The sequence below is a fragment of the Trinickia sp. genome, assembly GCF_035492435.1.
Taxonomy (GTDB): domain Bacteria; phylum Pseudomonadota; class Gammaproteobacteria; order Burkholderiales; family Burkholderiaceae; genus Trinickia.
This window is the reverse complement of record NZ_DATJJF010000178.1, coordinates 1-47,599: the sequence shown is the minus strand read 5'-3', so window position 1 is coordinate 47,599 and position 47,599 is coordinate 1. Positions and strand designations below refer to the sequence as shown.

General features: G+C 61.9%; 41 protein-coding genes and 1 tRNA gene. 11 read left to right on the top strand and 31 right to left on the bottom strand.

The genetic code is table 11. The annotated features are described in order from the left end of the window. The 4 genes from VL598_RS13170 to VL598_RS13155 form a co-directional block, all read right to left on the bottom strand. Nucleotides 1-1,362 (bottom strand): ComEC/Rec2 family competence protein (locus VL598_RS13170; protein ID WP_325327169.1); only part of this gene is annotated, 1,362 nt, incomplete at its 3' end. A gap of 52 nt (nt 1,363-1,414) precedes the next feature. Then, nucleotides 1,415-2,203 carry a TatD family hydrolase gene (locus tag VL598_RS13165; RefSeq protein WP_325327168.1) on the bottom strand — a complete coding sequence of 263 codons (789 nt, stop codon included), beginning with the start codon at nt 2,201-2,203 and terminating at the stop codon, nt 1,415-1,417. A gap of 41 nt (nt 2,204-2,244) precedes the next feature. Beyond that, on the bottom strand, nt 2,245-2,970 hold the full coding sequence (lolD, locus tag VL598_RS13160; protein ID WP_325327171.1) for a lipoprotein-releasing ABC transporter ATP-binding protein LolD: 726 nt from the start codon (nt 2,968-2,970) through the stop codon (nt 2,245-2,247). Nucleotides 2,971-2,995: 25 nt separating this feature from the next. After that, on the bottom strand, nt 2,996-4,249 hold the full coding sequence (locus VL598_RS13155; protein ID WP_325327167.1) for a lipoprotein-releasing ABC transporter permease subunit: 1,254 nt from the start codon (nt 4,247-4,249) through the stop codon (nt 2,996-2,998). A 98-nt stretch (nt 4,250-4,347) separates the two neighbouring features. Here VL598_RS13155 and VL598_RS13150 point away from each other — a divergent pair, with 98 nt between their 5' ends. From VL598_RS13150 to VL598_RS13130, 5 genes are all read left to right on the top strand, one after another. Then, nucleotides 4,348-5,442, top strand: a complete 1,095-nt coding sequence (locus tag VL598_RS13150; RefSeq protein ID WP_325327166.1) for a regulator — start codon at nt 4,348-4,350, stop codon at nt 5,440-5,442. Between the two features lie 94 nt (nt 5,443-5,536). Beyond that, nucleotides 5,537-7,258, top strand: a complete 1,722-nt coding sequence (gene recJ / locus VL598_RS13145; RefSeq protein ID WP_325327165.1) for a single-stranded-DNA-specific exonuclease RecJ — start codon at nt 5,537-5,539, stop codon at nt 7,256-7,258. Nucleotides 7,259-7,554: 296 nt separating this feature from the next. Next, a protein-coding gene (prfB, locus tag VL598_RS13140) for a peptide chain release factor 2 (protein ID WP_325327164.1) occupies nt 7,555-8,659 on the top strand; the annotation gives its coding sequence in 2 pieces (ribosomal slippage) (nt 7,555-7,635 and nt 7,637-8,659; 1,104 coding nt in all). A 10-nt stretch (nt 8,660-8,669) separates the two neighbouring features. Beyond that, nucleotides 8,670-10,199, top strand: coding sequence for a lysine--tRNA ligase (gene lysS, locus VL598_RS13135; protein WP_325327163.1), 1,530 nt, complete (start codon nt 8,670-8,672; stop codon nt 10,197-10,199). Between the two features lie 262 nt (nt 10,200-10,461). After that, complete coding sequence (locus tag VL598_RS13130; RefSeq protein WP_325327162.1) at nt 10,462-11,271, top strand: glycine zipper 2TM domain-containing protein; 810 nt, start codon at nt 10,462-10,464, stop codon at nt 11,269-11,271. 116 nt (nt 11,272-11,387) lie between these two features. Here the strand turns inward: VL598_RS13130 and iscX are convergent, their stop codons facing one another. The 12 genes from iscX to VL598_RS13070 form a co-directional block, all read right to left on the bottom strand. Further along, on the bottom strand, nt 11,388-11,585 hold the full coding sequence (iscX, locus tag VL598_RS13125; protein ID WP_325327161.1) for a Fe-S cluster assembly protein IscX: 198 nt from the start codon (nt 11,583-11,585) through the stop codon (nt 11,388-11,390). A gap of 22 nt (nt 11,586-11,607) precedes the next feature. Continuing rightward, nucleotides 11,608-11,949, bottom strand: a complete 342-nt coding sequence (gene fdx, locus VL598_RS13120) for an ISC system 2Fe-2S type ferredoxin (RefSeq protein ID WP_325327160.1) — start codon at nt 11,947-11,949, stop codon at nt 11,608-11,610. A gap of 109 nt (nt 11,950-12,058) precedes the next feature. Continuing rightward, nucleotides 12,059-13,924 (bottom strand): Fe-S protein assembly chaperone HscA, encoded by a 1,866-nt coding sequence (gene hscA, locus VL598_RS13115; RefSeq protein ID WP_325327159.1) that lies wholly within the window; start codon nt 13,922-13,924, stop codon nt 12,059-12,061. Nucleotides 13,925-14,019: 95 nt separating this feature from the next. Then, entirely contained in the window at nt 14,020-14,547 is a 528-nt protein-coding gene (gene hscB, locus VL598_RS13110; RefSeq protein WP_325327158.1) for a Fe-S protein assembly co-chaperone HscB, read from the bottom strand. A 243-nt stretch (nt 14,548-14,790) separates the two neighbouring features. Next, complete coding sequence (gene iscA, locus VL598_RS13105) at nt 14,791-15,114, bottom strand: iron-sulfur cluster assembly protein IscA (RefSeq protein ID WP_325327157.1); 324 nt, start codon at nt 15,112-15,114, stop codon at nt 14,791-14,793. Nucleotides 15,115-15,121: 7 nt separating this feature from the next. Further along, a complete protein-coding gene (gene iscU / locus VL598_RS13100) occupies nt 15,122-15,547 on the bottom strand; it encodes a Fe-S cluster assembly scaffold IscU (protein WP_325327156.1) in 426 nt (141 codons plus the stop codon). A 71-nt stretch (nt 15,548-15,618) separates the two neighbouring features. Then, complete coding sequence (locus VL598_RS13095) at nt 15,619-16,842, bottom strand: IscS subfamily cysteine desulfurase (RefSeq protein ID WP_325327155.1); 1,224 nt, start codon at nt 16,840-16,842, stop codon at nt 15,619-15,621. 103 nt (nt 16,843-16,945) lie between these two features. Then, a complete protein-coding gene (gene iscR, locus VL598_RS13090) occupies nt 16,946-17,473 on the bottom strand; it encodes a Fe-S cluster assembly transcriptional regulator IscR (protein WP_325327154.1) in 528 nt (175 codons plus the stop codon). 127 nt (nt 17,474-17,600) lie between these two features. Next, complete coding sequence (locus VL598_RS13085) at nt 17,601-18,092, bottom strand: low molecular weight protein-tyrosine-phosphatase (protein ID WP_325327153.1); 492 nt, start codon at nt 18,090-18,092, stop codon at nt 17,601-17,603. Nucleotides 18,093-18,296: 204 nt separating this feature from the next. Then, entirely contained in the window at nt 18,297-18,530 is a 234-nt protein-coding gene (locus tag VL598_RS13080) for a hypothetical protein (protein WP_325327152.1), read from the bottom strand. A 138-nt stretch (nt 18,531-18,668) separates the two neighbouring features. Continuing rightward, nucleotides 18,669-20,114 carry a lactate utilization protein B gene (locus VL598_RS13075; protein ID WP_325327151.1) on the bottom strand — a complete coding sequence of 482 codons (1,446 nt, stop codon included), beginning with the start codon at nt 20,112-20,114 and terminating at the stop codon, nt 18,669-18,671. 33 nt (nt 20,115-20,147) lie between these two features. Continuing rightward, complete coding sequence (locus VL598_RS13070; RefSeq protein WP_325327150.1) at nt 20,148-20,879, bottom strand: (Fe-S)-binding protein; 732 nt, start codon at nt 20,877-20,879, stop codon at nt 20,148-20,150. 158 nt (nt 20,880-21,037) lie between these two features. Here VL598_RS13070 and VL598_RS13065 point away from each other — a divergent pair, with 158 nt between their 5' ends. Beyond that, nucleotides 21,038-21,871 carry an IclR family transcriptional regulator gene (locus VL598_RS13065; RefSeq protein WP_325327149.1) on the top strand — a complete coding sequence of 278 codons (834 nt, stop codon included), beginning with the start codon at nt 21,038-21,040 and terminating at the stop codon, nt 21,869-21,871. A 137-nt stretch (nt 21,872-22,008) separates the two neighbouring features. On the opposite strand, the gene pbpG is transcribed toward VL598_RS13065, so the two are convergent. Continuing rightward, nucleotides 22,009-23,145 (bottom strand): D-alanyl-D-alanine endopeptidase, encoded by a 1,137-nt coding sequence (gene pbpG, locus VL598_RS13060; RefSeq protein WP_325327148.1) that lies wholly within the window; start codon nt 23,143-23,145, stop codon nt 22,009-22,011. A gap of 674 nt (nt 23,146-23,819) precedes the next feature. On the opposite strand from pbpG, the gene VL598_RS13055 reads away from it, so the two are divergent. After that, nucleotides 23,820-24,401, top strand: coding sequence for a phasin family protein (locus VL598_RS13055; protein ID WP_325327147.1), 582 nt, complete (start codon nt 23,820-23,822; stop codon nt 24,399-24,401). A 167-nt stretch (nt 24,402-24,568) separates the two neighbouring features. On the opposite strand, the gene lpdA is transcribed toward VL598_RS13055, so the two are convergent. The 3 genes from lpdA to aceE form a co-directional block, all read right to left on the bottom strand. Next, the gene (lpdA, locus tag VL598_RS13050; protein ID WP_325327146.1) at nt 24,569-26,332 is read right to left on the bottom strand and encodes a dihydrolipoyl dehydrogenase; all 1,764 of its coding nucleotides are present in this window, start codon (nt 26,330-26,332) and stop codon (nt 24,569-24,571) included. 33 nt (nt 26,333-26,365) lie between these two features. Next, nucleotides 26,366-28,057, bottom strand: coding sequence for a dihydrolipoyllysine-residue acetyltransferase (gene aceF / locus VL598_RS13045; protein WP_325327145.1), 1,692 nt, complete (start codon nt 28,055-28,057; stop codon nt 26,366-26,368). Between the two features lie 83 nt (nt 28,058-28,140). Beyond that, nucleotides 28,141-30,837: a pyruvate dehydrogenase (acetyl-transferring), homodimeric type gene (gene aceE / locus VL598_RS13040; RefSeq protein ID WP_325327144.1), complete on the bottom strand. Its 2,697-nt coding sequence runs from the start codon at nt 30,835-30,837 to the stop codon at nt 28,141-28,143. Nucleotides 30,838-31,104: 267 nt separating this feature from the next. On the opposite strand from aceE, the gene fixL reads away from it, so the two are divergent. The 4 genes from fixL to VL598_RS13020 all read left to right on the top strand — a co-directional run bounded on the left by fixL (nt 31,105) and on the right by VL598_RS13020 (nt 37,633). Further along, on the top strand, nt 31,105-33,618 hold the full coding sequence (gene fixL, locus VL598_RS13035; protein WP_325327143.1) for an oxygen sensor histidine kinase FixL: 2,514 nt from the start codon (nt 31,105-31,107) through the stop codon (nt 33,616-33,618). After that, nucleotides 33,615-34,253, top strand: a complete 639-nt coding sequence (gene fixJ, locus VL598_RS13030) for an oxygen response regulator transcription factor FixJ (protein ID WP_325327142.1) — start codon at nt 33,615-33,617, stop codon at nt 34,251-34,253. The genes fixL and fixJ overlap by 4 nt, the downstream gene beginning before the upstream one ends. A gap of 373 nt (nt 34,254-34,626) precedes the next feature. Beyond that, nucleotides 34,627-35,478, top strand: a complete 852-nt coding sequence (gene folD, locus VL598_RS13025) for a bifunctional methylenetetrahydrofolate dehydrogenase/methenyltetrahydrofolate cyclohydrolase FolD (protein ID WP_325327141.1) — start codon at nt 34,627-34,629, stop codon at nt 35,476-35,478. A gap of 28 nt (nt 35,479-35,506) precedes the next feature. Beyond that, a complete protein-coding gene (locus tag VL598_RS13020) occupies nt 35,507-37,633 on the top strand; it encodes a M3 family metallopeptidase (RefSeq protein WP_325327140.1) in 2,127 nt (708 codons plus the stop codon). A gap of 116 nt (nt 37,634-37,749) precedes the next feature. On the opposite strand, the gene dinB is transcribed toward VL598_RS13020, so the two are convergent. The 11 genes from dinB to VL598_RS12965 form a co-directional block, all read right to left on the bottom strand. Further along, nucleotides 37,750-38,790 (bottom strand): DNA polymerase IV, encoded by a 1,041-nt coding sequence (gene dinB / locus VL598_RS13015; protein WP_325327139.1) that lies wholly within the window; start codon nt 38,788-38,790, stop codon nt 37,750-37,752. Nucleotides 38,791-39,144: 354 nt separating this feature from the next. Further along, nucleotides 39,145-39,221: transfer RNA gene (locus VL598_RS13010), tRNA-Met, on the bottom strand. Nucleotides 39,222-39,318: 97 nt separating this feature from the next. Continuing rightward, a complete protein-coding gene (locus VL598_RS13005) occupies nt 39,319-40,041 on the bottom strand; it encodes an FAD-dependent oxidoreductase (protein ID WP_325327138.1) in 723 nt (240 codons plus the stop codon). A 174-nt stretch (nt 40,042-40,215) separates the two neighbouring features. Then, entirely contained in the window at nt 40,216-40,548 is a 333-nt protein-coding gene (locus tag VL598_RS13000; protein WP_325327137.1) for a non-heme iron oxygenase ferredoxin subunit, read from the bottom strand. A gap of 1 nt (nt 40,549) precedes the next feature. Beyond that, nucleotides 40,550-40,909, bottom strand: a complete 360-nt coding sequence (locus tag VL598_RS12995) for an SUF system Fe-S cluster assembly protein (RefSeq protein WP_325327170.1) — start codon at nt 40,907-40,909, stop codon at nt 40,550-40,552. Nucleotides 40,910-40,938: 29 nt separating this feature from the next. Continuing rightward, nucleotides 40,939-41,394 carry a Fe-S cluster assembly sulfur transfer protein SufU gene (gene sufU / locus VL598_RS12990; RefSeq protein ID WP_325327136.1) on the bottom strand — a complete coding sequence of 152 codons (456 nt, stop codon included), beginning with the start codon at nt 41,392-41,394 and terminating at the stop codon, nt 40,939-40,941. Next, complete coding sequence (locus tag VL598_RS12985; RefSeq protein WP_325327135.1) at nt 41,391-42,644, bottom strand: cysteine desulfurase; 1,254 nt, start codon at nt 42,642-42,644, stop codon at nt 41,391-41,393. Before VL598_RS12985 ends, sufU begins: the two co-directional genes overlap by 4 nt. Next, nucleotides 42,641-43,966, bottom strand: a complete 1,326-nt coding sequence (gene sufD / locus VL598_RS12980) for a Fe-S cluster assembly protein SufD (protein WP_325327134.1) — start codon at nt 43,964-43,966, stop codon at nt 42,641-42,643. The genes VL598_RS12985 and sufD overlap by 4 nt, the downstream gene beginning before the upstream one ends. 103 nt (nt 43,967-44,069) lie before the next feature. Beyond that, on the bottom strand, nt 44,070-44,843 hold the full coding sequence (gene sufC, locus VL598_RS12975; protein ID WP_325327133.1) for a Fe-S cluster assembly ATPase SufC: 774 nt from the start codon (nt 44,841-44,843) through the stop codon (nt 44,070-44,072). 14 nt (nt 44,844-44,857) lie between these two features. Continuing rightward, complete coding sequence (sufB, locus tag VL598_RS12970; protein WP_325327132.1) at nt 44,858-46,306, bottom strand: Fe-S cluster assembly protein SufB; 1,449 nt, start codon at nt 46,304-46,306, stop codon at nt 44,858-44,860. Between the two features lie 65 nt (nt 46,307-46,371). Continuing rightward, nucleotides 46,372-46,887: an SUF system Fe-S cluster assembly regulator gene (locus VL598_RS12965; RefSeq protein WP_325327131.1), complete on the bottom strand. Its 516-nt coding sequence runs from the start codon at nt 46,885-46,887 to the stop codon at nt 46,372-46,374. Nucleotides 46,888-47,599 lie beyond the last annotated feature (712 nt).

Genomic DNA, 47,599 nt, shown 5'->3' with positions numbered 1-47,599 from the left:
AACAGCCAATTGCTCGCGTGCGTTCCGAAAGCGCCTGCGCACTTTGCTGCGCCATGTGTCCGGCCGTGCGCCCCTGAAGCCATTGTGCTCATCGAAGGGATCAATCTCTGTGTCGATGGGGGTGTCATCGACTGAGCGCATACGTAATCGCCCGTGCAACGCCCACGAAATGACCACGACGGCGCCAAACGAGAGCCAGAAGCCCGCAGCAACGACGGCCCACGGATCAACGAGCACGACGAGGGCCGCAGCCCAGGCGAGGCCCAGCGACGGCGCCACGCTGCGCCCGAGCGCGAAGGCGAAGCTGACGACAACGAGCATCCACAACGCGCGTTGCGCCGGCACGTTGAAACCCGCCAGCGCGGCGTAGCAAGTTGCACAGAGGGTGCCAGCGACGGCCGCTACGATGGGAGTTGGCGCGACGAGCGGCCACTCGCGCGCGCCATTGCGTGCCAACGCCGCGCCGATGAAACATGAGCGTCGCCAAAGCCAGGCGGCCACCGTCGCGCATAAACCGGCGACGAAGCCGATGTGCAGCCCGGAGATGGCCACGAGGTGGCTCGTGCCGGTGCGCCGCAAAACGACGCGGTCGGCCGCGTCGATCGCGTCCTGCGCACCGATCGCCAACGCCATGACGATGCCGCGATGCGCGGCATCCGGCAACGCGGCTTCGATGCGCGTGGCGAGGGTTAAACGCCAGCGGTCGATCGTCGACGAGAGCCCGCCGTCGGTACCGGGAAGACGCCGCGCCCTGGCGGGCGCGACAACGTAGCCGGTCGCCCGCACGCCGCGCGCGAAAAGCGCCGCTTCCGTGTCGCGAGCGCCGAAGTTCGCGTGGCCGTGCGGTCGTTTCAACCGAGCCGTCAGCTCCCAACGCTCGCCCGGCACGATCCGCGGCGGACTGCCGCCATCGCGGCGCGACCAAATGAGTTGAACGACCCGGGGAAAATGCGCGACGCCATGGGCGCGACGAACCTCGTCTGCGTCGAGCGCGAGCAGAAAGCGCACGCTTGTGGCATCGCGCGCAGGCAAGCCGCGCACATGCCCCGTCAGCGCGATGTCGCGCCCTTCCCATTCCGGCGGCAATGCGCAGCGCAAACGCAGATCGGCACGCCAAGCGGCATAGCCGCAGCCGACCAGCAAGGCGGCAACGACGCATGCGCCCACCCTGAGCGCTGCGAGCAGGCGGACGTAAGGCACCACCTTGTGACTCGCCGGTCTGCGCCTCGATATGTCTGCGGCAATCACCACCGCCATCACCAACAACGCTGCGCCGACGCTCCATGCGAGCGCGCCAGGCAAAACCGCCTGCTGCTGCAAGATGACAACGCCGAGCACGAACCCGCCCAGCACGAGCCGCATCGATCCCCCTCCCTGCGAGCGGCGCCGCGCGCCGCGCTTTTCGAGGGGACGATTATCGGCAGGAAAGCGAAAGGCGTGGCAGCGCGGCGCGTGCGTTAGCCGTCGTGCCTACGGCCAAATAGTCGACTGCGATGCCGCGCAACTCGGCCATCACAGTCCCGATGCGCGCGGTCTCGCCGGGCGTGTTGCGCTCTTTGTACCGCCAGGCGGGCGGGATGTCGGGGGCGTCGGTTTCGAGCACAATGGCCTCGAGCGGCAGTTCGGCCGCAAGGCGCCGGATCTGTCGCGCGCGCTCGAACGTGACGTTGCCGCCGAAACCCAGGTGCATGCCTTGCGCGATGAATGCATCCGCCTGCTGGAAGCTGCCGTTGAACGCGTGAGCGATGCCTTGCTTTACGCCCACGAGACGCAACCCTTTCAGCACCTTGTCCTGCGATTTGCGGACATGGCAGATGACGGGCAAATCGAACTCACGCGCGAGCTTCAATTGCGTCTCATAGAAAAACCATTGCCGCTCGGCATCGAGCCCGGGCACGAAGTAGTCGAGGCCGATTTCGCCGATGCCGACGAAATGTGGATCGGCGAGGCTCGTTTCGATTTCTGCACGCAGCGCCTGAAGATCGTCGTCAGTTGCATACGGCGTATAGAGGGGGTGGATTCCCAGCGCATAGGCACCGCCCGTGACGCGCTGCGCGAGCGCTCGCACCGCTGAGAAGTTGGCGCGCGCGACAGCCGGAATGACGATCTGTGCGACCCCGGCCTGCTCAGCGGCACGCGCCACGCCGTCGCGATCCGCATCGAATTCCGTGGCGTCGAGGTGGCAGTGCGTGTCGATCCACATGACTTGAGTCGCCTTGTCGTGAAACGCCGATAACGATTCAGTTAGACAGGTACCGACGGATCCTCGCGCAAAATGCCATCACGCAAGCGCAGTGTGCGATCGCACCGTCCGGCGAGGTCGGAATCGTGCGTCACGATCACGAAGCTGGTGGCCATCTTCTCCGAGAGCTCGAGCATCAGGTTGAAGACTGTATCGGCCGTCCCGCCATCGAGGTTGCCGGTGGGCTCGTCGGCCAGCACGCAGGCCGGCTTCGTGACGAGCGCGCGCGCGATGGCGACGCGCTGCCGCTCACCGCCCGACAACTCCCCGGGCCGATGCTTTGCGCGATGGCCGAGCCCCACGCGCTCGAGCATCTCGAGTGCGTCCCGTCGGGCCTCATCGGTCGATAGACGCCGAATGCGCAATGGCATCGCGACGTTATCGAGCGCGCTGAACTCCGGCAACAGGTGGTGAAACTGGTAGACGAAGCCAAGCGCACGGTTACGCAAGTCGTTGCGTTCGCGTTCGGCCAGTTCGGTAAACGGCTTGCCGAGCAGCGACACACGCCCTGCACTCGGTTCGTCGAGCCCGCCGAGCACGTGTAGCAGCGTGCTCTTGCCCGAACCCGAAGCGCCGACAATAGCGAGCTTTTCGCCGCGCCGTACCGTCAGGCTGGCGTTGTTGAGCACGTGCACGTTGAGGCCGCCCTGCACGAACGACTTCGAAATACCCGTCGCATCGAGCACGCACTCATCGGCGAGGCGCCGCTCGCTGTCGGTGGCCCCCATCGGATTCGATCGATCGGTCATGAGCTCATTCATAGCGCAGCGCCTCGGCCGGGCGAATCTTGGCGCCGCGCCAGCTCGGATAGAGCGTTGCCAGGCACGACAGCACGAATGCAATGACGCCAATTTTGACGACATCGCCAGGAACCAGCTCCGACGGCAGCTCGCTGATGAAGTACACCGATGGCGGCAGGAACTGCACGCCGAAGAGGTGCTCGATCATCGGCACGAGCCACGGGATGCTCCATGCAATGAGACAACCGAGCGCGACGCCAGTTGCGGTGCCCACGAAGCCGATCGTCATGCCCTGCACGACAAAGATCTTCATGATCGAGCCGGGCTGGGCGCCCAGCGTGCGCAGGATGGCAATATCGGCCTGCTTGTTGGTGACTGTCATCACGAGCGACGACACGAGGTTAAATGCCGCCACCGCGATGATGAGCGTGAGGATGATGAACATCATGCGTTTTTCAATCTTCACAGCTGAAAACCAAGTCTTGTTCTGCTGGGTCCAGTCGCGGATATAGAGATCGCCCGACAAAGTGCTCGCGAGTTCGTGCGCCACGCGCGGCGCCTCCTGCATGTCTTTCAGGCGAAGCCGCACGCCGGTCGGCGCCGGCACCCGGAAAAGGGCCTCCGCGTCGTGGATGTTCACGAGCGCGAGCGAGCTGTCGTACTCGTAGTGGCCCGACTGGAACACGCCGGCCACCGTGAACTGCTTCAGGCGCGGCATCATGCCAGCCGGCGTGATCGAACCTTCGGGCGCAACGAGCGTGATCTTGTCGCCGACCGACACGCCAAGGTTAACCGCAAGGTCAGCACCCAGCACGATGTTGAACTGCCCGGGCACGAGATCGGTGAGCCGGCCCGCCTTCATGTCCTTATCGATATCGGAGACCTGCGGCTCGAGGGCCGGGTCGACGCCACGCAGAGCGACGCCGCTCACCGCATCTTGCCGCGTGAGCAGCGCCTGCGCGTCGACGTACGGCGCCGCGCCGATCACGGCCGGGTTGCGCCGCGCCTCATCTGCGGTCAGAGCCCAGTCGGGCATGACGCCGGTGGGGGAAAAGATTTCGACGTGCGCGAGCACAGACAACATGCGGTCGCGCACCTCCTTCTGAAAGCCGTTCATCACGGAAAGCACGACGATCAGCGCGGCCACCCCGAGCGCGATGCCTGACATGGACACGAGCGCGATGAATGAGATGAAACCGTTGCCGGTCGTGCGTTTGCCGGCGCGCGTATAGCGCCAGCCGATTTGCCATTCGTACGGAAGCTTCAAGCGAGTCCTTCGATCCGGTTTCGCGGCGGCAGGCCCCACGGCCCAATGCGTGTGCCGCACGGGGTATGCCCCCGATCCAGGGCGCAGTTTGCCATACAATGCGCACCATCATGAACGCCAAACATCTTCACCTGCTGCTTCCGTTCGCGCTGCCGAGCGCGGCCGACGCTTCGAGCGCCCTGCGCAGCCTGCAAAGCCCCGCGCTCGACAAGCTGCTCGCGCGCTCGACGCTCGTCGAGCGGATCGCCGGCGAAGATTTTCAGCGCACCCTTCCCCACGAGCGCTGGATCGCACGTCAATTCGGCGCCGTCGCCTCGTGCACCGTCGACGAGGCGCCGCTCGCGCCCTACATGCTGATCGCCGATGGTGGCACACCTGGCGACGCGGTGTGGGCCTGCGTGGAGCCCGCGCATGTGCGCATCGCGCACGATCATCTCGTGCTCGTCGATCCTGCTGCGCTCGAACTCAGCGCAGAAGAAGCCGCCGCCCTCTTTGCCGTCGCAAAGCCGCTCGTCGAGGAGTTGGGCGTACGCATCGAGGCGCCGACGCCTGCGCGCTGGTATCTCTCCGGCGAGGTGCTCGGAGCGCTTGCGAGCGCCTCGCCGTTGCGCGCCAGCGGGCGCAGCATCGAAATCTGGCTGCCTCACGACGCGCACACGGGCCAGCGTTCGCGCGCCTGGATGAAGTTGCAAAACGAAGTGCAGATGGCGTGGTTCGAGCACCCGGTCAATACGTCGCGCGAGGCGCGTGGCGCCCCGGTTGTCAATGCACTCTGGCTGCACTCGCAAGGCGCCGCCCAGCGAGTCAAAAGCCCGTTTGCGCAGGTGTTTTCCAATGCTACGGCCACACGCGGTCTTGCGCTTGGGGCAGGCGTCGATTCGTCCGCGGCGCCGCCCAGCTTCAACGCGCTGTCAGCCGCAAATGCAAATGTAAATGCAAACGGCACGACGCTGGTCGAACTCGAACCCTTTTGCGCACCGTTCGTGCAACAGGACTGGACGGCCTGGAGCGCAGCGCTTGCCGAGCTCGAACGCGAGTGGTTCGCACCGGCGCTTGCCGCGCTCGAAGCCGGGCGCATCGGAGCGCTCACGATGACGTTGACCGGCGAGACCGGTTCCACGACGCTCAGCACAACACGCGGCGACTTGCGGCGGTTCTGGCGCCGGCGCGTGCTTGCGTCGCTCGTCGAATGAAGCGCGGCGCGTGCCGCGGCCTACGCTGGCGTCTCCCTCCTTTTTCGCGCGATGCGCTCAACGCTCCGCGCGCACCGCTTGACTTTTCATTCTCATGACTCGAATCGCGACCCGCGCGCCCTCGCCTGCTGACGAAGCGGCGCTGACCCGCCACGGCCTTCATCCCGTGCTGGCCCGCCTTTACGCCGCGCGCGGCGTGCGCTTGCCCGACGAAATCGAAACGACGCTCTCGAAGCTCCTTTCCCCGTTCGCACTCAAAGGTACTCATGAAGCGGCGGCGGTGCTCGCTCGTGCGATCGACGCCAAGCAGCGGCTTCTCGTCGTGGCCGACTATGACTGCGACGGGGCAACCGCCTGCGCTGTCGCCGTACGCGGGCTACGTATGTTCGGGGCCCAAGTCGACTATCTCGTGCCGAATCGCTTCGAGTACGGCTACGGCCTCACGCCCGAAATCGTCGAATTGGCGGCGAGTCGGCCAGCAGGCCCGCCCGATCTGCTCATCACGGTCGACAACGGCATTGCCAGCGTCGATGGCGTCGCCGCGGCGCGCTCGCGCGGCATCGACGTGCTCGTCACCGACCATCATCTGCCCGGCGACGAATTGCCGGCCGCGTGCACCATCGTCAACCCGAACCAGCCCGGCTGCGACTTTCCGAGCAAGTGCCTCGCCGGCGTCGGCGTCATGTTCTATGTACTGCTCGCGCTGCGCGCGCACTTACGCGAGCGTGGCGCGTTCGGCAACGACAGCACGACCGAGCCCCGTCTCGACGGCCTGCTCGACCTCGTTGCGCTCGGCACCGTGGCCGACGTCGTCAAGCTCGATGGCAATAATCGCGTGCTGGTCGCGCAGGGGCTTGCGCGAATGCGCCGCGGCCGGATGCAGCCGGGCGTCGCCGCCCTTTTGCGCGCAGCGGGCCGCGATGCACGCACGGCCTCCGGTTTCGATCTCGGCTTCGCCGTCGGCCCGCGCCTGAATGCCGCGGGGCGGTTGTCCGACATGTCGCTCGGGATCGAGTGCCTGATCACGGACGACGCTGGCCGCGCCTGGGAGTTGGCCCAGCAACTCGATGCGATCAACCGCGAGCGCCGCGAGATCGAAGCAGGCATGCAGGAGCAAGCCCTCATCGACATGGCAGCACTGACCCCGGACAGCTCGGCGACGATCACTCTCTTCAATCCCGATTGGCACCAGGGCGTCATCGGCATTGTCGCGGGCCGGCTCAAGGAAAAATTCTACCGGCCGGCTTTCACTTTTGCGCCCGCTGACGCAAGCGGCACGCTCGTGAAGGGCTCAGGCCGCTCGATTGCCGGGTTTCATTTGCGCGACGCCCTCGATCTCGTTTCCAAGCGCGAGCCAGGACTCTTGGCCAAGTTCGGTGGGCATGCGATGGCGGCCGGCGTGACGCTCGCCGCGGCCGACGTCACACGCTTTGCCGCCGCATTCGAGGCGGTCGGCCGAGAATGGCTGACGGAAGACGCCCTCGCGCGGGTGGTCACGACAGACGGCGACCTCGAGGACGCTTACTTCACCCCGCAGTTCGTCGAGATGCTCGAGTCGGCCGTCTGGGGCCAAGGCTTTCCCGCCCCCACCTTTTCGGGCCATTTCGAGGTGGCATCGCAAGCCCTCGTGAAGGATAAGCACCTGCGGCTGCAGTTGATGCGCGGCCGCCAGCGGTTCCAGGCAATCTGGTTCAACCGTACGGAGTCGCTACCGGCACGCGCGCACGTTGCCTACCGGCTGGCTTCGGACACGTGGAACGGCGTGTCGCGCGTACAGCTGATCATCGAGCACGCCACGGCGTCCGACGCCGCTTGAGAGCGCTTGAGACCGATCGACACAGCTTGACCGCGCAACGGGTGCGCACTCGCGTGGCACCCGCCGCGACGACAATGGTTGTCGCTGCCGAAGTGCCCATAGGGGAGACGGAGGCAGCGCCCTGTTCTCGCGCCCCGGTCGCAGCGTGTCGATGTGGCATCTCCCCGGCGCTCGTGATCGAAACTTGCGGGTATGTTTGGACCACTGTCGCTCGCTGCCTTCGGCCTGTAGTCGTCGGCTGAAGGCCCTGTTCGGCTATAATTTCCGCTTTTACGCAGAATCAAAATCTGATCGACATGGAAGCGGAACGTCTGAACGCGATCGAGAGCTCTCTTGCGGACCTGCGCCTGCGCGCGGGCGAGCTACGGGGGTATCTTTGACTACGACGCCAAAGCGGCGCGTCTAGCCGAAGTCAACAAGGAACTGGAAGACCCGAACGTCTGGAACGATTCCAAGCACGCTCAGGCTCTCGGCAGGGAAAAAAAGTCACTGGAAGGCGTGGTGCTCGCCCTTTCCGCGCTCGATAACGATCTGCGCGATGCGCAGGATCTTTTCGAGATGGCGCGCGAAGAAAACGACGACGAGACGCTCGTCGCCTGCGAGGCCGATGCAGGGTCGCTCGAACATCGCGTTGCCGACATGGAATTCCGGCGGATGTTTGCCAATCCGGCCGATCCGAACAATGCGTTCATCGATATTCAGGCTGGGGCCGGCGGCACCGAGGCGTGCGATTGGGCGTCGATGCTGCTGCGCCAGTATCTGCGTTACTGTGAGCGCAAAGGGTTCAAGACCGAGGTGCTCGAAGAGTCCGAGGGCGATGTGGCCGGCATCAAGAGCGCGACGATCAAGGTCGAAGGCGAATACGCGTACGGCTTCCTGCGCACGGAAACAGGCATTCACCGGCTCGTGCGCAAGTCGCCGTTCGATTCGTCGGGCGGACGCCATACCTCGTTCTCGTCGGTGTTCGTCTACCCGGAAGTCGACGATTCGATCGAGGTCGACATCAATCCCGCCGATTTGCGCATCGATACGTTCCGCGCATCGGGCGCTGGCGGTCAGCACATCAACAAGACCGATTCGGCCGTGCGCATTACGCACATGCCCTCGGGCATTGTCGTGCAGTGCCAGAACGACCGTTCGCAGCACCGCAACCGTGCCGAAGCCATGGCCATGCTGAAATCGCGCCTTTACGAGGCCGAGCTGCGCAAACGCCAGGCCGAGCAGGACAAGCTCGAATCGAGCAAGACCGACGTCGGCTGGGGCCATCAGATCCGCTCGTATGTGCTCGATCAAAGCCGCGTGAAGGATTTGCGCACGAACGTTGAAATCAGCAACACCAAAGCCGTGCTTGACGGAGACCTCGACGATTTCATCGGCGCGAGCCTCAAGCAAGGCGTTTGAAGTAGAGATCATGACCGAATCGACCCTACCGAGTCTGGACAACAGCGCCGCCGACGAAAACAAAATCATCGCCGAGCGCCGCGAAAAACTGAATGCGCTGCGCGAGTCGGGCATTGCTTACCCGAACGACTTCCGTCCGACGCATCGCGCAGGCGAACTGCAGACGGCCTACGCCGATACCGACAAGGACACGCTCGAGGCCACGCCGCTGCCGGTCGCCGTAGCGGGCCGGATGATGCTCAAGCGCGTGATGGGCAAAGCGAGCTTCGCGACGGTGCAGGACGGTTCTGGCCAGATCCAGTTCTTCGTGACACCCGCCGACGTGGGCGCCGAGACGTACGAAGCCTTCAAGAAGTGGGATCTTGGCGACATCATTGCGGCGCGCGGCGTGCTCTTTCGCACGAACAAGGGCGAGTTGTCGGTGCGTTGCACGGAGCTGCGCCTGCTCTCGAAGGCGCTGCGCCCGCTGCCGGACAAGTTCCACGGCCTCGCCGACCAGGAAACGCGCTATCGCCAGCGTTATGTCGATCTCATCGTCACGCCCGAAGCGCGCAACACGTTCCTTGCACGCACGAAGGCGGTGTCGTCGATCCGCAAATTCATGGCCGATGCGGCTTTCATGGAAGTCGAGACGCCCATGCTGCACCCGATTCCCGGGGGCGCTGCGGCCAAGCCATTCGTCACGCACCACAATGCGCTCGACATGCAGATGTTCATGCGCATTGCGCCGGAGCTCTATTTGAAGCGGCTGATCGTCGGCGGCTTTGAGCGCGTCTTCGAGATCAATCGCAACTTCCGTAACGAAGGGGTGTCGCCTCGGCACAATCCCGAGTTCACGATGATGGAGTTCTATGCGGCCTACACGGATTATGTGTGGATCATGGACTTCACGGAGCAGTTGATCCGGCAAACCGCGATCGATGCACTCGGCACGGCCACGATCGTCTATCAAGGGCGGGAGCTCGATCTCGCCAAGCCCTTCCATCGGCTGACTATCACGCAGGCGATTCGCAAGCACGCGCCGGATTACACCGAGGAGCAACTGCGTGACGTCACATTCTTGCGCACCGAACTGAAGCGCTTTGGCGTCGACACGACGCAACCCGCCTTCCTCAACGCAGGTGTGGGCGCGCTGCAGTTGGCGCTTTTCGAAGAGACGGCGGAATCGCAGCTTTGGGAGCCGACGTTCATCATCGACTATCCCTTGGAAGTGTCGCCGCTTGCTCGGGCATCGGATACGGTCGATGGCATCACGGAGCGTTTTGAGCTTTTCATGACGGGCCGCGAAATTGCCAACGGCTTCTCTGAGCTCAACGATCCTGAAGACCAAGCTGCACGTTTCAAAAAGCAGGTCGAGCAAAAGGATGCAGGCGACGAAGAGGCGATGTATTACGACGCCGACTACATTCGCGCGCTTGAGTACGGCATGGCGCCAACCGGCGGCTGCGGCATCGGTATCGACCGCCTCGTTATGCTGCTCACCGATAGCCCGAGCATCCGCGACGTCATCCTTTTCCCCCATCTGCGGCGCGAAGATTGAGCGTTGCTTGCACGCCGCACAGGTTTGTAACCTTTCGTAAATCCTGTGCGGCGCTTGTCGACATTCGGTCTGCCGAAGCGTGCGTACCGAACCCGCAATTCAACTCGCATTGCAACTCGTCTGCACGACGAATCGCAACACCCGCGCCGTAATAGCGATGCGCGATGTTTCCCCTGTCCGCGCAATCCGTTACAAATAGAAACGTCCGACCGCACCCTTTAAGGAACACTGTCTAAACAACATCGTTCCGTAAAGGTCAGCCATGGATCACCCCTCCGGATCGCCGCGCCGTTTGCATCCGCTGATCGCCACGGCAGCCGCGGCTGTCGTCGTTGCCAGCTTGGCTGCCACGGCGGCCGTCACTGGCCTCTTTTCGAAAGCCTCCGGCACCGGCGAGCAAAGCGACCAGTCTCAGTCCGCGCTGATCACCAAGCAGGCAATCGGCAATGCGCTCCCGCCTGCGACGAATGCCACCGCGCTCGCCGCTCAACCCGCTCGAGCCCCTCAGCAGCAAACTTCACCAACGGCAGCGGGACAACAACAAATCCCGGCGCAATCCCCACTCGTGCCGGCCACCCCGCCGAACAGCCAGGGACCTTACGCGGATCAGTCAGTCCAAGGCGTGGATGCGGTGCCCACTCAGCAAGCTTACTCGGGGCCACAGCCCTATTCCACCGCGAGCCAGCAAGCCGAGTCGGTCCAGCAACCCTATTCCCCGCAGCAACCGCCAGTCGCCGCGTGCGCCAACTGCGGCACCGTCGAATCAATCGCGGCGGTACGTCATCCTGGCCATGGCACCGGCATCGGTGCTGTCGGCGGCGCCTTGGCTGGAGGCCTCGTGGGCAATCAGTTCGGCGCAGGAACGGGCCGCACCGCCATGACGATCCTTGGGGCGGTAGGCGGGGGCTTTGCCGGTAATGCGGTGGAAAAGCAAGTGCGCAGCGAAACGGACTATCAAGTCCGCGTGCGGATGCAAAACGGCCGGCTGCGTTACTTCACCTACCGCCAGCCGCCACCTTTCCAGCAGGGGCAGCCGGTGCGGATCGAGCACGGGACGCTCGCAGCCCGCTAGCCGGGTAATGTACAAAAAAAAAGCGATCCATTTGATGGATCGCTTTTTTTGTTGCCGCAAGTTGCAGGCATTGCTCCGAACACGTCGCTGCCGGCCACGCGGATCAGTCTGCCGGACTACTCCGCCGCGTCTTCGATCCAGGCTAGCTGGATCGCTTCGAGAATCTTCTCGTTCGAGCGGTCGGGATCGTCTTCAAACTCCTCCAGTTCCGTCACCCACCGATGCAAATCCGTGAACCGCACGTATTGCGGATCGACGTCGCCGTGCTTGTCGGTGAGGGCCATCGCGATTTCTTGTACATCCGTCCACCTCATGGCTTGCTCCCTCCTGAGTCGCTCAGTGATTTTCCTTCGCGTGATTGATTGAATAGCGCGGAATTTCAACGACCAGATCTTCGTCGGCGGGCACGAGGGCCTGGCACGAAAGCCGCGAAGTCGGCTCGAGACCCCACGCTTTGTCGAGCAGATCGTCCTCGGTTTCCTCCGACGGAACCAGCGCGTTGAAACCCTCACGTACGATCACATGACAGGTCGTGCACGCGCAAGACATTTCGCATGCGTGCTCGATTTCGATCCCGTTTTCGATCAGCGTGGCGCAGATGCTTTTGCCCGGTTCGGCCTCGATGACCGCCCCCTCCGGGCACAGTTCGACATGGGGCAGCACAACGATTTGCGACATACGAATTCCGTTCGGTCAGTGAAATGGGGCTCCGGTGCTTGGCCGGCGCCGTAATTGGGTTGCAGGCGCCAGCACAAGCGGCATCGAGCCGCCAGCGCCGGCGTGGCCTTCAAATTTCGTCGAGCTTTCGGCCCTTCAGCGCCGTGCGAATGCTCTTGTCCATACGGCGTGCGGCGAATTCGTCCGTTGCAGTAGCGAGCGACTTCGTCGCCGCCTCGATTGCGTCGGCGTCGTCCGCTTTCGTCGCTTGGCGCAAGCTGTCCATCGCGGCCTCGATGTCCGCAAGCTCAGCCGCTTCGAGCAATTCGCCGTCGGCGTCGAGCGCCGCTTCCGTGGCTTCGATCAAGCGTTGTGCTTCGACCTGCGCTTCGCGCAGTGCTCGCGCACGCATATCGACCTCGGCCGACTTGAAGCTGTCTTCCAGCATGCGGGCAATTTCGTCGTCCGCGAGACCATAAGACGGCTTGACGACCACGGACGCTTCAACACCCGAATGTTGCTCGCGCGCGAACACCGAGAGCAATCCGTCGGCATCGACTTGGTACGTGACGCGAATGCGTGCCGCCCCCGCCGTCATTGGCGGGATGCCGCGCAGTTCAAAGCGAGCGAGTGAGCGGCAGTCCGAGACGAGCTCGCGCTCGCCTTGCACGACGTGAATTGCCATGGCCGTCTGGCCGTCCTTGAACGTCGTAAATTCCTGTGCGCGCGCCACCGGAATCGTCGAATTGCGCGGAATGATCTTTTCGACGAGCCCGCCCATCGTCTCAACGCCGAGCGACAGCGGAATCACATCGAGCAACAGCCAATCGTCGCCGCCCCGGTTGCCGGCCAGCAAATCGGCCTGAATTGCCGCACCCAGCGCGACAACCTCGTCGGGGTTCAAATTTGTCAGCGGCGGCTGGCCGAAAAATGCTTCGACGGCGCGGCGAATCACCGGCATGCGCGTCGCGCCGCCGACAAGTACGACACCCTTGACGTCGGCCGGCGCAATCTTTGCATCACGCAGCGCCTTTCTCGTCGGCGTGAGCGTGCGCTCGACGAGTTGTTCGACTAGCGAGGCAAATACAGACTCGGTGATCGATTGGGCAATACGCGTGCCGTTCGAGAGCGTCGCTTCGAGGCGGATTTCGGCCGCCGTCGACAAACCTTCCTTCGTGGCGCGCACGCAATCGAGCAGATGACGCACATCCTCGGGCGTAAGGTCTTGCGGCGCGAGCCTGGCTTCGTTCAGCACATGACGAAACAGAACGTGATCGAAATCATCGCCACCCAAAGCTGAGTCGCCGCCCGTGGCCAGCACCTCGAAAACACCCTTCGTGAGCTTGAGAATCGACAGGTCGAAAGTGCCGCCGCCGAGGTCATAGACGGCGTAAAGCCCTTCCGCTCCCTGATCGAGCCCATAGGCGATGGCCGCCGCGGTCGGCTCATTCAAGAGCCGCAGCACGTTGACCCCGGCGAGGCGCGCCGCGTCTTTCGTCGCTTGGCGCTGCGCCTCATCGAAGTAGGCCGGCACGGTGATGACGGCGCCGACCAGTTCGTCGCCGAGCGTGTCTTCGGCGCGCTGGCGCAGCGTGGCCAGAATTTCGGCAGAAACTTCGACAGGGCTCTTTACCCCGGCGACGGTGCGGATTTGCACCATCCCGGGCGCATCGACAAAGTCGTACGGCGCGTTCTCGGCGCCCTCTACCTCGGCCTTGCCCCGCCCCATGAAACGTTTGACGGAGACGATCGTGTTACGCGGATCGGTCGCCGCCTCTTCCTTCGCCGTGTGTCCGATACGGCGCCCACCGTCGGCGAGGTAGCGCACGACCGACGGAAGCAGGACGCGCCCGCCATCATCGGGCAGTGCGTCGGGAACGCCGCTGCGCAGCGCGGCGACGAGCGAGTTTGTCGTTCCTAGATCGATGCCAACGGCAAGACGACGCTGGTGCGGCGCGGGCGCCATGCCGGGTTCGGAGATTTGCAGTAAAGCCATGTGGGGTTCTTATCGGGGTTTCGTGCCCCGCCATTATGAGCCGGCTCTCGCCGAGCCCGCAGCAAAATACAGGCGCCTGAAAAGTAGAAGAGGCTTCAGTGCTCGAGCCTTTCGATTTGCGTGCCGACTTCAGCCACGACACGCTCGATGAACATCAGCTGCCGCACCGCCTCGGCTGCGGCCTGATCGGCACCGCTATCGACGAGCGCACCGAGTTTAGCCAAACGACCCCGCTCCTCGTCCCGCAATTCATCGAGCAAGCTGACCAACTCGCCAACGTTTCTCGCGCCTGCAGCATCCTCGACACGCTCACGCCACTCCATCTGCTGCATGAGGAAAGCCGGTTCCATCGCCGTATTGTTTTCGGCGCCGACGTCGACACCCCGCAACGACAGCAGGTATGCGGCCCGCTTCAACGGGTCTCGCAACGTGCTGTAGGCCTCGTTGGCACGCGCCGCCCATTGCATGGCAATGCGCTTTTGCGCATCGCCCGCGGCTGCGAACTTGTCCGGGTGCACCTGGGCCTGCACCGTGCGATAGGCCGTCTCCAGCGCACTGGCGTCGAGGGCGAACTGCGTCGGCAGATGAAAAAGTTCGAAGTGGCTTTGTTGGATCGAGGCCATGAAAGTCGGTTGTCGGTCGCGCCACGGCGTTGCCGCGCGGCAAGGAATTAGCACGTATTCGGCAGGCGCCGATGACGGAGTGAGTGTGCGTCGGCGTCGCCCCGGAGAACAAAAAGGCGGCCTTCGCCGCCCTCTTTTTCCGATCAAGCACACGGGGACCACAGCGAGAAAATTACGCGTTTCCCCCGTCGAGCCCAGTAGGCACACGGCGTCAACGCCGCTCCAGCGCAACGGGGCGATCCGCTAGACGCGGAACGATTCGCCGCAGCCGCACTCATCCTTCACGTTCGGATTGTTGAACTTGAATCCCTCGTTCAACCCTTCGCGCGCAAAGTCGAGCTCCGTGCCGTCGATGTAGGCAAGGCTCTTCGGGTCGACCACGACCTTCACGCCGTTGGACTCGAAGACTTGGTCTTCAGGCTCGATCTCATCGACATACTCGAGCTTGTAGGCGAGGCCCGAGCAGCCCGTCGTCCGGACGCCGAGCCGCAGACCAACGCCCTTGCCGCGACGCACCAAGAACTTCTGAACGTGCTGCGCCGCCTTGTCAGTCAATGTGATTGCCATAGCTCATTCAAGCAACTTGCTGGTTGGCCTCTTGCGCCGCTTCGCCGGCACCGTCGGCATGGCGTTGCCGGTAATCGGCCACTGCGGCTTTGATGGCATCCTCAGCGAGGATCGAGCAGTGAATTTTCACCGGCGGCAGGGCCAGTTCCTCCGCGATTTGCGTGTTCTTGATCGCGAGCGCCTCGTCGAGCGACTTGCCCTTGACCCATTCGGTGACCAGCGAGCTCGACGCGATAGCCGAGCCGCACCCGTACGTCTTGAACTTGGCGTCTTCGATGATGCCGTTTTCGCCGACGCGGATTTGCAGCTTCATGACGTCGCCGCAAGCGGGTGCGCCGACCATGCCGGTGCCCACAGCGTCGTCATCCTTCGCGAACGAACCGACGTTACGGGGATTCTCGTAGTGATCCAACACTTTGCTGCTGTAAGACATGGTCAAAACTCCTAGATTCGTTTCATCGCGCCGCGGCGGCCGTGCGCGCCGCAGCCCTTTTGTCGTTCAATTCAATGCGCTGCCCACTTGATCGTCGACAGGTCGATGCCGTCCTGATGCATTTCCCAAAGCGGAGAGAGTTCGCGCAACTTGCCGATCTTCTTCTTCAGCAGATCGACGACGTAATCCACCTCTTGCTCCGTCGTGAAACGGCCCACCGTGAAGCGGATCGAGCTGTGCGCGAGTTCGTCGTTGCGGCCCAGCGCACGCAACACATACGACGGTTCGAGCGAAGCCGACGTGCATGCGGAGCCTGACGAAACGGCGACGTCCTTCACCGCCATGATCAGCGACTCGCCCTCGACGAAGTTGAAGCTCACGTTGAGGTTGTGCGCGACGCGGCGCTCCATGTCGCCATTCACGTAGACCTCTTCCATCTCCGAGAGGCCGCGCAGCAACCGGTCACGCAGCGCGCGCACGCGCTCGTTCTCCGTGGCCATTTCCTCGCGGGCGATGCGAAACGCTTCACCCATGCCCACGATCTGGTGGGGCGCCAGCGTGCCGGAGCGCATGCCGCGCTCATGACCGCCGCCGTGCATTTGTGCCTCGATACGCACACGCGGTTTGCGTCGCACATAGAGCGCACCGATGCCCTTCGGACCATAGGTCTTGTGCGCCGAAAACGACATCAGATCGACCTTCAGGCGGCTCAAGTCGATTTCGACCTTGCCCGTGGCCTGCGCCGCGTCGACATGGAACACGATGTTCTTCGCGCGGCAGATCTCACTGATCGCCTCGATGTCCTGGATGACGCCGATCTCGTTGTTCACGAACATGACCGAAGCAAGAATCGTGTCGGGACGCAGCGCCGCCTTGAACGCTTCGAGATCGATCAGTCCGTCCTCTTGCACGTCGAGATAGGTCACCTCAAAGCCCTGGCGCTCGAGTTCCCGGCAGGTATCAAGCACGGCCTTGTGCTCGGTCTTGAGCGTGACGATGTGCTTGCCACGGCTGTGATAGAAGTGGGCAGCGCCCTTGATCGCCAGGTTGTTCGACTCCGTCGCCCCTGAGGTCCACACAATTTCGCGCGGATCGGCACCCACGAGTGCCGCGACTTGCTCGCGGGCCTCCTCGACCGCGCGCTCCGCATCCCATCCATAGGAATGGCTGCGTGACGCGGGGTTGCCGAACTGCTCCCGCAAGTAAGGAATCATCTTATCCGCCACGCGTGGATCAACAGGCGTCGTCGCACTGTAGTCCATGTAGATGGGCAGGTGGGGCATATCGTTGATCATCAATTGACTCCGGGGGAAATCTCTTTGTTTTTGCGTACAGCGCCCTGCGTGAAACGCGTTGCCGTTCTTCCGATCAGCGGCGCATTGAAATCGGGTTACGGGGTTACGTATTGGCGATATTGAACACCGAGTTGGGGCCTATCGCGTGCCGTGTCGGCTCGAGTGACTCCGGCTCGTTGCGCCGGTCATGGAGCACAGTCGAGGCGCCCTCGCGCGAGCGCTGCTGATCGACCAGATCTTGCAGCGAAACCGAATCGAGGTACTCGACCATTTTCTGGTTCAGCGTCGACCAAAGCTCGTGCGTCATACAGTGACCGTCGCTCTGCTTCGTGCCTTCGCACGACCCTTTGCCGCCGCACTGTGTCGCATCGAGCGGCTCGTCGACGGCGATGATGATGTCCGCGACCGTCACCTCTTTGGCCCTGCGCGCAAGGTTGTAACCGCCACCCGGCCCGCGCACCGATTCCACGATCTCGTGGCGACGCAGCTTGCCGAACAGTTGCTCCAGGTAAGACAGCGAAATGCGCTGACGCTGGCTGATGCCGGCGAGCGTCACCGGCCCTTGATCCTGGCGAAGCGCCAAGTCAATCATCGCCGTAACGGCGAAACGGCCCTTTGTGGTGAGTCTCATGGTATGCGGGGAAACCGGAATTCTTGACAATTGCACTCGAGTATAAATACATGACAGATTTAGTCAAGTATCCGCGTCTCGATTGTGGGCTTTGGGGACGGAGTGCTGATTCCTGCCTACTCCCCGGTCACACCACCCGGTCTGTGAGCGCAGTGCTCAGGTGGGCGAGAAGCCCGAGGCAAGCCGATTCGCATTGATCCAGCACCTGCTCGAAGCCCTCGTTTCCGCCAAAAAACGGGTCGGGTACCTCACGCAAAGCCGGCTGTTGCGCAAATTCCATCAAAAGCCGCACCTTGGCTCGATGATGGGCGGGGCAAAGCTGGCGCAATTGGCCGAGATTTGCTTCATCCATCGCGAGCAGCAGATCGAATCGTTCGAAATCTTCGTGCACCACTTGCCGGGCGCGCAGCAGTGACAGATCGTACCCGCGTTGGCGCGCGGCGGCTTGTGCACGCTCATCCGGCGCTTGACCCGCGTGCCAGTCGCCCGTGCCAGCCGAATCGACGATGATGCGATTCTGCAAGCCTGCCGCTTCGATTTGCGCGCGCAGGACGCCCTCAGCCGTTGGCGAACGACAGATGTTGCCCAGACACACGAAGCAGACAGCGACAGTTTTCATCGAGATGAAATCCAATCGGTAGATCAGGGACGATTACGAGTGTCGACCGGATGTCGACCGGAGTTGGCGCTTTAGCGCCTACTCCAGTCCCATGCAGAGCTGTTAGCGCTTTAGCGCCTACTCCGGCCCATGCAGAGCCGTTAGCGCTTTGGTGCTTACTCAGGCCCCATGTAAAGCCGACCCGCCATTATAGGTTCGCCGCGCTTATGACGCTTGCTGCAACTCGGAACTGGAAACGCCACGCGTCTCAACCGGCGACGGCAACGCCGAACGATCATCGATCAAGCCATATGAGACCGTGCGCGCCAGTTCAGCGCCCACTTGTTCCACCGCCAACGGCGTGTGCGGCGCCTTGCTGCCGTACGCCTGCGCCGCCGCAAGCCCACCGAGCGTCACCGCTACCGCGAGCGGCCAATAGGTCAAAATTGCCGTTTTCATCTTTACGCCCCTCTTCATCTCAGCAGGCGCGTGCTGCTCACGCACCAACCCTATCACGAAGAGTAATTCTATAGCTGACAGCTATCAAAACAAAGATGCGAAAAGAGAAAAGACTATTGCGGGACAACCAACAATCGATTAAGACGTGCCCACATGACGCCCGCGCTTGGTGCTGTCTACGTGACTGCGCTGGGCGGCGTATAGCTCGCGGAATGTGCGACCGACTGGGGCCGGCATCTCACGCGTCGCTGTCCATCCCTGGCCGAACGGCAAACGTGCGATCGACCGATTGCGCCCCCCCATTTTTTCGAGCACGCGTACGGCCAGCTTGGTGACGAGCCCATACAGCGACGGCCTTACCGCGAGAAAGCCCCATACAGCGAGCGCCGCGCGCTCCGCAGGCGGGCGCAGGCGCCGTTCCACTTGCTTTTCACGGAGCTTTCGCAGCAGATCCGAAATGGGAATGCCGACAGGACAAACACTGTTGCACTCTCCGCACAGCGTGGCCGCCTGCGGCAAGTCGAGTGCTTTGTCGAGCCCCGTGTAACTCGGTGTGAGGACGGAGCCCATCGGGCCTGGGTAGACCCAGCCGTACGCGTGACCGCCGATCTTCTGATACACCGGGCAATGATTCATGCATGCGCCGCAGCGGATGCAGCGCAGCATCTCTTGAAATGCCCCGCCGATAAGGCCGGTACGCCCGCCGTCGACGAGCACCACATAGTTGTGCTCCGGGCCATCGCCGTCCTGCTCGCCTCGATGGCCCGTCAGCAGCGAAAAATAATTCGATGCCGCCTGCCCTGTGGCCGAGCGCGGCAAGAGCCGCATGGCAACTGCGAGATCCTCGAGCGTCGGCAGCACCTTTTCGATGCCCGTCACAGCGACATGCACACGCGGCATCACCGTGCACATCCCCTCGTTCCCCTCGTTGGTGACGAGTACGACCGAACCCGTCTCGGCGATCAAGAAGTTGCCGCCCGTCACGCCCATGTCGGCAGACATGAAGTGGGGCCGCAGCATCTCGCGCGCCTCATGCGTCATCTCCGGGATGTCGGTCAGGCGTGCGCGAGCGTGCTTCCTGGCGAAGAGATCGGCAACCTCATCCTTGTCCTTGTGCAGCGCCGGGGCGATGATGTGGCTCGGTGGCTCGTTGTCGTTGAGCTGCAGGATGTACTCGCCGAGATCCGTCTCCATCGACTGCACGCCCATTTCGCCGAGCACTGCGTTCAGGCGCATTTCCTCGGAGACCATCGATTTCGTCTTGATGACCTTTTTGACCTCGTGCTTGCGGGCGATTTCGGCGACAAGGCGTGCCGCGTCGCGCGTGGTCTCGGCGAACAGGACCGTCGTGCCGCGTCGCGCCGCTTCGCGCTCGAATGTTTCGAGCCAGACGTCGAGGTTGGCCAACGCGCGGTCGCGGCGCGCCTTCAGTTCGGCACGCGTCGCCTGGAAGTCGATCGCTTCCATGGCAACTGCACGAGCTGAGACAAACTTCGTCGACAACTTCGTCAGGTTGCGCTGAAGACGCGCGTTGCCGAGACTGTCTTTTGCCCGCGCTTTGAAGTGAATCGATTGGACTTGCATGAAGGCCCCGTGTAACGAGAAAGGTCGGGCGAATCAGACGTCCCGCACGTCTTGAGCCAGCACTTGGGCGATATGGAGGACGCGCGTCGTCGAATCGCCGGCGCGCCGCAGGCGCCCTTCGATGTTCAGCATACAGCCGAGGTCGCCGAGCACGACGGTTTCCGCCCCGCTTGCGCGGATGTTCTCGCACTTCTCGTCCACGATCGCCGTCGAGATATTGCCGTACTTGAGCGCGAACGTCCCGCCGAAACCGCAACAGTGCTCGCACCCCGTCATTTCCGCGATTTCGACGCCCACTTGCGCAAGCAGCGCGCGGGGTTGCGCCTTGATGCCCAATTCACGCAGACCCGAGCACGAATCGTGATACGTCACCGGGCCCACAAAGCTGCCGCGTGGCAACTCGATCTTCGCCACATTGACGAGGAAATCGGTCAACTCGTACACTTTGACGCGCAACTGCCCAAAGCGGCCCATTAGCTCAGGGTCGTCCTGGAAAAGGTCGTTGTAGTGCACCGCGATCATGCCCGCACAGGATCCCGAAGGCACGACCACATAGTCGAACTGTTCGAATTCCCGCAGCAGCTTCTCCGCCAGATCGCGTGCAATCCGCCGCTCGCCCGAGTTGTAGGCGGGTTGCCCGCAGCAGGTCTGCGCAGGCGGCACAACTACCTCGAACCCAGCGGCCTCGATCAGCTTGACGACCGAAAAACCGATCTCAGGGCGCATCAGGTCGATGAGGCAGGTGACGTACAATCCGACTCGCATGTCGACTCCGTTGAGAAGAACGTTGCCATTATGCGTGGTTTATTTACATTGACTACGGGAAATTCCCCCGAATGGCGCCAACCGACCATTCGGCATGCGTTCGCTTTTTTCACGATACGAGATACAATGGTCTTTTGCTCTGCGCCCTCAGATCGACGATGAGCGACACGAACCCGGACACCAAAACATCGATCCAGGTCATCGAGCGCATGATGCGCCTACTGGACGCGCTCGCGGCACATAGCGACCCGGTCAGTCTCAAGGAACTCGCCTTACGCACGGAGCTTCATCCGTCAACGGCGCACCGCATCCTCAACGACATGGTGACTTGTCGCCTTGTCGATCGCTCGGATCCCGGAACCTACCGGCTCGGCATGCGCCTGCTCGAGCTTGGCAACCTCGTCAAAGCACGGCTGTCGGTGCGCGATGCGGCGCTGACTCCTATGCGCGAGCTTCATCGATTGACGGGCCAGACAGTCAATTTGTCCGTGCGTCAGGGTGACGAGATCGTCTACATCGAACGCGCGTACTCCGAGCGCTCGGGCATGCAAGTCGTGCGGGCAATCGGCGGGCGCGCGCCACTGCACCTTACGTCCGTGGGCAAGCTTTTTCTTGCGGCAGACGAAGCCTCGCGCGTGCGCGCCTACGCGACGCGAACGGGACTTTCCGGGCACACGCAGAACAGCATTACCGACATCTCCAAGCTCGAACGCGAATTGACGCAGGTGCGCCAACAGGCATGTGCCCGCGATAACGAAGAGCTTGAGTTGGGCGTGCGCTGCATCGCAGCTGGCATTTACGACGATACCGGCAAGCTGGTTGCCGGCCTCTCGCTATCCGCCCCGGCTGACCGACTGCAAGAAGCATGGCTCGACCATTTGAGCCAGACGGCGCTTGTTATCTCCGAATCGCTTGGATATCGCCCCGACACGGTTGTCTCCGCCGAAGCGAGCAACGGCGAAAACGTCACGAGGGCTGCAAAAACCGGCTGAACTCGGTGCGGGGCCCGCTGTCTGCGACGGCTCAATGGAGTGCGCTCGTGGCTTCACGAACCGCGAACCCGAAAAAAAGCCCCGTTCCAGCAGGACGGGGCTTTTTTTTCATGACTGCACCGGAGCGAACACTCCGATCAGGTCCCGCTTCCAGTCGCGTCGGCGCTTGTCATGCGCTGATCGCCGCCGTTGTCGAGCCAAGTGCGCAGGCGTGCGGCGTCGGCAAAACGCGAGTATTTACCCAACGAATCGAGCAACACAATGATGACGGGGCGATTATCGATCGTCGCCTGCATCACCATACATTCGCCCGCCTCATTGATAAAGCCCGTTTTTTGCAGACCAATATCCCATGACGGGTTCCGCACCAGCGCATTGGTGCTGTTGTACGCAATGACCCGCTTGCCGGTATTGACCGTATAGCTGTGGTCGATCGAGAACCGTCGGATGAGCGGGTACTGGTAGGCCGCCTCGATCATCTTGACCAGATCGCGAGCCGTCGAGACGTTGTGGCTAGTCAACCCGGTAGGATTCTCAAAATGGGTGTCGGTCATGCCAAGCGCCTTCGCCTTGGCATTCATCGCTGCCAGGAAGGCCGGGCGGCCACCGGGATAGTAGCGCGACAACGCCGCCGCGGCGCGGTTCTCGGACGCCATCAGCGCGATATGAAGCATGTCCTCGCGCGACAGTACCGATCCAACGGAAAGACGCGAGCCCGTGTGCTTCTCGTAATCGCGATCGTCATCCGTCACTTCGATCTTTTCGTCCAACGGCTCCTTCGAATCGAGCACAACCATCGATGTCATCAGCTTCGTAATCGATGCGATGGGCACAACGGAATGCGAGTTTTTATCGAAAAGCGATTCAGACGTGTTCTGATCGACGACATAGGCAATATTCGAGCGCAATGCAAGGGCGACAGCCCCTTCCTGCAGCTTGAACGGCTGCGTATGGGGCTCGAACGCGACCTTGCGCAACGCACCGTGATGCCCACGCGACCTCAGCTTGTAGGTGACACGTTTTTTGCGTGATTTGTCGTCAGATACGGCAACCGGCTTCGATGCAGCAAGATTCTTTTTGACGGCCTTTGGGGTCTCGTGTGATTTATTCGGGGCGGGCGTGGCCGAGGCCGTATCAGTCGCGCTAGACGCGGCGAACGCGTCGGCTGGAGCCGCGAAGATCGCAGCGATGAGCATGGAAGCAGTAACCGAGACGACTCTCGTTAACGCCCCGCATTGCATTACTCTGAGCGAAGAAAACTTTGCGGTTTTCATTGGTATTCTTTACAACAGGGTGGCGAGAGACGGAAAAGTTTGTCGGCAAGTGTATTAAAGGTCCGAAAAATAAGCAATCTGAACCACTTACCGAGCCTCCTTGAAGCGATTTGTAGGTGTAGACACGGCACTGTTGTCACACACCGATGCGTTCATCGTGCGGCAAAACCATGGGCCGATATAAGGCCTTGACCACATATAAACGCGTCTCGCGCAAACTTGAAGGCAAATCGAAAGAGAATTTCTTCTTATCAGTCCGTGCGACGCCCCGGCAGAAAATCCGCGGCAATCGACAAATCGCCGAGGATCTGCCCCCTTCACTCCCGCCCCCCTCTACGGCCCCAGACAGCCGACAAACTCAACGCAAGGCGAGCGCATTCGTGCACGGCTGCCTGCCGACGAGCAATCGATCACGCACCGCAGCACCGGTGGCCGCAACGCAGCAAAACGCACATAAATCGAACGTTTGAACGAGAAAAATTACCGTCAACGCTCCTCCCAGCCTAAATTCTCTTGAATTGCTGCACCGCAACACATTACGCTTGACATCTGCCCCATACGACGTACAATAAGAGCCGTTGTTGCAACGCACAATCTTGCAAGACGCGTGACGCGGTTGCTAGCTGTGCCCATCCCCCATCCGATCTGCACTAGACAGATCGATTTTCAGGAGCATGAAGATGACTCTGCTGACACCCGAGCAATTCGCGGCAGCCCAAAAGGCCAACCTCGAAGCGCTGTTTGGCCTTACCAACAAGGCCTTCGAAGGTATCGAGAAGCTGGTCGAATTGAACCTGCAAGTCGTGAAGTCCACGATCGCGGAAAGCCAGGAGAACGCTCAGCGGGCGCTGTCGGTGAAGGATGCGCAAGAGTTGCTTTCGCTGCAGGCGAGCCTGACGCAGCCTGTCGCGGAAAAAGTACTCTCGTATGGCCGGCATCTGTACGAGATCGCATCGGCCACGCAAGCCGAATTTGCCCGCGTCGCCGAAGCGCAGTACGAAGAGCAAAACCGTAAGGTCCAGGCGCTGGTCGAGAACATCGGCAAAAACGCCCCGGCCGGCTCGGAAACGGCTGTGGCCGTGATGAAATCGGCCATCACCGCCGCCAACACGACCTACGAAACCGTCCACAAAGCGACGAAGCAAGCTGTCGAAATCGCTGAAAGCAACTTCAATGCGGCGGCAACGGCAGCGCAAAAAGCGGCTCAGCAAGCCGCTTCCCAGGCTGCACGCGCAACCGCGAAAAAACCTGCCTGAATTTCATCATCAGGCGAGGGCAGCCCCACGTCAGAGTGAGGCGCCCACGAAGCAACGCCATTAAAAGAGAACGGCGCACTCCCTTCTGCTGGGAGCGCGCCGTTTTTGCGTCGGCAACCAATGGCTGCCAACGGTCAGCCATGGCTAAACCATGGCTGACTTTCCGCTTACTTCTTCCGCTGCGGCGGCAGGTCGGTACAGACACCCTCGTAGAGTTCGGCAGCCATACCGATCGACTCGCCGAGCGTGGGGTGCGGATGGATCGTGCGGCCAATGTCGGCTGCATCCGCGCCCATTTCGATCGCCAGGCAAACCTCGCTGATCAGATCGCCCGCGTTGAGGCCCACGATGCCGCCGCCGATTACACGGTGTGTGTCTTCGTCGAAAATCAGCTTCGTGAATCCCTCGTCGCGTCCGTTTGCGATCGCACGGCCTGAAGCGGCCCAGGGGAATACCGCCTTGCCGTACTTGATGCCCTCGGCCTTGCACTGCTCTTCGGTCTTGCCAGCCCACGCGACTTCCGGATCGGTATACGCCACCGATGGAATTTGCAGCGCGTCGAAATAGGCCTTCTCGCCATGCGCCGCCTCTGCGGCGACATGACCTTCGTGCACCGCCTTGTGAGCGAGCATGGGTTGACCGACGATGTCGCCAATCGCAAAGATGTGCGGCACGTTCGTGCGCATTTGCTTGTCGACTTCGATGAAGCCGCGCTCCGTCACCGCGATGCCCGCCTTGTCGGCACCAATCTTTTTCCCGTTCGGACTGCGACCGACGGCGACAAGCACGAGATCGTAGCGCTGGGGCTCGGCCGGTGCCTTTTCGCCTTCGAACGACACATAAATGCCGTCAGGAGTCGCTTTCGCAGACGTCGTTTTCGTTTTCAGCATGACGTTGGCGAAATGCCTGCCGGCGTACTTCTCCCACACTTTGACGAGGTCGCGATCGGCCCCGAGCATCAGACCGTCCAGCATCTCGACTACGTCGATCTTCGCGCCAAGCGTCGCGTAGACCGTCGCCATCTCGAGCCCGATGATGCCGCCACCCACCACCAGCATGCGTTGCGGAATCTGGCGCAGCTCGAGCGCGCCCGTCGAATCCACGACGCGCGGATCATCGGGCATGAAAGGCAGCATCACGGACTGCGAACCCGCTGCGACGATGGCTTTCTGGAATTTGACGATCTTCTTGCCGCTTTCCGTCGCAACTTCCATGTGGTGCGGATCGATGAAAGCGCCGACGCCCGTCACGACTTCCACCTTTCGAGCCCGAGCCATGCCGGCCAGGCCGGTCGTCAACTTCTTGACGACACCCGATTTGAAATCGCGCAGCTTGTCGAGATTGATCTCCGGCTTGCCGAACGAGATGCCGTGCGCAGCCAACTCGCTGACCTCGTCCACGATGAGCGCCGTATGCAGCAACGCCTTGGACGGAATGCAGCCGACGTTGAGACACACGCCACCGAGCGTCGGATAACGCTCGACCAGCACCGTCTTCATACCGAGATCGGCCGAACGGAACGCAGCCGAATAGCCGCCGGGACCCGCACCGAGCACGACCATGTCGCATTCGATGTCCGCCGCGCCGGCGTAGGCGCCCGGTTGCGGCGCACTGGTCGGGACAGCCCCGGCGCCAGCCGACGGCGCAGCTGCCCGCTCGGGCGCCGCTTTGGCGGCGACCGGTGCGCTCGAGGCAAGTGGCTCGACTTTGGCGATGATCGAGCCTTGCGATACTTGGTCACCGACCTTGACATACACCTCGGTGACCTTGCCTGCGACGTCGCTCGGCACTTCCATCGTCGCCTTGTCCGACTCGAGAGTAAGGAGCGTTTGCTCTTTCTCGATCACATCGCCGGCTTTGACGTGAACTTCGATAACGTCGACATCCTTGAAATCGCCGATGTCAGGTACCTTCACTTCAACGCTAGTCATTTCGCGTCCCCTGTTGGTTTCGGTCGTCGACGATCAAAGAATCACGCGCCGGAAATCGCCGAGCAGCGTTCTCAGGTACGCGTTGAAGCGCGCGGCCTCGGCGCCGTCGATGACCCGGTGATCATACGAAAGCGACAGCGGCAGCGTCAGTCGCGGGATGAACTGGGCGCCGTCCCACATGGGCTTCATCTCGGTGCGTGAAAGGCCGATGATTGCGACCTCCGGCGCGTTGACGAGCGGGGTGAAGTGCGTGCCACCAATACCGCCCAGCGACGAGATGGAGAACGTGCCGCCCTGCATCTGATCGGGCTTGAGCTTACCGTCGCGCGCGAGCTTCGAAAGCTCGGCCATTTCCTTCGAGATCTCGATCAAGCCCTTTTTGTCCGCATCCCGAATGACCGGAACCACGAGCCCGTTCGGCGTATCGGCTGCAAAGCCAATGTGGTAGTACTGCTTGTAGACGAGGTTGTCGCCATCGAGGCTCGCGTTGAAAAGCGGATACTTCTTCAGCGCTGCGACGACCGCCTTGATGACGAAGCCGAGCATCGTGACTTTCACACCCGCCTTCTCATTTTCCTTGTTGAGCTGCCCGCGCAGCGCCTCAAGATCCGTGATGTCGGCTTCCTCGTTCTGCGTGACGTGCGGAATCATCACCCAGTTGCGGTGCAGGTTCGCGCCCGAGATCTTCTTGATGCGAGACATCGGCTTCGTCTCGATCGGGCCATACTTCGCGAAATCCACCTTCGGCCACGGCAACAGGTTCAACTCGCCACCACCCGCAGCGCTCGCCGCAGCTGCCGGCGCGGCGGCGATTGCCCGCTGCCCCGTCATGACGCCCTTCACAAATGCCGTCACGTCGTCCTGCGTAATGCGGCCCTTCGGCCCCGTGCCCTGCACGAGCGCAACCTCAACGCCAAGCTCGCGCGCGAACTTGCGTACGGACGGCGAAGCATGGCTAGGCTTGCGCTCGCCCACCGGGATCGCCGGCGCTTGTGCCAGCGCGGACGGCGGTGTCGGCACAGGGTGTGGCGCGGCGGCCCGCGGCGAATCTTCGGGCTGCTCGATCTTCTTTTGCGGGGCGGGCGCCTGCGGCTGCTCGGCAGCAGTGGCCGCTGCGCCCGCCGACTCGAGCAACAGAATCAGTGAGCCCTCGGAGACCGAATCGCCCACCTTCACCCGCACTTCCTTGACCACGCCCTCCGCGGGGCTCGGCACGTCCATCGTCGCCTTATCCGACTCGAGCGTGATGAGCGACTGCTCTTTCTGCACACGATCGCCGGGCTTCACCGCGATTTCGATGACGGGCACGTCCTTGAAATCGCCAATGTCGGGCACTTTCACTTCCTGAAGCGCGCCACCTGCCGGTGCGGCAGCCGGCGCGGCGCTCACCGCTTGTGCTTGCGTTGCTGCTGCGGGCCGTGCCACAGCCCCATTCGCGTGTGCGGCTGCGCCATTTGCCCAGGCAGGCTGAGCGACGGCTTCTGCCCCGTTTTCGAACAGCACGATCAGCGTGCCCTCGGACACGTGATCGCCCAGCTTGACTTTGACTTCTTTCACCGTGCCGGCGCGGGGGCTTGGCACATCCATCGTCGCCTTATCCGACTCGAGCGTGATGAGGGACTGCTCCTTTTCCACGGTATCGCCGGGCTTGACCAGCACTTCGATAACAGGAATGTCCTTGAAATCGCCGATGTCCGGCACCTTGACTTCGATCGCTGCACTCATTTTCTGGTGTCTCCTGGGCACGCAAGGGGAGCCGCTTGGCGCGGCTCCCTTGCTCGCACTGCCACTCTCGCGAAAGCGATGCCTTAAACGGTCATCGGGTTGGGTTTATTGGGATCGAGGCGATACTTGGCCAGCGCATCGGCAACGATCTTGCGCTCGATGGTGCCTTCGTCTGCGAGCGCGTTGAGTGCCGCCACCGTGACCCAGTAGCGGTCGACTTCGAAGAAATGACGCAGCTGCTCACGCGTGTCCGAGCGGCCGTAGCCGTCCGTGCCCAGCACCACGTACCGTTGCGGCACGTAGGCACGAATCTGGTCCGCCAAGGCGCGGACGTAATCGGTCGAGGCGATGACCGGCCCTCGCGCATCCTTGAGCAGCGTTTCGGCGTGCGACAGCTTGCGCGGCTCGCTCGGGTTCAGCAAGTTCCACCGCGCGACCGCCTGACCGTCGCGTGCGACCTCCGTGAAGCTCGGCACGCTCCAGATATCAGCCGTGACGCCCCACTCGTTCATCAACAAGTCCGCCGCCGCGATCACTTCATTGAGGATGGTGCCCGCACCCATCAATTGCACACGCGGCCCCTTCTCGCCGGCGTCGGCTTTCCGGAACGAATACATGCCCTTGATGATGTGCTCGGCGACTTCGTCGCTTTGCGGCATCGCCGGATGCTCGTAGTTCTCGTTCATCACGGTGACGTAGTAGAAGACGTCCTCCTGCTTCTCGACCATGCGCCGCAGGCCGTCTTGCATGACCACGGCAAGCTCGTAGCCGAAAGTCGGGTCATAGCTGACGCAGTTCGGCACCGACGATGCCCACAGCAAGGAATGACCGTCTTCGTGCTGGAGCCCCTCGCCGTTGAGCGTCGTACGGCCCGAGGTGCCGCCGAGCAGGAAGCCGCGCGAGCGCATGTCGCCGGCTGCCCAGACGAGATCGCCAATGCGCTGGAAGCCGAACATCGAGTAGAAGATGTAAAACGGCACCATGATTTCGCCGTGCGTCGAGTATGACGTCGCGGCCGCGATCCAGTCGCACATGCCACCGGCCTCATTGATCCCTTCCTGCAGGATCTGGCCGGTCTCGGACTCCTTGTAGAACATCAGCTGATCGGAATCCTCAGGCACATACTTCTGCCCTTCTTGATTCCAGATGCCGATCTGCCGGAAAAGGCCTTCCATGCCGAACGTGCGCGACTCATCCGGCACGATCGGCACGACGCGCCGGCCAAGTGCCTTGTCTTTCAGCAGAATGTTGAGAATCCGCACGAAAGCCATCGTCGTCGAGATCTCGCGCCCTTCGCCGGTGCCCTTCAAGAGCGGCTCGAACGCTGACAGTGGCGGCGCCGGCAGCGATTCGGGCGCCTTTTGGCGACGCGCCGGCAGGTACCCGCCGAGCGCCTGGCGCTGCGCGCGCATGTATTCGAGTTCCTTCGAACCCTCTTCGAACTTGAGGTACGGCACATCGACGATCTCTTCATCGGAGATCGGCAGATGGAACTGTTCGCGGAACGCCTTGAGCTGGTCCACCTGCATCTTCTTTTGCTGGTGGGTAATGTTCATCGCCTGACCGGCCTCGCCCATGCCGTAGCCTTTGATCGTCTTGGCGAGAATGACGGTCGGCTGACCCTTGTGATGCACAGCCGAGTGGAATGCCGCGTAAATCTTGTGCGGATCGTGGCCGCCGCGGTTCAAATTCCAGATGTCGTCGTCGGACCAATCGGAGACGAGCGCCTTGAGCTCAGGCGTGTTGAAGAAATGCTCGCGGATGTAGGCGCCGGATTCGGCCTTGTAAGTCTGATACTCGCCATCGACGACGTCCATCATCCGGCGCATGAGCAGCCCTTTCTTGTCGCGCGCGAAAAGCGCGTCCCAGCGGCTGCCCCAGATCACCTTGATGACGTTCCAACCGGCACCGCGGAATTCGGACTCGAGCTCCTGGATGATCTTGCCGTTGCCGCGCACGGGGCCGTCAAGACGCTGCAGGTTGCAGTTGACGACGAACACCAGATTATCGAGCCGCTCACGGCCGGCCATGCCGATCGCGCCGAGCGATTCCGGTTCGTCGGTCTCGCCGTCGCCAAGGAACGCCCAGACCTTGCGTCCTTCCGCGTTGACGATGCCGCGCGCCTGAATGTACTTCATGAAGCGCGCCTGGTAGATCGCCATGATCGGCCCGAGGCCCATCGACACCGTCGGAAACTGCCAGAAGTCGGGCATGAGCCAGGGGTGGGGATAGGACGAGATCCCCTCGCCTCCCACTTCCTGGCGGAAGTGGTCAAGCTGCTTTTCGTTCAGGCGGCCAAGCAGGAAGGCGCGTGCGTAGACGCCCGGTGACGAGTGGCCCTGCACGAAGACGAGGTCACCGCCGTGCTTGTCCGACGGGGCGTGCCAGAAATGGTTGAAGCCGACATCGTACAGCGTCGCTGCCGAGGCAAACGAGGCGATGTGGCCGCCGACGTTCGTATGTTTACCGGCGCGCAGGACCATCGCGATCGAATTCCAGCGCGTGTAAGAGCGAATGCGGTGCTCGATGTCCTGATCGCCCGGAATCTTGGCCTGGCTCGCGACCGGAATCGTATTGATGTAGGGCGTATTAGCGGAAAACGGCAGATGCTCGCCATGCACGCGGGCAAATTCGATCTGCTTTTCGATGAGGTAATGCGCGCGGTCAGGGCCCTCGGCCGAAATGACGCCGTCTAGCGCCTCGAGCCATTCGCCGGTTTCCTGGGGATCGTCGTCGTGATCGGCGACGTACTTCATCACTTCGTCAGGCACTGCGGACATTCTTGTCTCCTGGATAGAGGAACGCTCTTGGAATTGACGACTCGGGAAGGCCCGGCCGCGCGGCAGTTGTCGCCGATTGTAAAGACCCCTGCGCCGTATGCGCAATCAAATTTTCGAATTACGGGATCATTTCTCACGATGCGAAATTTCGCCCAAGCACATCGAACGATGCTGGCATGGCCGCCATTGCCGTGATCGAGGGCGCGAAAAGCCGCTTACGTTGTTTTACGCCAATTGGCGGCTCAGCGGTGCGTTACAATTCGAGCCATGTTCACCGATCGGTTTTTCGCACGCCAGGCGCGCCCGTCCGGTCTCCGGGCAGAGTCGGCGCCGTCCCGCTGGCACCACGGACCCCTGTGGTCGAACTCCTATTTGCTGACGCCGCTCCTGTCGATCCTGGTGTTTCTCGTCGTCATGAGCCTGATCCTGTGGAGCTTGAACAGGCGCGAGCAGCAACAGCAGGAGGACACGCTCTACCGCAACGTCGCGTGGGCCCAGCAGCAAATCCGGCTCTCCATGACAAGTTCGCAGGAGCAGTTGCAAGCGCTCTCGCGCGAGCTCGCGGGCGGTCATGTCGAAGAGAGGGCATTTCAGACGACTAGCGCCGATCTCATGCAGGCGCACCCGGAAATCATTTTTCTCAACTGGTACACAAGCCAGAGGACGCCACGCTGGCCGGGTGCAGCACCGACGCTCGCCGGGCAGCGTTTCGCGCGTCTCACCGATGCGCAGATAGACGTGGCCGTGAACGCTGCTTTTTCCGACGCGCGCACCATGCGGCGTCAGGTCTACTCGCCGCTCATCTACGATGACCTCGGCAACGGCTATCTGACGCTGCAGACGCCCGTCTACCGTGACCGCGAGTTTCTCGGCTCGGTGAGCGCCGTCATTTCCGTCGAGGGCATCCTCAAGCACGACATCCCGCCCGAGCTGTCGGCCAAATACAAGATTTCGCTCATCGACGTGAACAACCGCGAGCTCTCCACGACGTCGACTCGCCCGCGCCTGCCTCGCGACATGTTCTACGACCTGCCGCTCGATCCGCCGGGCCAGGGGCTCATGGTCCGCGTCTATGCGTATCCGCAGCTGACCAACTTCACCAACAACACGCTGGCCTGGCTCGTGGCGGGACTCTCGTGCTTCGTGCTGTGGAGCCTGTGGAGTCTTTGGAAGCACACGCGACAGCGCTTCGAGGCACAGCAAGCGCTCTATGCCGAAGCGTTTTTCCGCCGCGCAATGGAGAACTCGGTACTGATCGGCATGCGCGTGCTCGACATGCACGGGCGGATCACGCACGTGAATCCCGCTTTCTGCCGGATGACCGGCTGGGACGAAAGCGATCTTATCGGCAAGACGGCCCCCTTCCCGTACTGGCCGCGCGACGCTTATCCGGAAATGCAGCGGCAGCTGGACATGACGCTGCGCGGCAAGGTGCCCTCTTCGGGGTTCGAATTGCGCGTGCGCCGCAAGGATGGCTCGGTCTTTCACGCCCGTCTGTACGTTTCCCCACTCATCGACAGTTCAGGGCGGCAAACGGGATGGATGTCTTCAATGACCGACATCACGGAACCCAAGCGCGCTCGAGAAGAGCTCGCCGCAGCACACGAGCGCTTCACCACCGTGCTCGAAAGCCTGGACGCTGCCGTATCCGTGCTCGCCGCCGACAAGGCGGAGCTGCTTTTCGCGAACCGTTACTACCGGCATCTGTTCGGCATTCGTCCGGACGGACACCTGGAGCTGTCCGGCAGCAGCTTCGACGATACGCAGGCATCGTCCGACTCGATCGATATGGTCGACACTTTCGCGGGGTTGCCAGCCGCAGCACTGACCGAAAGTGCGGCGGACGCGCAGGAAGTCTACGTGCAGAGTATTCAGAAGTGGTTCGAGGTGCGCCGCCAGTACATTCAATGGGTCGACGGCCATCTCGCACAGATGCAGATCGCCACCGACATCACGACGCGCAAAGAGGCCCAGGAGCTCGCCCGGCAGCAGGAGGAAAAGCTCCAGTTCACAAGCCGCCTCATGACGATGGGCGAGATGGCATCGTCGCTCGCCCATGAGCTCAACCAGCCTCTGGCCGCGATCAACAACTACTGCTCGGGCACGGTGGCGCTCGTCAAGTCGGGACGCACGACACCCGACACGCTGCTGCCGGTGCTCGAAAAAACAGCGCAGCAAGCCGTGCGCGCCGGTATGATCATCAAGCGCATTCGGGAGTTCGTCAAACGCAGCGAGCCCAAGCGCCAGGCTGCACGCGTGTCCGACATCCTGGCGGATGCAGTGGGACTGGCCGAGATCGAGGTACGCAAGCGCCGCATTCGCATCGTGACGGAGATCCGCTCGCGCCTGCCCGTCGTCTACGTCGACCCGGTTCTTATCGAACAGGTACTCGTCAACTTGCTGAAGAACGCCGCTGAGGCAATGCACGACGCGCGGCCGAACGCCGTCGACCCGGTAATCCGCGTCGTCGTGTCGCTCGACGCCGGCTTCGTGTGCATCAGTGTCGTTGATCAGGGGCCAGGCGTCGACGAGACTGCCATCGAGCGGCTGTTCGAGCCGTTTTTCAGTACCAAGTCCGACGGCATGGGCATGGGGCTCAACATCTGCCGTTCCATCATCGAGTCACATCGCGGGCGCTTGTGGGTCGTCAACAACATCGACGCTGAGGGAAAGGTTACAGGCGCCACGTTTCACGTTAGTCTGCCGATCGGCGAACCAACCGATCGAAACAATAGCGGCTCCGAGGCCACGAAACCGCAAACCGTTACGGGAGAGATATGAGTAGCCCAGTTACCACACAGGAAACCGTCTTTGTCGTCGATGACGACGAGGCCGTGCGCGACTCGCTGCGTTGGCTGCTGGAGGCGAATGGCTATCGGGTGCAGTGCTTCTCGAGCGCCGAGCAGTTTCTCGACGCCTACCAGCCGGTCCTGCACGCGGGGCAGATCGCCTGTCTGATTCTCGACGTGCGCATGTCGGGCATGAGCGGCCTTGAACTTCAGGAGCGGCTCATCGCCGAGAACGCATCGCTGCCGACCATCTTCGTGACCGGTCACGGCGATGTGCCGATGGCGGTGTCGACGATGAAACGTGGCGCGATAGATTTCATTGAAAAACCGTTCGACGAAGCGGAACTGCGCAAGCTAGTCGAGCGCATGCTCGAGAAGGCGCGCAGCGAGAGCAGCACCGTGCAGCAGCAGCGCGCCGCTGCCGAGCGCCTCTCGAAGCTGACGGCGCGCGAGCATCAGGTGCTGGAGCGCATCATTGCCGGGCGCCTGAACAAGCAGATCGCCGACGACCTCGGCATCAGCATCAAGACCGTCGAGGCGCACCGGGCGAACATCATGGAAAAGCTCAACGTCAATACGGTGGCCGATCTGCTTCGGCTTGCGCTCTCGAACAAGCCTCAACAGTAAGGCCGACGCCTCGCGCCGGGAATCCTCTTTGGCGCGAGGCGCGTCTACACCCTTTGCCGATCTTTCTCGGCTACCTTTGCATTGCCTATGGCCCGGTGCGGCGAGTACCGGGATCCATCGAGCCCTTTCTCTGCCGCGCTCCCCGCCGCGCTTGGCGGTCAATCCCGCCTCCACGTCCGGCTGACCCGACGGACCGGCGGTATAATTTCGTCCTTGCGCGCTGCCGCCTCTTCATGAGGATGATGAGCCGAACCGTGCGGCTCAAGCGCCGTCGAACACCGCCGTCCGCTGCGCGTTGCGCCCCACGCTAGCGCCCTTGGCAGTTCGCACACGGAATTGTGCTTTGTGCTTCTTCTATTCCCACCGACCCACCATGACAGCGAACCTGATCGACGGCATTGCCCTTTCCAAGACTTTGCGTGGAGACGTTGCCACCCGCGCCGCTGCACTAACGGCACGCGGATGCCAGCCGGGGCTCGCAGTCGTGCTCGTCGGCGACAACCCCGCGAGCGAAGTCTACGTGCGCAATAAGGTGAAGGCGTGTGAAGACAACGGCATCCACTCGTCGTACGACCGTTACCCGGCCACGCTGTCCGAAGAAGCGTTGCTGGCGCGCATCGACGAACTCAACCGCGATCCGAGGATTCACGGGATTCTCGTTCAATTGCCGCTGCCATCGCACATCGACAGCCATAAGGTAATCGAGGCAATCGCGCCCGAAAAGGATGTGGATGGATTTCACGTCGCCAATGCGGGTGCCCTGATGACGGGCAAGCCGCTGTTTCGGCCCTGCACGCCGTATGGCGTCATGAAAATGTTCGAAGCCTGCGACATTGATCTGAAGGGCGCGAATGCTGTCGTGATCGGCCGCTCGAACATCGTCGGCAAGCCAATGGCGCTGCTGCTGATCGAGGCCGGCGCGACCGTCACCGTCTGCAACAGCAAGACGCGCGATCTGGCGGCGCATACACGGCAGGCCGACGTTATCGTGGCCGCCACGGGCCGGCGCAACCTCGTGACGGCCGACATGGTCAAGCCTGGAGCCGCCGTCATCGACGTCGGGATGAATCGCGACGACGCCGGCAAACTCTGCGGCGACGTGGATTTCGCGGGTGTGCGCGAAGTCGCAGGCTTTATCACGCCGGTTCCCGGCGGCGTCGGCCCAATGACGATTACCATGTTGCTGGTGAACACGATTGAAGCCGCCGAGCGTGCGGCGCGTTAACCCCTCACGACTGACAGGAAGAAGCTCCATGGCCCCGAACACCACTACGCCCAAGCCGTCTGCCCCGTCTGACGGCGGCAGCAATCCGCTGCTCGATTTCTCCGGCTTACCGCGCTTTGGGGAAATCCGGCCCGAGCATGTCACGCCCGCGCTCGACGTCCTGCTCGCCGATGCCCAAAATGCCGTCGATCGCGCCCTGGCCGACGAAACGCCAGCGACTTGGTCCGAGGTGGTCGATGCGACTGAGCGTGCGACCGAGCCGCTCGCGCGCGCCTGGGGCATCGCCGGTCATCTCAACGGCGTGGCCGACACGCCTGAGTTGCGTGCCGCGTACGGCGAGAATCTGCCGCGCGTCACCGAGTTCTGGTCGAGCGTCGGCCAGAATCTCGCGCTCTTCGAGAAATACCGGGCGATCTCGGCCAGCCCCGAATACCACGCGCTCAGCACGGAGCGTAAGAAGATTCTCGAAAACGCACTGCGTGACTTCAGGCTGTCAGGCGCGGAATTGCCCGATGAACAGAAGCCTCGCTTCGCCGAGTTGCAGGAGCGGCAGGCCGCGCTTGCGAAGGCGTTTTCCGATCACGTCCTCGACGCGACGAACGCCTATGCCTACATCGTAACTAGCGAGGCGGAGCTCACCGGTTTGCCCGAGGACGTCGTGCTAGCCGCGCGCCAAGCCGCACAGGCAGCGGGCGTCGAGGGCTGGAAGTTCACGCTGCACTTCCCCTCCTATTTCCCGGTGATGCAGTACGCGGCTCACCGCCCGATGCGCGAGGCGATGTACCGCGCGTACGTGACGCGCGCATCGGAGCTCGGTGGCGTCTACGGCGCAGGCAACGCGGAGTGGGACAACACGGACATCATGGCTGAGCTGCTGAAGCTGCGGCGTGAAGAAGCGCAGATGCTCAGCTACCGCAATTTCGCGGAAGTGTCGCTTGTGGCAAAGATGGCCGATTCGCCTGAGGAGGTCGTGGCTTTCCTCGAAGATCTCGCGCAACGCGCGCGCCCGTATGCGGAACAGGACTGGCGCGAGCTGCGCGAATTTGCGACGAGCGAGCTCGGACTCGCCCAGATCGAACCGTGGGATATGGCGTTCGCTGCCGAGCGTCTGCGCGAAAAGCGTTATGCGTTCTCTGAAAACGAGGTCAAGCAATACTTTCCCGAGCACGCAGTGCTGAACGGTCTCTTCAAGGTGGCCGAGACGCTCTTCGGTGTCTCGATCCGCCGCGACGAAGCCGCTGTCTGGCACCCTGACGTACGCTTTTTTCGCGTGGAAAACCGCGACGGCTCACTCGTCGCGCAGTTCTATCTCGATCTTTACGCGCGCGAAGGCAAGCGCGGCGGCGCCTGGATGGATGACGCGCGCTCGCGTCACAAGACCGAGCGCGGTGTGCAAACGCCCGTTGCCTACCTCACGTGCAATTTTTCGGCACCGGTGGGCGGCAAACCGGCCTGCTTCACGCACGACGAGGTCATCACGCTTTTTCACGAGTTTGGGCATGGGATTCATCACATGCTCACGCGCGTCGACGAACTCGCCGTGTCGGGCATCAATGGCGTCGAGTGGGACGCGGTCGAGTTGCCGTCGCAATTCATGGAAAACTTCTGCTGGGAGTGGGATGTACTCGCCGATATGACGGCTCACGTCGATACCGGCGCAACGCTGCCGCGCGAACTCTTCGACAAAATGCTGGCCGCCAAGAACTTCCAGAGCGGGCTCGGCATGTTGCGGCAGATCGTCTTTTCGATCTTCGACATGCGCCTGCATATGGACTTCGATGCGGCGGGTGCCGAAAGCGCCAACGATATTGCACGCGACACCAACGAGCGTTATCACGTTATCGCCCAGGCACCGTTCTCACGCTGGCCCAACACGTTCAGCCATATCTTCGCGGGCGGCTATGCGGCCGGCTACTACAGCTACAAATGGGCCGAAGTGCTATCCGCCGACGCGTACGCAGCTTTTGAAGACGCAGCTCGCACAGCGGACGGCAGCGTGCTCGACGCGGACACCGGCCGGCGTTATCGCCAGGAGATCCTCGAAGTCGGCGGCAGCCGGCCTGCAATGGAGTCGTTCACGGCATTCCGCGGCCGCGCACCCAGCATCGACGCGCTGCTGCGGCACAACGGCATGGCAGTGACACATACGCAGTAATTGCGGTGAGCCGGCCGGCGCGCAACGCTGTCGCCGGCCGGGCTAACGATGCCGGTAAGGTCGACTACGGGCGGCCTTCGATGCCGGCCCCCTCACTGCCGGTGACGGCCTCAAGCTCAAGCTAGCCTCTCTCGCCGCCCGCCGGACGGCGAGGCGTCAAAGAGCAAAAACTGGCCGTTTTCCGCCGCATCGTCTTCTTCGAGTCGAACACCGACGCCGAGCAACCGTACCGCCAGCTTGCGCCGCGCCAAGCCTTTTTCGAGCAGGGCAAGCAGCGTCGGAATATCGGTTGCCTCGGCCACGCACTCCACCGTTGTGCGTTGAAAGTCTGCGAAGCGGATCTTCACGAAGAGCTTCCGTACGGCTGCCGCGGCGCCGGCCCGCTCGATGCGCGTGTCGAGCCGCTCGGTGAGAGCCCGGATTTCCGCGGCGCAGGCCTCAGGTGTTCTCAGATCCGTCACATAGGTGGTTTCGACGCTGATCGACTTGCGCGCCTGGTGCGACACGACCGCACGATGATCGATACCGCGCGAAAGTTCGTAAAGACGCTTGCCGAATGCGCCAAAGCGGCGATGCAGATCGACGAGCGACCACTGTTGCAAATCGGCGCAAGTCTCGATGCCCAGCCCTTCGAGTTTGGCGGCCGTGACCTTGCCGACGCCGAAAATCTTGCGCACCGGCAATGCGGCAACGAACGCGTCCACCTCTTGCGGACGTACAACAAACAACCCATCGGGCTTCTTCCAGTCCGAAGCGATTTTGGCGATGAACTTATTGGGGGCCACCCCAGCCGACACAGTCACACCGACCGTCTCGCGCACACGCTCGCGGATTTCGGCTGCGATCAGCGTTGCGCTTCCTTTGCAGCGCGCCGAACCGGTGACGTCAAGGTACGCTTCATCGAGCGAGAGCGGCTCGACGTCGTCCGTGTAGTCGCGATAGATCGCCATGATCTGTCGCGAGGCCGTCCGGTACTTTTCCATTGCCGGCGGCAAAATGAGCAGCTCGGGGCACTTGCGCATCGCCAATGCCGAGGACATCGCCGAATGAATCCCGAAACGGCGTGCCTCATAGTTGCAGGTGGCAACAACGCCACGGTGCTCGGGCCGACCGCCGACCGCTAACGGCCGGCCGCGCAGGGTTGAATCGTCGCGCATCTCGACTGAGGCGTAGAAACAGTCGCAGTCGCAATGGATGATCTTGCGCTGGAAAACGGCGTGCGCGGGGCCTGCCTGCGCGTCCGGTGTCGCAGGCTCTCCATCGGGGGATGTGGTAGGGATATGGCCGCTCGTGCTCAAAGTGAGCAACACTGTACAAAAACACAGGCCAGCTTTCAAGCGATGGACTGAAACCGTGCCGTTTGCGTCGAACAGCGATCGGGAGCGTGCAATCTCGGACGACCGATGGATTCCGCTCTGCAGAACCGATGGCCACCGATCACCGCCTGCACAGCGCGTCGAAAAGGCGAGCCCAAAAGCAAACACCCGCCAGAGGCGGGTGTTTGCTTTGTTTGGTTGCGGGGGTAGGATTTGAACCTACGACCTTCGGGTTATGAGCCCGACGAGCTGCCAGACTGCTCCACCCCGCGTCAGAGAAAAATAAGTATAGGGGGTTTTGCGTCGGCTGTCAAACGTTAAATGTCCCTACTTCATAACACCCCGGGGGAGTCCGCCTCACGTGAAACTCTAATAGCCCCAAAACTCCTCGCTACGCACCGCCCCGTCGGCCACACCCATATCCACCAGCGTCTCGCGGATCGCCTCGACCATCACGGGCGGTCCCGCCAGATAGTAGATGGGCTCAGCAAGATTGCCCGTGACTTGTCGCAACATGTGCTCGTCGATATATCCCGTCCGACCGTTCCAATGAATGTTCGACTTGTTGGGCTGCGTCATCGTCGCAACGAGGCGGAAACTGGCGTTGACCCGCTCTAGTTGAGTCAACTCGGAGATAAACGGTGCATCCTCCGGTCGGCGATTGGAGAAAACGAGAAAGAGGCACTGCGGTGCTTGGTCATTGGACGCCTGACGCGCCATGCTCAAAAAAGGCGTAATGCCGATGCCGCCCGCGATCATCACGGCGGCACGCAGCGTTTCCCTGTGCAGCGTCAACGAACCGTGCGGACCGTCGATGCGCACTTGCGTGCCAACCGGCATCAGCTTAAGCGCTCGTTTGAACGGGCTGTCGCGCATGCGCGTGGCGATGGCCAGCTTATTCTCGAACGGCGCGCTGACGATCGAAAAAGTGTGACGAGCACCTTGCGCTTCTGCAACGGCCGTATCGACGAGGGTAATGTCCATCCACTGCCCTGCTTTGAAGTCGAAGCCTTGAGGCCGTTCGAACTCGAAAGTCATCGTATCCCTGGCGACGATGTCGCGCGCAGCCAGCTTGGTATCGTAGGTGCTCATGACAGCCCCCGGCCATTGACGACAATCGCATCATCCTGCAACGCGCCCCGTTCGTCCAGAACCCTCCCGGATCGCTGCATTTGCCGGCAGACGCATCTGCGGCAGGCCGGACGCTCGACTTTGGTGCCGTTGGCTTCAATGGCGGTTGACTTCGATAGCACCGCCGACGTGGCTTCAACCGCCCTCGTCATCCCAGCGCGGATCGCGAACCTGAATGACACCGCCCTCGATGCGCACGGGAAAAACCGCTACATCCTCATAGGCGGGCGGCGAGAGCGCCCGCCCCGTCCTGACGCAAAAACGCGCCCCGTGCCGCGGACAAATGACCTCATCCCCCTCGAGCGCGCCTCCCGTCAGAATGCCGCCATCGTGGGTACAGCAATCCTCGATCGCGTGGCATGCGCCGTCGACATTGAAAACGGCGACCTGCGTCCCGTCCACATCAAGGCTCTTCACTGAGCCGGGTGGGAAATCCGCGAGCAAGCCGACGTCGACCCAGTCCGACATGTCAAATCAGCCCCAACTGCAAACGCGCTGCCTCGGACATGCGCTCGCGCGACCACGGCGGCTCCCACACGAGTTCAACCGTGACATCGCCCACGCCCTCCACGGAACGCACCGCCTCTTCCACCACCGAAGGAAAGGTCTGGGCCACCGGGCAGCCCGGCGCCGTCAGCGTCATGCAAATCGCCACGTGCCCTTTGTCTTCGTCGATGTCGAGTGCATAGACGAGCCCGAGGTCATAAATATTGACGGGTATCTCTGGGTCGAAGACGCTGCGCAATGCCTCGATGACGCGCGAGCGCAAACGCGCCCCGCTCGCCTGATCGATCTTCTGGCCACGTTTGAGCCAATCCAGTGCCCTCATCGTCATAGCTGCCTCGTCTCATTCGGCGCTCATTCGGTAGATACCGTGCCCCTCTCATCTTGCAGTGCAGCGAGCAGCGTGTGCCAAGCGAGCGTTGCGCACTTTATGCGCGCCGGAAACTCACGCACGCCCAAGAGCGTCTCGAGCTTGCCGAGAGCCGGGTCCACGCTCAACGGTACGTCGGGTGGCGTCGTGACCCCTTCGTGGAACCGCTCGAACAGTGCGCGCACCTGCGCCTCGGTGCGGCCCTTCAGCGCTTCGGTCATCATCGACGCCGATGCGGTGGCAATGGCGCAACCCGAGCCTTCGAAGCGCGCATCCTTGACGACGCCGTCCTCGATGATCAAATACAGCGTGACGCGGTCACCGCACAGCGGGTTGTAGCCTTCCGCGCTGTGGTTCGCGTGCGGAAGTACGCCACGATTCCTCGGTTGCCGGTAGTGATCGAAGATCACTTCCTGATAAAGCTCGCGTAGATCGCTCATCGCCCGAACACCTCCTGCACCTTCCTCATTGCCGCGACGAGCGCATCGATATCCTCGCGCGTGTTGTAGAGTGCGAACGATGCGCGCACGGTCGCGGGCACGCCAAAGCGTTGCATGACCGGCATGGCGCAATGGTGTCCCGCGCGCACCGCCACACCACAGTGGTCAAGAATAGTGCCCACGTCGTGTGCGTGCACGTCTTCATGGACGAACGAGACGATCGCCGCCTTGTCCTGCGCTGTGCCGATCAACCTCACGCGCGGCACTGCACGCATCGCCTCGGTTGCATCGGCGAGCAGTTGTGCTTCATGCCTGCCGATCACCTCGATGCCAATCGCCCTCACATAATCGAGCGCTACCGCAAGCCCAATTGCGCCGGCGATGTTCGGCGTGCCGGCCTCGAACTTCCAAGGTATGTCGTTGTATTCCGTGCGCTCGAACGTCACCGATCGAATCATGTCGCCGCCACCTTGCCAAGGCGGCATCGCCTTGAGCCGATTCGCTTTGGCATAGAGCACGCCGATGCCCGTCGGGCCATAGATCTTATGGCCCGAGAACGCATAAAAATCGCAGTCCAGCGCGCGTACATCCACGGGGACGTGCGCGACAGCCTGTGCGCCATCGAGCAATACCGGCACGTCATGCGCGTGCGCAATGTCGATAAGTCGTTCAACCGGATTGATGGTGCCGAGCGCGTTCGAAACGTGCGTCACGGCGACGATACGCGTGCGCGCGTTGATCATGCGCTCGTAGGCTTCGAAATCGAGCGTGCCGCTGTCGTCGATGGGGACCACCCTCAGTTGGGCCCCTGTCTGCTCGCAGACAAGCTGCCAAGGCACGATGTTGGAATGATGCTCCATCGCGCTGATCAATATCTCGTCACCCGGTTTAATCCGCCCACGCACGTCGCTTTGTGCAACAAGGTTGATCGCCTCAGTCGTGCCGCGCACGAATACGATCTCCTCCGGTTGCGCCGCATTGAGGAAGCTCGCGATCCTGGCGCGTGCCCCTTCGTAATCGCGCGTCGCCCGCTGTGAGAGCCAATGCACGCCGCGATGCACGTTGGCGTTCGCATGCATGTAGTAATCTCGCTCCGCCTCGATGACAGCAGTGGGCTTCTGCGTCGTTGCGCCATTGTCGAGATAGACGAGCGGCTTCCCGTGCACGCGAGTACGCAGGATCGGAAAGTCGTCGCGCCAGCGCGCAATCGTAGGCGCATCGGGTATCGTCAGTGATTCGATGGGCGTCATATTAGTTCACGAATACGTGCAGCCTCGGGTGTGCGAGCAAGCAACAGCTTCGTCAGCCGGGCACGCACCGAGTCGGCGTTCATGCGATCGATGACGTCACGCGCAAACGCCCAAACGAGCGTCGCACGCGCAACCGATTCATCAATGCCCCGCGCACGCAGGTAAAAGAGCTGAGTTTCATCGAGCCGACCTACCGTCGCCCCGTGTGTGCACTTCACGTCATCGGCGTAGATTTCAAGCTGCGGTTTCGTGTCGATCTCAGCGTCATGCGAAAGCAGCAGGTTTTGATTGGCGAGATGAGCATCCGTCTGCTGTGCCCCCTGGTGAACGATGACGCGGCCGTCAAAAACGCCATGAGAGGCATCGTCGATCACGCCCCGGTAATGCTCGCGACTCGTGCAACGCGGCAGCTCGTGTTCAATGCGCGTGTGATGATCCATGTGTTGACGCCCGCGCGCGAAGTAAAGCCCGTTCACATCCGTGCGCGCATCGGTACCTGCCAAATTAACATCGATATCGACACGCGATAACGCACTGCCGAATGCATAGGCATGCGATGCCACGCGGCTCGAACATTGCGCCTCCACATCCATGCGCGCAACGTGAAATGCACGGCGCGCCTCTTCCTGAATGCGGCAATGACTGATATCGGCCCCCTCGGCCGCAACGATACGGGTCACCGCGTTCGTCAGATAGCTGTCGTCGGCCACACCAACGAATTGCTCGACGATGGCGCAATGCGACGCCTGCTCGGCCAGCACGACGTTGAACGGATGCGTGGCAAGCCCCGTTTCCTCCGCGATGAAAAGCATCTGCATGGGTGACTCAATGCGGCACGCGGCCGGCAATACAACAACGTAGCCGTCGCTCCGAAAGGCAGCGTTGAGTGCGGCGAAGCCATCATGCGGCATGACGCGTGCAATCAAAGGCTCAAGTCGCTCCGGTATCTCGCGCAACGCGCGCGTGAGGCTGCCGACGAAAGCGCCTTCGGGCAGATCCCCTATGCGAGAAAGCCTAGGCGCATGGCGACCGTTGACAAAGACCAAGCGCGTCGCTGTCTTATCGAGGACGAGGTCATCGACGATGGCCGACACGTCGACGTTATCACCGCGCGACGACGCGAAATGCCACGGACGCTGGCCAATCGCCGACACATTCGTGTACTTCCATTCCTCCGATCGCGTAGTCGGAAAACGCAATGCCTCGAACCGTTCAAACGCATGGCGCCGCGCGCTGCGTAACCAGCTGAGCTCAGCGCCCGGTAGCGTCTTCGCGAGCAGATGAAACGCGTCGCGGTATGGATCGAGCATCGATTCGCTCATTGCGCTCCCCCTCGTGACATTGGAAATTTGGCAATGCTTCCCCATGCGCTCACGGCTGGCGATTCACTGCTGCCAACGCGCCGGCCGCGGCATGGCAACGCAACTATTGGCCGAGCGCCGGAGGCTCGCCCGCGGCATCTTCGGTCAACCACCCGTACCCCTTACGCTCGAGTTCGATCGCAAGCTCACACGTTCCCGATCTGACGATGCGCCCCCGTGACAGTACGTGGACGTAGTCGGGCACGACGTAATCGAGCAAGCGCTGATAGTGCGTGACGAGCACGATTGCGCGATGCAAATCGCGCATCTGGTTCACCCCATTGGCGACGCATTGCAGCGCATCGATATCGAGACCGGAATCCGTCTCGTCGAGAATCGCGAAGCGCGGCTCAAGCACCGCCAGTTGCAAAATCTCGTTGCGCTTCTTTTCTCCGCCCGAGAAACCTTCGTTCACGGCGCGGTAGAGCAGGCTCTCGTCCATTTGCATCAGCGCCATCTTCTCCTTAACTATCTGCAGGAACTCCATCGCATCGAGCTCCGGCTCGCCTCGATGCCGGCGTTGTGCATTGAGCGCCGCTTTCAGCAGATAAACGTTACTCACACCCGGTATCTCGACCGGATACTGAAACGCCAGAAAGAATCCCGCACGCGCGCGCTCTTCGGGTAAAAGAGCTAATAGATCGTGTTCGAGAAATCGCACCGTGCCGCCCGTGACGACGTAGCGATCACGACCGGCCAACGCGTAGGCGAGCGTGCTCTTGCCCGACCCGTTCGGCCCCATGATCGCGTGCACCTCGCCTGCATTCACGCGCAGGTCCACTCCTCGCAAAATTGGCTTGCCCTCGACTTCCACGTTCAGTTTGCTGATCTCAAGCATGATCGCCCTTCCCGTTAGCCGACGCTGCCCTCTAGGCTCACGCCGAGCAGCTTCTGTGCCTCGACGGCAAACTCCATCGGCAGCTCTTTGAATACCTCCTTGCAAAAGCCATTGACGATCATCGACACCGCGTCTTCGTCGGAAAGACCGCGTTGCCTGCAGTAGAACAGCTGGTCTTCGCCGATGCGCGAGGTCGACGCCTCATGTTCCACATTGGCCGTCGGATTCTTCACCTCGATATAGGGAAACGTATGAGCGCTGCAACGCTCGCCAAGCAATAGCGAATCGCACTGCGTGTAGTTACGCGCACCCTCGGCATCTCGCCCAACCCTGACGAGCCCACGGTATGCATTCCTGCCCCGGCCCGCCGAAATGCCTTTCGAGATGATGGTGCTGCGCGTGTTGCGCCCAAGATGGATCATCTTCGTACCGGTGTCGGCCTGCTGGAAATGGTTGGTCAATGCGACCGAGTAAAACGCCCCCACTGAGTTGTCGCCGCGCAAGATGACGCTCGGATACTTCCATGTAATGGCTGAACCCGTTTCAACCTGCGTCCACGAGATCTTCGAGTTTGCTTCCCGGCAGTCGCCGCGCTTGGTCACGAAGTTGTAGATGCCGCCACGGCCCTCGCGGTCCCCCGGGTACCAGTTCTGCACCGTCGAGTATCGGATTTGCGCGCCCTCGAGCGCGACGAGTTCGACGACGGCCGCGTGCAGTTGATTTTCATCGCGCATCGGCGCCGTGCAGCCCTCCAGATAGCTCACATAGGCGCCCTTGTCCGCGATGATCAGTGTGCGTTCGAACTGCCCTGTGTTGCTCGCGTTGATGCGAAAGTAAGTTGAGAGCTCCATCGGGCAGCGCACGCCGGGCGGGATGTAGCAAAACGATCCATCGCTGAAGACGGCGGAATTCAGCGCCGCGAAGAAGTTGTCCGTGTGCGGAACGACCGATCCCAGGTACTGTCTGACAAGTTCGGGATGTTGCTCGATTGCTTCGGAGAACGAACAAAAGACGATTCCCAGTTCCGCGAGCTTGTCCCGGAATGTCGTCGCCACCGAGACGCTGTCGAAGACCGCATCCACCGCGACGCCCGCAAGAAGTTCTCGCTCTTTGAGCGGCACACCGAGCTTTTCATAAGTGCGCAAAAGTTCTGGGTCGACTTCATCGAGGCTCTTCGGTCGGTTCTCGTTGGAGAACGGCGTCGAGTAATACGCAATGTTTTGATAGTCGATCGGCGGATGGCGCACGGTCGACCACCCGGGTTCTTTCATCGTCAACCAGTGTCGGTAGGCCGCAAGCCGCCATTCGAGCATGAACTCGGGCTCGTTCTTCTTCGCCGAAATCAGCCGGATCACGTCTTCGGACAAGCCGCGCGGCAGCGTATCGGATTGCACGTCGCTGACGAATCCGTGCTGGTATTCACGACTGATCAATTGATCGATCGGGGTCGTTGGTGAACTCATACGTGGCCTCCCCTTCTTAACGCTGCCGTGGCCGGGCCGAAACATGGCGCGGCCACGGGGCCGCCTCACTCGCGAGCTTCGCGTGGCGCGCGTGTCGGCTTCCCCTGCTCCAACGCGCCGGTTCCGTCCTCTCGCCGCCTAACTCGCATACGAATCGCGCTCAGGTCGGCCTCGCTCAGGACGGGCCCGGCCATATCGGCGAGCGACACCTGTTTCAACGCCTCAAGCACAAGCCGATTTACCTTTTGCCAATTGGCCCGCGCGCCGCACATCGGCTCTTGCTGACATCTGCCCGGCATGACGCTGCACTCTGTCACCCCTAGCGGGCCATCCAAGGCAACGATGACCTCGGCAAGCGTGATGCGCCTCGGAGGCAGCTTGAGCAGATACCCACCACTCGCACCGCGCATCGACTCGACGAGTCCACTGCGGCTGACAATCTTCATCACTTTGGCTACCGTCGGCAGCGGAATACCTGTGGTGCTCGCGAGACTGCCCGCGCTATGGACGACCAGCGGATCACGTGCCATCGCCACGAGAATCACCGTGCCGTAATCGGCCAGTTTGCTCATCCGTAGCATGAGGCGTTCCCCTTATTCAGGAATCCTAAATATGTGGACGATCTCTTTCTTATAGTTAGTTATCCTAATCAGGACCAGATAGGTACTGATTCGTCCGGCATAAGCTCACTTCAGATGGATGAAAAACATCCTACGTTTGGAGTTTTTGTGTAGGCACACAAGCCGTCATATTTCGCGTCGTCGACGTCGATGCGTTTGCACCTTGCACCTTGACAACGCATAACCATTCTAGACCTCAAGCAGAAACCCTGCACGTGTAGGTGACGCCGGGAACGGCGAAGTTCATGATGCCCGCAAAGCACTGTGCACCCCGAGCCCTTCTTGCACCAACAGAAAGCAGCCGAGTTTTCGCGGGCGGCTTCGGGCGAAGTGATGGGGAGCTCTACTGCCCGAGCCAATCCATCGGAACCTGTAGCGCCTTAGCGAGCTTGGACATGGCTTCCGTCAAGCCATCCCGCTTGCCGCTCTCTTTATGACTTAGATAGGGCTTGCTGATGTTCGCCGCCTGGTGCGAATCTTTCCTTTCAGCTCCCCTCGGCGCCGCTTTCTTCGGATTGCCTGCATGCTTGGTCTTCAGCCGGTCCCTCGAGGCACTCGTCGCCTCCTACCCGCAGTAAAATCCCTCGTCGGCTCAATTTTCCTACCCCATCCCACATGCGTAGGTGGGTAGCCAGCCGAATCCTTTTCCCCGCATCATCGTTAAAAAGCACGC

Coding starts and splice junctions, on each gene's coding strand:
- VL598_RS13070 (WP_325327150.1), bottom strand. CDS start 20,879: ATGCGAGTCGGATTGTACGTCACCTGCCTCATCGACCTGATGCGCCCT.
- sufU (WP_325327136.1), bottom strand. CDS start 41,394: ATGAGCGATCTACGCGAGCTTTATCAGGAAGTGATCTTCGATCACTAC.
- hscB (WP_325327158.1), bottom strand. CDS start 14,547: ATGGCCTCGATCCAACAAAGCCACTTCGAACTTTTTCATCTGCCGACG.
- VL598_RS13055 (WP_325327147.1), top strand. CDS start 23,820: ATGAAGATGACTCTGCTGACACCCGAGCAATTCGCGGCAGCCCAAAAG.
- hscA (WP_325327159.1), bottom strand. CDS start 13,924: ATGGCTTTACTGCAAATCTCCGAACCCGGCATGGCGCCCGCGCCGCAC.
- lolD (WP_325327171.1), bottom strand. CDS start 2,970: ATGGGGGCCACCGACAGCGAGCGGCGCCTCGCCGATGAGTGCGTGCTC.
- iscU (WP_325327156.1), bottom strand. CDS start 15,547: ATGTCTTACAGCAGCAAAGTGTTGGATCACTACGAGAATCCCCGTAAC.
- iscA (WP_325327157.1), bottom strand. CDS start 15,114: ATGGCAATCACATTGACTGACAAGGCGGCGCAGCACGTTCAGAAGTTC.
- VL598_RS13080 (WP_325327152.1), bottom strand. CDS start 18,530: ATGAAAACGGCAATTTTGACCTATTGGCCGCTCGCGGTAGCGGTGACG.
- iscX (WP_325327161.1), bottom strand. CDS start 11,585: ATGAGGTGGACGGATGTACAAGAAATCGCGATGGCCCTCACCGACAAG.
- sufB (WP_325327132.1), bottom strand. CDS start 46,306: ATGAGTTCACCAACGACCCCGATCGATCAATTGATCAGTCGTGAATAC.
- VL598_RS12965 (WP_325327131.1), bottom strand. CDS start 46,887: ATGCTACGGATGAGCAAACTGGCCGATTACGGCACGGTGATTCTCGTG.
- fixL (WP_325327143.1), top strand. CDS start 31,105: ATGTTCACCGATCGGTTTTTCGCACGCCAGGCGCGCCCGTCCGGTCTC.
- sufD (WP_325327134.1), bottom strand. CDS start 43,966: ATGAGCGAATCGATGCTCGATCCATACCGCGACGCGTTTCATCTGCTC.
- VL598_RS13000 (WP_325327137.1), bottom strand. CDS start 40,548: ATGTCGGACTGGGTCGACGTCGGCTTGCTCGCGGATTTCCCACCCGGC.
- VL598_RS13130 (WP_325327162.1), top strand. CDS start 10,462: ATGGATCACCCCTCCGGATCGCCGCGCCGTTTGCATCCGCTGATCGCC.
- aceE (WP_325327144.1), bottom strand. CDS start 30,837: ATGTCCGCAGTGCCTGACGAAGTGATGAAGTACGTCGCCGATCACGAC.
- VL598_RS13150 (WP_325327166.1), top strand. CDS start 4,348: ATGCGCACCATCATGAACGCCAAACATCTTCACCTGCTGCTTCCGTTC.
- fdx (WP_325327160.1), bottom strand. CDS start 11,949: ATGTCGCAAATCGTTGTGCTGCCCCATGTCGAACTGTGCCCGGAGGGG.
- VL598_RS13020 (WP_325327140.1), top strand. CDS start 35,507: ATGGCCCCGAACACCACTACGCCCAAGCCGTCTGCCCCGTCTGACGGC.
- VL598_RS13095 (WP_325327155.1), bottom strand. CDS start 16,842: ATGATCAACGATATGCCCCACCTGCCCATCTACATGGACTACAGTGCG.
- VL598_RS13085 (WP_325327153.1), bottom strand. CDS start 18,092: ATGAAAACTGTCGCTGTCTGCTTCGTGTGTCTGGGCAACATCTGTCGT.
- aceF (WP_325327145.1), bottom strand. CDS start 28,057: ATGAGTGCAGCGATCGAAGTCAAGGTGCCGGACATCGGCGATTTCAAG.
- lysS (WP_325327163.1), top strand. CDS start 8,670: ATGACCGAATCGACCCTACCGAGTCTGGACAACAGCGCCGCCGACGAA.
- recJ (WP_325327165.1), top strand. CDS start 5,537: ATGACTCGAATCGCGACCCGCGCGCCCTCGCCTGCTGACGAAGCGGCG.
- dinB (WP_325327139.1), bottom strand. CDS start 38,790: ATGCGCGACGATTCAACCCTGCGCGGCCGGCCGTTAGCGGTCGGCGGT.
- lpdA (WP_325327146.1), bottom strand. CDS start 26,332: ATGACTAGCGTTGAAGTGAAGGTACCTGACATCGGCGATTTCAAGGAT.
- VL598_RS13075 (WP_325327151.1), bottom strand. CDS start 20,114: ATGCAAGTCCAATCGATTCACTTCAAAGCGCGGGCAAAAGACAGTCTC.
- VL598_RS13005 (WP_325327138.1), bottom strand. CDS start 40,041: ATGAGCACCTACGATACCAAGCTGGCTGCGCGCGACATCGTCGCCAGG.
- fixJ (WP_325327142.1), top strand. CDS start 33,615: ATGAGTAGCCCAGTTACCACACAGGAAACCGTCTTTGTCGTCGATGAC.
- iscR (WP_325327154.1), bottom strand. CDS start 17,473: ATGAGACTCACCACAAAGGGCCGTTTCGCCGTTACGGCGATGATTGAC.
- pbpG (WP_325327148.1), bottom strand. CDS start 23,145: ATGAAAACCGCAAAGTTTTCTTCGCTCAGAGTAATGCAATGCGGGGCG.
- VL598_RS13165 (WP_325327168.1), bottom strand. CDS start 2,203: ATGTGGATCGACACGCACTGCCACCTCGACGCCACGGAATTCGATGCG.
- VL598_RS12995 (WP_325327170.1), bottom strand. CDS start 40,909: ATGAGGGCACTGGATTGGCTCAAACGTGGCCAGAAGATCGATCAGGCG.
- VL598_RS13065 (WP_325327149.1), top strand. CDS start 21,038: ATGAGCGACACGAACCCGGACACCAAAACATCGATCCAGGTCATCGAG.
- sufC (WP_325327133.1), bottom strand. CDS start 44,843: ATGCTTGAGATCAGCAAACTGAACGTGGAAGTCGAGGGCAAGCCAATT.
- folD (WP_325327141.1), top strand. CDS start 34,627: ATGACAGCGAACCTGATCGACGGCATTGCCCTTTCCAAGACTTTGCGT.
- VL598_RS12985 (WP_325327135.1), bottom strand. CDS start 42,644: ATGACGCCCATCGAATCACTGACGATACCCGATGCGCCTACGATTGCG.